42 protein-coding genes and 1 pseudogene (2 of these 43 only partly in view) are annotated in these 57,671 nt (G+C 44.6%); 3 read left to right on the top strand and 40 right to left on the bottom strand.

What is annotated here, in order from left to right; all coding sequences use genetic code 11:
* From HXT59_RS03950 to HXT59_RS03865, 18 genes are all read right to left on the bottom strand, one after another.
* A protein-coding gene (locus HXT59_RS03950; RefSeq protein ID WP_012914255.1) for an RNA-binding domain-containing protein crosses the window boundary here: on the bottom strand, positions 1–24 show its 5' end (the start). It extends 1,608 nt beyond the left edge of the window; only the first 24 of its 1,632 coding nucleotides appear in the window; it begins with the start codon at positions 22–24; its stop codon lies off the left edge, out of view.
* A gap of 260 nt (positions 25–284) precedes the next feature.
* Positions 285–1,112 (bottom strand): HAD hydrolase family protein, encoded by an 828-nt coding sequence (locus HXT59_RS03945; protein ID WP_116994687.1) that lies wholly within the window; start codon positions 1,110–1,112, stop codon positions 285–287.
* Positions 1,113–1,192: 80 nt separating this feature from the next.
* Positions 1,193–1,441, bottom strand: coding sequence for a preprotein translocase subunit SecG (secG, locus tag HXT59_RS03940; protein ID WP_004127207.1), 249 nt, complete (start codon positions 1,439–1,441; stop codon positions 1,193–1,195).
* Between the two features lie 52 nt (positions 1,442–1,493).
* Positions 1,494–2,291, bottom strand: a complete 798-nt coding sequence (gene tpiA, locus HXT59_RS03935) for a triose-phosphate isomerase (RefSeq protein WP_421784153.1) — start codon at positions 2,289–2,291, stop codon at positions 1,494–1,496.
* A 164-nt stretch (positions 2,292–2,455) separates the two neighbouring features.
* Positions 2,456–3,661, bottom strand: coding sequence for a phosphoglycerate kinase (locus HXT59_RS03930; RefSeq protein ID WP_004108635.1), 1,206 nt, complete (start codon positions 3,659–3,661; stop codon positions 2,456–2,458).
* A 1,026-nt stretch (positions 3,662–4,687) separates the two neighbouring features.
* Entirely contained in the window at positions 4,688–5,635 is a 948-nt protein-coding gene (whiA, locus tag HXT59_RS03925) for a DNA-binding protein WhiA (RefSeq protein ID WP_012914259.1), read from the bottom strand.
* Between the two features lie 273 nt (positions 5,636–5,908).
* On the bottom strand, positions 5,909–6,784 hold the full coding sequence (rapZ, locus tag HXT59_RS03920; protein ID WP_100066708.1) for an RNase adapter RapZ: 876 nt from the start codon (positions 6,782–6,784) through the stop codon (positions 5,909–5,911).
* Positions 6,785–6,864: 80 nt separating this feature from the next.
* Positions 6,865–8,058 (bottom strand): shikimate dehydrogenase family protein, encoded by a 1,194-nt coding sequence (locus tag HXT59_RS03915; RefSeq protein WP_004108623.1) that lies wholly within the window; start codon positions 8,056–8,058, stop codon positions 6,865–6,867.
* A 22-nt stretch (positions 8,059–8,080) separates the two neighbouring features.
* Positions 8,081–10,501: a primosomal protein N' gene (locus HXT59_RS03910; RefSeq protein WP_421784151.1), complete on the bottom strand. Its 2,421-nt coding sequence runs from the start codon at positions 10,499–10,501 to the stop codon at positions 8,081–8,083.
* Positions 10,502–10,573: 72 nt separating this feature from the next.
* A complete protein-coding gene (gene metK / locus HXT59_RS03905; protein ID WP_116431642.1) occupies positions 10,574–11,791 on the bottom strand; it encodes a methionine adenosyltransferase in 1,218 nt (405 codons plus the stop codon).
* A 138-nt stretch (positions 11,792–11,929) separates the two neighbouring features.
* Positions 11,930–12,214 (bottom strand): DNA-directed RNA polymerase subunit omega, encoded by a 285-nt coding sequence (gene rpoZ, locus HXT59_RS03900; RefSeq protein WP_004108619.1) that lies wholly within the window; start codon positions 12,212–12,214, stop codon positions 11,930–11,932.
* 82 nt (positions 12,215–12,296) lie between these two features.
* Positions 12,297–12,905 (bottom strand): guanylate kinase, encoded by a 609-nt coding sequence (gene gmk, locus HXT59_RS03895; protein WP_415685165.1) that lies wholly within the window; start codon positions 12,903–12,905, stop codon positions 12,297–12,299.
* Positions 12,906–12,920: 15 nt separating this feature from the next.
* The gene (pyrF, locus tag HXT59_RS03890) at positions 12,921–13,832 is read right to left on the bottom strand and encodes an orotidine-5'-phosphate decarboxylase (RefSeq protein ID WP_004108617.1); all 912 of its coding nucleotides are present in this window, start codon (positions 13,830–13,832) and stop codon (positions 12,921–12,923) included.
* A gap of 3 nt (positions 13,833–13,835) precedes the next feature.
* Complete coding sequence (gene carB / locus HXT59_RS03885; RefSeq protein ID WP_174182564.1) at positions 13,836–17,231, bottom strand: carbamoyl-phosphate synthase large subunit; 3,396 nt, start codon at positions 17,229–17,231, stop codon at positions 13,836–13,838.
* Positions 17,232–17,263: 32 nt separating this feature from the next.
* On the bottom strand, positions 17,264–18,475 hold the full coding sequence (gene carA, locus HXT59_RS03880) for a glutamine-hydrolyzing carbamoyl-phosphate synthase small subunit (RefSeq protein ID WP_116440460.1): 1,212 nt from the start codon (positions 18,473–18,475) through the stop codon (positions 17,264–17,266).
* 86 nt (positions 18,476–18,561) lie between these two features.
* The gene (gene nusB / locus HXT59_RS03875) at positions 18,562–19,044 is read right to left on the bottom strand and encodes a transcription antitermination factor NusB (protein WP_288231024.1); all 483 of its coding nucleotides are present in this window, start codon (positions 19,042–19,044) and stop codon (positions 18,562–18,564) included.
* Positions 19,045–19,212: 168 nt separating this feature from the next.
* On the bottom strand, positions 19,213–19,776 hold the full coding sequence (gene efp / locus HXT59_RS03870; protein WP_116440461.1) for an elongation factor P: 564 nt from the start codon (positions 19,774–19,776) through the stop codon (positions 19,213–19,215).
* Positions 19,777–19,859: 83 nt separating this feature from the next.
* The gene (locus tag HXT59_RS03865; protein WP_288231023.1) at positions 19,860–21,065 is read right to left on the bottom strand and encodes a zinc-ribbon domain-containing protein; all 1,206 of its coding nucleotides are present in this window, start codon (positions 21,063–21,065) and stop codon (positions 19,860–19,862) included.
* Positions 21,066–21,181: 116 nt separating this feature from the next.
* Between HXT59_RS03865 and HXT59_RS03860 the strand changes: the two genes are divergently transcribed.
* Positions 21,182–21,571, top strand: a complete 390-nt coding sequence (locus HXT59_RS03860; RefSeq protein WP_004106402.1) for a YccF domain-containing protein — start codon at positions 21,182–21,184, stop codon at positions 21,569–21,571.
* Here HXT59_RS03860 and pyrE read toward each other — a convergent pair.
* The 22 genes and pseudogenes from pyrE to leuS form a co-directional block, all read right to left on the bottom strand.
* Positions 21,547–22,239 (bottom strand): orotate phosphoribosyltransferase, encoded by a 693-nt coding sequence (gene pyrE, locus HXT59_RS03855; RefSeq protein ID WP_004106403.1) that lies wholly within the window; start codon positions 22,237–22,239, stop codon positions 21,547–21,549. The genes HXT59_RS03860 and pyrE overlap by 25 nt on opposite strands.
* 62 nt (positions 22,240–22,301) lie before the next feature.
* Positions 22,302–23,327, bottom strand: coding sequence for a dihydroorotate dehydrogenase (locus HXT59_RS03850; protein WP_421784147.1), 1,026 nt, complete (start codon positions 23,325–23,327; stop codon positions 22,302–22,304).
* Between the two features lie 5 nt (positions 23,328–23,332).
* Positions 23,333–24,228, bottom strand: a pseudogene (locus HXT59_RS03845) (dihydroorotate dehydrogenase electron transfer subunit).
* A 94-nt stretch (positions 24,229–24,322) separates the two neighbouring features.
* A complete protein-coding gene (gene pyrF, locus HXT59_RS03840) occupies positions 24,323–25,366 on the bottom strand; it encodes an orotidine-5'-phosphate decarboxylase (RefSeq protein WP_004108594.1) in 1,044 nt (347 codons plus the stop codon).
* Positions 25,367–25,400: 34 nt separating this feature from the next.
* Positions 25,401–26,813 (bottom strand): dihydroorotase, encoded by a 1,413-nt coding sequence (locus tag HXT59_RS03835; protein WP_174182561.1) that lies wholly within the window; start codon positions 26,811–26,813, stop codon positions 25,401–25,403.
* A 55-nt stretch (positions 26,814–26,868) separates the two neighbouring features.
* On the bottom strand, positions 26,869–28,104 hold the full coding sequence (gene pyrB, locus HXT59_RS03830) for an aspartate carbamoyltransferase (protein ID WP_103013848.1): 1,236 nt from the start codon (positions 28,102–28,104) through the stop codon (positions 26,869–26,871).
* Positions 28,105–28,247: 143 nt separating this feature from the next.
* Positions 28,248–28,580 (bottom strand): type II toxin-antitoxin system mRNA interferase toxin, RelE/StbE family, encoded by a 333-nt coding sequence (locus tag HXT59_RS03825; RefSeq protein ID WP_174182560.1) that lies wholly within the window; start codon positions 28,578–28,580, stop codon positions 28,248–28,250.
* The gene (locus tag HXT59_RS03820) at positions 28,580–28,813 is read right to left on the bottom strand and encodes a hypothetical protein (protein ID WP_174182559.1); all 234 of its coding nucleotides are present in this window, start codon (positions 28,811–28,813) and stop codon (positions 28,580–28,582) included. The genes HXT59_RS03825 and HXT59_RS03820 overlap by 1 nt, the downstream gene beginning before the upstream one ends.
* An 80-nt stretch (positions 28,814–28,893) precedes the next feature.
* A complete protein-coding gene (locus tag HXT59_RS03815) occupies positions 28,894–32,082 on the bottom strand; it encodes a bifunctional [glutamine synthetase] adenylyltransferase/[glutamine synthetase]-adenylyl-L-tyrosine phosphorylase (RefSeq protein ID WP_415685161.1) in 3,189 nt (1,062 codons plus the stop codon).
* A 621-nt stretch (positions 32,083–32,703) separates the two neighbouring features.
* On the bottom strand, positions 32,704–39,633 hold the full coding sequence (locus tag HXT59_RS03810; protein ID WP_421784144.1) for a peptidase: 6,930 nt from the start codon (positions 39,631–39,633) through the stop codon (positions 32,704–32,706).
* 871 nt (positions 39,634–40,504) lie between these two features.
* Entirely contained in the window at positions 40,505–41,359 is an 855-nt protein-coding gene (metF, locus tag HXT59_RS03805) for a methylenetetrahydrofolate reductase [NAD(P)H] (protein ID WP_004108239.1), read from the bottom strand.
* 3 nt (positions 41,360–41,362) lie between these two features.
* Positions 41,363–43,717 (bottom strand): 5-methyltetrahydropteroyltriglutamate--homocysteine S-methyltransferase, encoded by a 2,355-nt coding sequence (gene metE, locus HXT59_RS03800; RefSeq protein WP_415685159.1) that lies wholly within the window; start codon positions 43,715–43,717, stop codon positions 41,363–41,365.
* A gap of 713 nt (positions 43,718–44,430) precedes the next feature.
* Entirely contained in the window at positions 44,431–44,988 is a 558-nt protein-coding gene (locus HXT59_RS03795) for a SixA phosphatase family protein (RefSeq protein WP_004108244.1), read from the bottom strand.
* A gap of 9 nt (positions 44,989–44,997) precedes the next feature.
* Complete coding sequence (locus tag HXT59_RS03790; protein ID WP_248893403.1) at positions 44,998–46,134, bottom strand: tRNA (adenine-N1)-methyltransferase; 1,137 nt, start codon at positions 46,132–46,134, stop codon at positions 44,998–45,000.
* Between the two features lie 60 nt (positions 46,135–46,194).
* Positions 46,195–47,238, bottom strand: coding sequence for a tRNA (adenosine(37)-N6)-threonylcarbamoyltransferase complex transferase subunit TsaD (gene tsaD / locus HXT59_RS03785; protein WP_119522722.1), 1,044 nt, complete (start codon positions 47,236–47,238; stop codon positions 46,195–46,197).
* Between the two features lie 21 nt (positions 47,239–47,259).
* Complete coding sequence (gene rimI / locus HXT59_RS03780) at positions 47,260–47,790, bottom strand: ribosomal protein S18-alanine N-acetyltransferase (RefSeq protein ID WP_004108249.1); 531 nt, start codon at positions 47,788–47,790, stop codon at positions 47,260–47,262.
* Positions 47,791–47,815: 25 nt separating this feature from the next.
* Complete coding sequence (tsaB, locus tag HXT59_RS03775) at positions 47,816–48,643, bottom strand: tRNA (adenosine(37)-N6)-threonylcarbamoyltransferase complex dimerization subunit type 1 TsaB (protein ID WP_004108251.1); 828 nt, start codon at positions 48,641–48,643, stop codon at positions 47,816–47,818.
* A gap of 113 nt (positions 48,644–48,756) precedes the next feature.
* Positions 48,757–49,329 carry a tRNA (adenosine(37)-N6)-threonylcarbamoyltransferase complex ATPase subunit type 1 TsaE gene (gene tsaE, locus HXT59_RS03770; protein ID WP_102703169.1) on the bottom strand — a complete coding sequence of 191 codons (573 nt, stop codon included), beginning with the start codon at positions 49,327–49,329 and terminating at the stop codon, positions 48,757–48,759.
* A gap of 111 nt (positions 49,330–49,440) precedes the next feature.
* On the bottom strand, positions 49,441–50,439 hold the full coding sequence (gene holA, locus HXT59_RS03765; protein ID WP_119522720.1) for a DNA polymerase III subunit delta: 999 nt from the start codon (positions 50,437–50,439) through the stop codon (positions 49,441–49,443).
* 66 nt (positions 50,440–50,505) lie between these two features.
* A complete protein-coding gene (locus HXT59_RS03760) occupies positions 50,506–52,197 on the bottom strand; it encodes a ComEC/Rec2 family competence protein (RefSeq protein ID WP_421784140.1) in 1,692 nt (563 codons plus the stop codon).
* Positions 52,198–52,204: 7 nt separating this feature from the next.
* Complete coding sequence (locus tag HXT59_RS03755; RefSeq protein WP_421784138.1) at positions 52,205–53,044, bottom strand: ComEA family DNA-binding protein; 840 nt, start codon at positions 53,042–53,044, stop codon at positions 52,205–52,207.
* A gap of 595 nt (positions 53,045–53,639) precedes the next feature.
* On the bottom strand, positions 53,640–56,624 hold the full coding sequence (gene leuS / locus HXT59_RS03750) for a leucine--tRNA ligase (RefSeq protein ID WP_004108262.1): 2,985 nt from the start codon (positions 56,622–56,624) through the stop codon (positions 53,640–53,642).
* Positions 56,625–56,833: 209 nt separating this feature from the next.
* Between leuS and HXT59_RS03745 the strand changes: the two genes are divergently transcribed.
* Entirely contained in the window at positions 56,834–57,274 is a 441-nt protein-coding gene (locus HXT59_RS03745; protein WP_004108264.1) for a hypothetical protein, read from the top strand.
* Positions 57,275–57,348: 74 nt separating this feature from the next.
* Positions 57,349–57,671 carry the 5' portion of a DUF2871 domain-containing protein gene (locus HXT59_RS03740; RefSeq protein WP_080551015.1) on the top strand. The gene runs 121 nt beyond the window's last position, so the window shows 323 of its 444 coding nt (coding positions 1–323); it begins with the start codon at positions 57,349–57,351; its stop codon lies beyond the right edge, outside the window.

The raw sequence follows: 57,671 nt of genomic DNA, 5'->3' as shown, positions 1-57,671 counted from the left end.
AGACAGCGAATTTATATTGAACATTGCAGTCTCGCTTCGTAAGTTAGGTTTGTTGCAATATCGTTTTTAGTTAAGTTTGTATTTATATTTGCATTTAAAATCGGACATTTTAAAGCTTAAAAATATTTTTTGCGTCCGATTTTACATCCTTTTCGTCCGATTCTACTTGTTTTGCGTCCAAAAAACAAGAAAACGTCCGTAAATTTTGCCTAAACGTCCGTATTCTGTAGAACGCGTCCGATTTACTGCTATTTGCGTCCGATTATGATGATTGCAATAAACCGCTAGAGCAATTCGTTTTGAAGCCAGCTGGCAACACCGTCGTCATTGTTGGAATCGCAAACTTCGTCCGCAATCGCAAGCAAACGCGGATTACTATTCGCCACCGCTACCCCATAACCACCAGCACGGAACATGTCGATGTCAATAATATCGTCGCCAAAAACAACTGTGCGGCTCGTCTTTACGCCCAAACGATCGCAAATAACGTTCAGCGCGTGTCCTTTGTTTGCAAGAGGATTCGTGAGCATCCACAACACGTCTTCGCTAATATGCAATGAAAAATCGCTTGGAAGAATGCTCTGAAGTTTTTCCTTCTCACTCTCTCGAGGAACAATAATAATCTTGTCTGCAATGCCACTCGGAACATTAGAAAAATCGGTAATAATAAAATCCTGCTCGTTCCAAAGCATACGAACATCAAAATTAGTGTAACGAACATCGTTCATAACAATACCAAGACGGAGTGTAGGTATTTTATCAAGCAATTGCAGGCAAACATCAGCAGCAAGATTAGAGTCAAAACCAAAGCGAGTAAGAGTATCAATGCTTCGCTGCGAAGTAAGTTCAGAAACAGTGCTGTGAGCGCAATCAAAATCAATAAGAGCACCGTTTAGATACGCGCAAACTTGAGCTTTTAAATCGTGAACAAAATCAAAAGCACTTCCAACAGGACGAGCCGTAATAATAGCAAGCGGAATCCCAGATTCATGCAAACGCTCAGCAGCTTGCATAGTTTCGCGGCTTAAAAAGCGGCCTTCAAAAGTATCGGAATCGTGAAGCATAGTGCCGTCAAGATCAGCAATTAATAAAGAAGGAGAAAAACGAAGCATTGTAAGGACCTAAATAAACGAAGCCAAATAAACAAAAAGCGCACAATCTACTGACCATACGCTTTTTACAAAAAGAATACTTAAATTAGAGAGAACTTAGTCATTAAGTTCAAAATAACAATTACCGCAACCCAAATCAGTGCAATAATCACTGTCCAACGGTTCAAATTCTTTTCTGCAACACCAGAACTACCGGCGTTCTTCGTTAAACCGCCGCCGAACATGTCGGAAAGGCCGCCGCCCTTGCCCTTGTGCATCAAAATCAACAATGTTAACAAAATGCTGGTGAGCACAAGCAACACTTGCAAAACAATTTTCAGAGCGGACACAAGTAACCTCCTGTCTTAGAGTACCCGATTAATCTTAATAAGAACCGTTGACCTATAGACGCGATTGTGCTGCGGTGAGTCGCACAATATTCGACAACTCCTCTGCATCCAAAGAAGCTCCACCAACCAAAAATCCGTCAACATCAGGCTCAGCAATAAGACTTGAAGCATTAGAAGAAGTTACAGATCCGCCGTAAAGAATACGAACAGTATCTGCAACATCGTCACCGAACGTAACGCGCAAGTCTTCACGAATAGCCAATGCAGCTTCCTGAGCTGAGTTAGCAGTGGCAACCATACCCGTACCAATTGCCCAAACTGGCTCGTACGCAATAATTAAACGCTTAGCTTGCTTCGCATCCAAATCGCGCGTTACATCATGCACTTGCCCTACAGCAAAATCCAGCGCAACACCCTGTTGACGTTCTTTAAGACTTTCACCAACGCAAAGAATTGGCTGCATTCCTGCGGCAAGAACAGCTCGAACTTGATCAACTATATTTGCATCATCTTCAGGATGATACTTGCGTCTTTCAGAATGACCAACAATAACCATTGAACATCCAAGACTTGCAAGCATATCTGCAGAAACATCACCAGTAAAAGCACCTTGAGCAGTAACAGAAACAGCTTGAGCTCCGTACAATATTGGCAAATGGTCAGACTCAACAAGAACTTGCACGCTTCTTATTGAAGTAAAAGAAGGCATAAGTGCAATTTCACAATCGTGATAGTCGTAATACGCGTCACGCAGTAGCCACGCAAATTTTTGTATAAAATGCGTTGCTTCGCGGTGATTGAAGTTCATTTTCCAATTACCTGCGACTAGCGGCTTTCTTTTAACAACCATAATCACCCTTAAAAATTGAGGATTGAAGATTAATAGTATTGCGCAAATTAGTGTTATGCCGACCTCGATTTACAAAACGGATTCATAAAATCGAAAGTCGGCATAAGCGGAAATATTTAGTTTATACTTGCTCGCGTAAATACTACTTACTCAAGCAATATTACTTACTCAAGCACACTCAAACCTGGAAGAGTCTTGCCTTCCAAGAACTCGAGAGAAGCGCCGCCGCCAGTAGAAATGTGCGAGAAGCCATCTTCTGGGAATCCAAGGTTGCGCACTGCAGAAGCAGAATCACCACCGCCGACTATAGTGAAAGTGCCGTTCTTAGTTGCATCGACCAAGCCCTGAGCTACAGCGCGAGTACCGGCTGCAAACTCTGGAACCTCGAACACACCCATAGGACCGTTCCAAACAACAGTCTTGGAGTCAACAATCTTGTCGTGGAAAAGCTTCTGAGAGTCAGAACCAATATCCAAGCCCATCTTGTCTGCAGGAATAGCGTCTGCTGGAACTACTTCTGGAGCAACTGGAGTATCCCCTGCTGGGAAGCCAGCATTCACAACAATATCAGTTGGAAGCACAAGCTCAACGCCATTCTTCTTAGCGGTTTCAATGTATCCCTTAACCTTCTCGAGTTGATCCTCTTCAAGCAAAGAAGTACCAACTTCGTGACCCAAAGCCTTGAGGAATGTGAACACCATACCGCCGCCAATAACAAGACGATCAGCCTTAGAAAGCAAGTTTTCAATAACGCCGAGCTTGTCGGAAACTTTAGAGCCGCCGAGAACAACAGTCAAAGGACGCTCTGGGTTTTCAGTTGCGCGAGAAAGTGCCTTAACTTCCTTTTCAACAAGCAAGCCTGCAGCTGCTGGAAGATCGGCAGCAACATCGTAATTTGAACCCTGAGCGCGGTGCACAACACCAAAGCCGTCGGAAACAAATACTTCGCCAAGAGAAGCAATCTTCTTAGCGTAAGCTGCGCGCTCGGAAGCATCCTTGCTGGTTTCTTCCGCGTTGAAGCGCACATTTTCAAGCAAAACAACGTCGCCATTATTCATGGCAGCTACCTTAGCTTGAGCATCTTCGCCGTAAGTGTCTGCAGCCAAAACAACATTTGTGCCGAGCAATTCACCCAAACGCTGCGCAACTGGAGCCAAGGAAAGCTCTGGAACAACCTGACCCTTTGGACGACCAAGGTGAGCCATCAAAATCACCTTAGCACCCTGCTCACGCAAAGCCTTAATGGTTGGTAAAGCAGCACGAATACGACCATCATCAGTAATCGTCGTACCCTTGAGAGGAACGTTAAAATCAGCGCGAACCAATACGCGCTTACCACTCAAATCTCCCAAATCTTTCAGTGTCTTCATTGGTATCCTTTCCAAACCATATTGGCTTACCATATTTGACTTACATACTGGCTTACCGTGCCGGCTTACTTCGTTCAACAAAACGCAAAATCAGCCTCAAACATCAACACATTGCCGGGTGCAATTATACCGCACATCTTCAACAATCCCTATGAACAACGCAGCTTTGCACCAGTGCTCTGCTGACGTTGCGTCTGTAGCTTTGCAGTAATGCTTCTGCGAAAAGTGGTTTTGTAGCTTTGCAGTTGCGCTTTGCAAACGTTGCGTCTGAAGCTTTGCAGTATTGCTTTGCGGACGGCGATTATTTATTGATTAGTGAACTTTAGCATTATTGCTCTGCTGACGTTGAGTATTTATTGCTTAAAAAAACACTAGCATTTGCGCTGCTGCACACACCACGCTAAGCACTACTACCACACCACAGAACACTAGCGGTTTTACTAGTAGTGAGGGGTGGGTGTTGCTTGAGAAGTACGAATATTAGTGTGGTAGAGATTTGAGATTTTTCGCACTGAGCGCGGCGAACGTCAGAGCCGCAGGCTGCTGATTCGCCAAGCGAAGAAGAAAAATCGAAAAATCTCTGCGATAGACACGGTTATTAACGAATTAGCACGCAGAGTTTGGGGGGAATTTCTTTACGAGCACTAAAAGAGGACTGAGGAAGCAACATTCCTTAAGAACAAAGCAGACAGCAAAACCTCTAACAGCCAAAGCGACGAAGGACTGGGCGCGACGACCTGCCGAAGCGCTTAAAGCGTAGCGCGCGAAGGCAACTCGGAGCGTGAGCTTGCTCAAGTTGAAAGCACGGTGTGCTTTCAACGCAAGCTCAGCAGCGAGTACACGCAAAGTGTACGAGCGCTATAAGTGCAAACACAAATTTTCTAGCCTCGTCAAAACCAAAAAACTAAATCAGTTACAAAACTCATAGACGATACTCAAGAATATTGCAAACAAAAAAGCGCGAGAAGTAAAAAACAACTCACGCAATTAAAAAATTAACTCTGCAATAATCACGCAAAATCAGCATTAAAGCTGCTGCATACGCGACTTCTCAACCTTCGCTGAAAGCTGCAAAAGTCTACGAATTCGCCCTGCAATCGCATCCTTTGTAATAGGAGGATCAGCCAAGTGACCAAGCTCTTCCAAACTTGCGTCGCTATGCTCAAGACGAAGCTTTCCAGCCATCAACAAATTATCTGGAATATCGTCGCCCAAAATATCGAATGCGTGACGAACCTTTTCGCATGCCTCAGCAGCAGCCTTAGCACTACGACGCATATTCGCATCGTCAAAATTAGCCAAACGGTTTGCTTTTCCGCGAGCTTCACCGTCCGAACGCTTACCGGTCCATTCGCGAGCAGAACGAGGAGCACCAATCAAAATCAACATTCGCTCAATTGCGTCAGAATCGCGCAACGTCACTCGCTCAGAGCTACGAACCTGACGAGCCTTGGCGCTAATGCCAAGTCGCGCCGCCATAGTTTGCAAAGCATTTGCAGCCTCATGAGTTGGGCAAACAACTTCCAAATAGCTAGCTTTGCCAGGGTCGGAAATAGCACCGTGAGCCAAGAAAGCACCACGCCAAGCTGCTTTGATTTGGGCGATACTTCCACCAACAATCTCAGGTGCAAGACCTGCAACAATTCTCATACGTCGATCAAGAAGACCAGATTGCAAAGCCAGTGCTGCAGCACCACGCTCAACTACCACGTCATAGCGAACTACAGTGCCCGTAGGAGTTTGCCGAGAAACTTGAGCAATTGTTGCTTCCCTCTGGAAATAAGTTTTCAATACCTCAACAAGCCACTGAGCTGCGCGCTGAGAATCCAACTGAGCGCGAATAACAGCTTGATTATTTACTGGCCTTAAGCCGCCAGCAAAGCGCATCATTGCTGCAGCTTGAGCCATAATGACAGTCGGGAGCTCATTGTTGTTTGAAACGAGTTCATTTTTGACGTCGTCAAGAAGAGCCAAGGGACAACCTCCTACTTTTGTTCTTCTTAAAATATGAGTGCTGTTGGGTACTTGCATGATGCTGTGGCACACGACATGCCCGGCTTTCTGTGATACAGAATACGTTGGACATTTTACCGGTTTTTGCACATGCTTTACATGCTTTTAGTACAAGATTTTTTATATTTTATATAATTTACACAATTTTTATTTAATTTTTTAATTAATTTTAATTGATTAGTTTCATAATCGCATTTCACTACTTTACTTTTTGCTACTTTACTTCTCCACTTACTATGATCTTCTCTGTAGCTCTCTTGCAGATACTGTAACTTGCAAACCGTGCAATCTCAAACGTCTAGCAAGCTCAATACTTACGGCAACAGAACGATGCTGACCGCCAGTACATCCTACAGCAATAGTCACGTAATGCTTGTCTTCTTTAGCGAATCCGTCGATAGCTGTAAGAAGCGCATTTTCGTAAGAATCTAAGAATGTAATTGCCGCAGAATTCGATAAAACATAATCTTGCACAGCTTGATCCTTACCTGTAAGCTCCCTTAATTCAGGAACCCAGAAAGGATTCGGCAAAAATCGCATATCGGCAACAAAATCAGCGTCCATTGGCATGCCGTATTTAAATCCAAAGCTGAAAATATGCACAGAAACAGTAGAAGAGCCTTTTCCAAGCAATCCTTCGTAAAGCTTTGTAGAAAGTTGGTGAATACTAAGTGCAGAAGTATCGATAATAATATTTGCGCAATCTTTCAGATGACTGAGCAGCTCTCGCTCTTCTAGAATACCGTCAATAAGTCTGCCACCGCGCTGCAAAGGATGCGGTCTACGCACAGACTCGTAACGCTTGATAAGCACAGCATCTGAAGCATCTAGAAACAGAATTCGCGTTTTTACACCAAGGTCATCAATATGCGCAAGAACTGCAAACAGGTCGTCGAAATATCCTCTAGAACGCACGTCAATAACAGCAGCAAGCTTATGCACTTTAGAACCGGATGAAGTCATCATATCTACTAGCGGTATGAGCAGTTTTGGCGGAAGATTATCGATAACATACCATCCCATATCTTCCAACGCGTTAGCAGCGTGCGAGCGCCCAGCTCCGCTCATGCCTGTAATTAGCATAACTTCAAATCTGTCAGATAGTTGCATACTAGTCGACGCGGAACGTTGCGTAGTATGTTGCGCATCACGTTGCACATCACTTTGCGTAGTATGTTGCGTATTATCGCTCATAATGCCTCCTGTAAGGCTTTTCGCATGAGACTACTTAAGTCATCGTAATATCTAGCCTTGTCAGCACTAGGTTTATAACCAAGCTCAGAACCAGTCTCAGCACAATCCTCAGCGCCAGTCTTAGCACAATTCCCAAAATTTTCTTTAGATTGCCTGTACTCAATCGTCATAAGACTTACTTGTGCTAAAGCTTGTTGCAAAAGCATTTCTTCTCCGCCAATAGCGCAACCGTATTGTTGCCATACACTAAGTAGCATGCTTGGGCGAGGATCGTAAACTACGTCAAGCAATGTTCCTAATTTCGTTTGATTATTCGCACTATCTTGACAGTACGCTTTCAACGCAAGCGCAATTGGATCTGCTACATGCGCTGGAACTGTGCTTATGACTATGTCTGCTTCTGCGATTGCACGAACAGCTTCGAGTGAATTTAAAGATTTCAAAATGAGAGATTTATCACATTCTGACAATTTTTCTGCACTCAATTTTTCTGCGCTATAGTCTGCAAATTTTGAAAATACTTCTTCGCTTATTGTTGGGAACTCAATACCTTGCACAGGCTCATACATAGCGTCATTTTCTTCGCTTTTATTATTTTGACCTATGCTTATTTTATTTGGAAAATCAGCGCAATACTTTTGTATAAGATTATTAAAACGTTCAACGCCTTTTACACTACCGTTATCTTCAGTTCTAGCAACAACTTGCACCTGCTCAAGCTTTGCTACTTGCGCAATTTCAATTAAAGCTGCCAATGCAGAGGACGCAGTGTTGCCGCTGCCAATAATAACAGCCTTTTTTACTTCGCATATGCGCTCATGTAATGCTTGCATAAATGTTATTAATATGCCACTTACGTCAGTGTTGTATAGCTTTATTTGCGATTGCGAAGCTGTTGCTGGGTTGCTAGTAAAAACTGCAGTATTTGCCACGTTAAGCGCGCGCGACCAGTAGTCGCAAGGTGTACCGAGTTTCATTACGGTTTTTTTAAGCGGCATAGTAAGGCTTAAGCCTTTCCAAGAATCGTCAAGATGCGCAATAAAATCGCGAAGCTCTGTTTCGCTTACTTTTTCCTTACTATATTGCCAATTTGTAAGACCTAAAGCCTTATAAGCCGTGTTGTGAAGCACAGGCGACAGCGAATGTGAAATAGGATCTCCCAAAACTGCGCAATGATATGTTTTTAACATTTTTCTCTCCCCTATTAGTAAGTTAGTACGCTAATAAATCTTTTGGATCAACACAAAAACGCAACTCTCCTGCAGCACGTGTTGCTACGTGACGAGCTACTTCCTTGTGCAATCGGTTCACTAATTCTTGTCTTAAATAAAGCGGAACTCTTACTACAGCTTTTACACGGTCGTAAATATCGTCAAAATGCTGGTATCTGTCTGTAACAGGCGGATGCATTGGAACAATTCCTAATAATGGAGAAATTGCTGAAAAATCAGCATCTTGACTACTTTCGCACCCGAGATTTTCTTGCATTGCACCAATGTTTTCAAGCGCATGCATAACCGCATCACGAGCACCCCATACGCATGCTGCAGCTACACAAGGCGGCAATATTGCTTGAGCTCTTTCTGAAAGCTCATTGCAAGAAAGTTGAGTCGTATCCCACAATGTAAGCGCACGCGCAAGAACAGGATACGTTTCGCCAATCAAAAGCACACTTCCTCCGCGCGCTCTAGGAGCACATAAAGCAGAAGCTTTCATCCACGAATTAAGTGTATCTATTCGCGCATCAAGCCCCGAAGCGTACAAACTTACCCACGTATCGAGTATTGCTACAACACCATATTCTCCGTTACAATTTGCGTCTTGCGTTTGTACGCGAGGCTCACATCCAGGAGTTGCAACAACAATTACAGGTTTTTCATCAATACACTGGATAATTCCGTTCGGTTGGTGTTGTGACGAAATAATAATAGGCACGTTGCGAAATAGTTTAGATAATTCTTCTGCAACACCAGCAGCGCCAACTTGTATAACTCGCATATTGCTACTGCCACAATTAGAACAAGACCAATTTATTGCACTAGCACCACACCACGAGCAACGTGCTGTTTGCTGACTATTTGCAACATCGAGAGGCCCGGTACATCGTCTACAGCGCGCTTGACGTTTGCAAGAAGAGCATATAGCCGATTGCGTCACACCATCTTGCGCAATAGAAAGCAGCACAGGCTTACCATCCGAAAGAGCATCATTAATAGCTCTTACTGCGCTATGCGGTATGCGAGCGCCAATACTTGGGTCAGCTAATTTCAATAAAGCTTCACGATTAAGCCAACGAACCCACGGAACTAACTTTTCGCGAGCAAGTCTACTCGCACTTACAGGGATGCTAGATCCGCTTATTGTTTCAGCAGTTTTAGCAGATTGAGTAGTTTGAATAACTTTAGTAGTTTGAACGGATTGCTCACCTTGCGCATCTTGCGCATTCGACATATAGCAGTCTACTTCACTTTGACTAAGCGCGCTTCTGGAATACGACATTGACACAAATACGCCGCCATGCCTTTTCGCACGAAGCCGCATAACGCCACGCGCTTGAGCATACGGCATCATGCCATCAGCATATTGGTACGCGCAATCTTCAACAATCGCAAATAAAGCATCTCCCTCAACTGGAGCATACATTGCAGCTCTAGTGCCAAGAACGCAAGGAACTATTCCGGACGCGATTGCACGCCAAGCTCTATATCTATCAGCTGGAGGATCCGCAGCACAAAGTCGAGCAACATCGCCATCAAAACTTCCAGCAGAAAAACCACGATGATTCTCACTGACGCGCTTATATGGCTTTAATCCGTAAACCATTAGCGCGCGCATCACATCATTTACTTCTCTTAGCGTCGGCAAAACTACAACAGCTTGCTTACACGCGCTTAAAGCAGTGACAATCATCCACGCTAAATCTTGTGCAAGTCGGCAAGAACCTGGTAAAGCGTCTACAATAAAAGATTGAGAAGAATTATTTTCTGCTTGCTTGACTAATTGATTTTCTGTTTTATTTTCACTAAAACTTGCGTCAATAGATTTTTTGATTAATGCATTGTATAAAATATTTGCATTTTCGTAATCATAAATCATGCGAGAAGTTGTAGCGTAACCTGGGTTTGTATTGTTATCGTTTTGCAAACGCTTCTTAAGATTTTCACGCCACTGTTTTCTGCGTTGCAAGCGTATGTTGTCAAAAACTTCCTCATGCTCAACACGAGCTACGCGTTGAGGCACAGCAAGACGCAAAATATTTGAGCTAGTTCCACCATAAGCTTTAGCTATGGCGTCAATATCGTCTCGCAAAGATTTAGAAAGCAAAACATCTGAAGGAAACACGCGCTCTAAAAATCTTAAAGCAGTATGAGGGGTGTCTGTATGCGAAGAACGAGACCAAATAACTCCAGTGAGCTTTTGTGCTCCAAAACGAACGCGTACAAACGCCCCAGGCTGAGCAGATTCATCTTGATCTTGCGATATCAAGTAATCAAAAGTACGACCTAAATGTGAAGCTTGAACATCAAGCATCACATGCGCAATAGGGCATTCATTAGCAGGCACTAGAGAAACAGCATTGCGCTTACGTCTTGTTTTACGCGCTAAGCCGTCTAGCGAAGGTTGCTCTGCCATAAATAACCCTTAGTTTTACTTGAATTACATCACATAATTACTGTTATTTTACAGCAAAATTTATCAATAAAACTACTTTTTTAGCGCATCTTTCAATTGCTCAATACGATTCGTTTCTTCCCAAGGGAATTTGACATCCGTACGACCAAAATGACCATAAGCTGCGGTTGGAGCATAAATTGGCTTAAGCAAGTTAAGCTCATCAATAATCGCAGCTGGACGCAAATCAAATACTTCACGCACAGCACGCGCAATATCTGCACGCGTAATACCTTCAGCTTCAGTTCCGAAAGTTTCTACGTTTACGCTTACAGGATCAGCAATACCAATAGCATAAGCAACTTGAACTTCTGCCTTATGAGCTAAACCAGCTGCCACAATATTTTTTGCAACCCAGCGAGCTGCATAAGCTGCAGAACGGTCAACTTTGCTAGGATCCTTACCGGAAAAAGCTCCACCACCATGATGAGCAGCACCACCATAAGTGTCAACAATAATTTTTCGACCAGTTAAGCCCGAATCAGCTGCAGGACCTCCCAAAACGAAGGAGCCAGTAGGGTTTACAAGCATACGGTACGAATCGTGCGCAACTTTTTGAGCAAGAACTTCGTCCAACACAGGATTAACAACATGTTCAACAAGCTGATCTTGTAACCAGTCTCTAGAAACTTCTGGGTCATGCTGAGTAGAAATAAGCACAGTATCCAAACGTTTAGGCGATCCTTTTGAATCATACTCAATCGTTACTTGAGTTTTCCCATCTGGACGCAAATGCGCAACAGTGCCATCTTTACGAACTTTAGCAAGCTTTTGAGCTAAACGATGAGCAAGATAAATCGGCAAAGGCATTAAAGTATCTGTTTCGTCGCTAGCGTAACCAAACATAACACCTTGATCGCCTGCACCTTGAGCAGCGTAGCGCTCCTCACGAGAAGATGCACTCTCGCAAGAAGCATCCAACCTAGCAACACCTTGATTGATTTCTGCACTTTGCTCAGTTAAAGAAACCATAACACCACAAGAATCAGCATCAAGACCAATTGTGGAGCTCGTGTAGCCAACATTACGAACAACTTGACGCACGATTCCCGGAATATCGCTATAAACTTCACCACGCACTTCGCCAAAAACCACAAACTGACCAACGGAAGCACAAACCTCTACAGCAACATGCGCATGAGGATCCTGACGAAGCATATCGTCCAATATAGCGTCAGCAATTTGATCGCATAACTTGTCAGGATGACCTTCAGTTACAGATTCTGCAGAAATTAATTTACGTTCTTCCACATTTCCCCCTTACGTTTATAGTCGATAAGGCTAAATACAGGCTAAATAAAGTGAAAAACGCAGCCGTGCATCCGCTTTATTGAGCACGGATGATACGCGACTGCGAATACCCATAAAGACGTTTATTAGCAAGGCTTATTAATTACCTTCGCTTAAATCGTCCTCACCAAGAGTCTCTTCAAGCAATCCAGCATTAATTTCGCGGAAAGCAATAGCTAAAGGCTTTTCTTGATTTTGATACTCAACTAGTGGGCCAACATTTTGAAGCAAACCTTCATTAAGCTGAGTAAAATAAGCATTAATTTGACGTGCTCGTTTTGCAGCAAATAAGGCAAGCGCATACTTGGAATCCGCATGTTGCATTAAATCATCAATCGGTGGATTCGCAAGACCAGTAGGTGTTGGCTGAGTGCCTAATGCCATAATATTCTCCAAATTCTATGGTGCCACAATAGTTCCAAAAGGCTTATTATATGCTATCGATTGGATATTGCGTAAGTTTTAACTATAAGTCGTATTCGCTTGCAATAACATTCCACAGTTCATCTGCGGCACGCTCAGCATTATCGTTCACAATAACAACATCGAACTCTTTAGCTGCAGCAATTTCAACTTTAGCAGTTTCCAAACGTTTTGCTTGCTGCTCAGGAGTTTCAGTACCACGACCAATAAGACGACGCTTAAGCTCTTCAAAGCTCGGAGGCGCAATGAACACGTACACAACTTCTAATCCAAGACGAGCAGCCTCTTGTTTTACGCGCCTAGCTCCTTGCAAATCTATTTCCAGCAAAGTAGGAATATCTTGCGTAAGATGATCCAAAACAGGCTGAAGAAGGGTGCCATAATGAGCCGTGCCATGAACCAGCGCGGTTTCCAAGAATTCACCATTACGCTTACGACGCTCAAATTCTTCTTCATCTAAGAACCAATAGTGAATACCATTAAATTCACCAGGTCTAGGCGCACGAGTGGTAGCAGAAACAGATAGCCAAATATGAGGATGCTTCTCACGAAGTATGCCTTCTACTGTGCCTTTACCAGCCGCAGTAGGACCCGTTAATACGATTAATCGACGTCTAGACTGCGAATCTGCAGTCTCATCCGTGGCACCCATTTGTTTACCTCTCGTTTACACACATTCGCCTGAATCAACAAGAGCCTGACGAATATCCAATGCTATGCGTTCAGTTGCAGCCGAAAGTTCACCAATATCTGGACCATGCGACGCAATCGAACGCGAAACAGTTACCAATACATTACCATGTGTACCAGCAAAAACACGCTTTAAATCGTCAGCTTCTGCACCTTGCCACCCATAACCAGGAGAAAGAATTGGACCAGTAAAACTGGTTACGTCAATTCCACCACCGTTCATCCAGTCGCCAATAGTCGCTCCAACAATTAAACCAACAGAACCCATTCCTTTAGTTTTATTGTTAAAACTTTGAGCCGTTTGAGCAATTCCGTGAGCTACAGTAGTTCCGCGGTAAGTTCCGCTTTGCCTAATAGCAGTTTGCAAACTTGCGCCTTCGCGATTAGAAGTTAGAGACGCAATAAAAACACCGCGACCGTTATTAAGAGCTTCGTTAATTAAGCCGCCCATAGAACGTGCGCCATAATAAGGAAGCAAAGTAATAGCATCAGCAAGAAGCGGAGCTCCAGGCTTAAAATATGCGTCTGCAAGCGCAGAAATAGTAGTAGACAATCCTCCATGACCGCAATCAACGATAGTAATAATATCCATTTGACGAGCGGCATACAGCACACGCTCAAGCGCTGCGAAACCCTTAGAACCATAGCGCTCAAACATGCTGGATTGGAATTTAACTGCCGCTGCCCTACCATTCATAGCTTGCAGCATGCGCATAGAAAAAAGTTCAGCTCCAAGAGCATCCATGTTGTATCCCCAATTAAGCAGCATTTTGCGATGAGGATCGATTCCAACACACAATGGTCCATATTTTGCCATAGCGTTCTTCAAACGCAAACCAAAATCGGATCGTTGCGCCTGCACTTCTTGATCACGAATGCTCTCGGTCATGTATTAAGCCCGACTTTCTTGACTTTCTGCCTGTTCAATTGCAAACAACTGCTGAGCATGTTCTTGTATGCTCATCACCTGATAATCGTTGTTCTTAACAGCTTCAATAGCCATTAATACTGGTGCGAATTCGGTAATAGTAGTGAATTGCGGAAGATCAGCTGCTACAGCTGCCGCACGAATGGCATAACCATCAGTGCGCGATCCCCTTGAATTCGGCGTATTCAATACCATATCAATCTTACCATTTTCGATAAGCTCTACAACATTCTTACCGATTCTTTCATGCGCTTTCTCACTATTTGGCATATCCTTCGCCGTGTCGCCCTGACTAGAAAGCTTATCGACAATCACGGAATCAATACCATAACGACGAAGCACAGAAGCTGTACCTTCAGTAGCCCAAATAGTAAAACCAAGCTCCACTAATCGCACTGCAAGAAGCGGAAGTTGACGCTTATCTGCATCACTTACAGACACAAACACGTTGCCGCTGGTAGGCAAACCACCCTTGTATGCTGCAAGCTGGCTCTTAGCAAAAGCATGTGGGAAGTCACGATCGAAGCCCATAACTTCGCCAGTAGAGCGCATTTCTGGTCCAAGTAAAATATCAACCGTACGACCAACAGGAGTACGGAAACGCTTGAAAGGCAGCACAGAAGCTTTGATAGCAACCTGCTGACCTGGGTGAATATCTCCGCCATCGCCTTGCGGGAGAAGAAGTCCACGCTTGCGCTGCTGTGCAATGGTTTCACCAGCCATAATTCGAGCAGCAGCTTTAGCAAGAGCAACGCCAGTAGCTTTAGAAGCAAACGGAACAGTACGAGACGCTCGAGGATTTGCTTCAATTACATACAAAGTGTTTGCCATAAAAGCGTACTGCACGTTAATCAGACCGCGAACAGAGCAGCCGCGAGCAATCGAAAGCGTACCCTCGCGAAGGCGTCGAATTTGATCGTCCGAAAGCGTGCTTGGAGGAAGAGTACAAGCAGCGTCACCAGAGTGCACACCAGCTTCCTCAACATGCTCCATAATGCCGCCAATATAAAGCTCGTTGCCGTCGTAAAGCGCGTCAACATCGATTTCAATAGCGTCCTGAAGGAACTTATCAATCAAAAGCGGCGAAGGCAATCTGCCAGAAACAACCGTGTCTGCTCGAGCCTCATCCAATGCGCGATCAACATACTTTGCAAGCTGAGCGTCGTCGTATACAATCTCCATTCCGCGACCGCCGAGCACGTAGCTTGGGCGCACAAGAACCGGGTAGCCGATTGCGTGAGCTGCATCTTTTGCTTCCTCAAGACTCAAAGCTGTGCCGTATCGAGGAGCGTTCATGCCTTCTTGACGAAGAACCTCGCCGAAAAGCTCACGATTTTCAGCCAAATCAATAGCCTCAGGAGTCGTTCCCAAAATTGGAACTCCTGCAGCTTTAAGACGAGCAGCAAGCGAAAGTGGCGTTTGACCACCAAGCTGCACAATCACGCCCTTAACAGGTCCAAGCTTCTTTTCTGCTTCGTAAATTTCAAGCACATCTTCGAAAGTAAGAGGCTCAAAGTAAAGGCGGTCAGACATGTCGTAATCTGTAGAAACTGTTTCAGGATTGCAATTAACCATAATGGTGTCGTAATCCTTGCCCAATTCCTGAACAGCGTGAACGCAAGTGTAATCAAACTCAATACCCTGGCCGATTCTGTTTGGACCAGAGCCAAGGATAATCACAGCTTCGCGATCGCGCTTCTTCAACTCGCTTTCGTCAGCGTAGCAAGAATAGTAGTACGGAGTTGCTGCGTCGAACTCAGCTGCGCAAGTGTCAACAGTCTTGTAAACAGGGCGCAAACCGTAAGCCCAACGAAGCTCACGAACCATGTTTTCGCCTTCGTCGCCAAGATTACGCAAATGCGCAATCTGCACGTCCGAAAGACCAGCAAGTTTAGCACGCTTCAAAACTTTAGGAGTTAAGGTTTCAGCTTCACGAACTGCGAGCGCAGTTTCGTTAATTTGAGCCAGCTGCTCTACAAACCAAGGGTCGATTTTTGTTGCTGCAAAAATTTGATCTGGCGTTGCTCCACCCCAAAGCGCGCGCTGGATTTGCAAGTAGCGATGCTCGGTTGGAGTATGCATTTCTTCAAGAAGCTTATTAACTTCTTCCTTGCCTGGGCGTTCGCCATCCCAGTTAAAGCATGAATGACGCTTGTCGATTGAGCGCATTGCTTTTCCAAGGGATTCCTGGAAGTTTCCAGCCAAAGCCATTGCTTCGCCAACCGACTTCATAGAAGTTGTAAGCGTGGTGTCTGCTCCTGGGAACTTTTCGAAAGCAAAGCGCGGAATCTTCGTTACAACATAGTCGATTGTTGGCTCGAAGCTTGCAGGAGTTGAACGCGTAATATCGTTTTGAATTTCATCCAAAGTGTAGCCGAGAGCAAGTTTCGTTGCGATTTTTGCGATTGGGAAGCCGGTTGCTTTAGATGCGAGCGCGGAAGAACGAGACACACGCGGGTTCATTTCGATGACGATAATGCGACCAGTTTGAGGGTTGATTGCAAACTGAATATTGCAACCGCCGGTATCGACGCCAACGCCTCGAATAATAGCAATACCGATATCGCGCATCTTCTGATACTCGCGGTCTGTAAGTGTAAAGCAAGGAGCTACTGTAATCGAGTCGCCAGTGTGCACACCTACAGGATCGACGTTTTCGATTGGGCAAACAACTACGACGTTATCTTTTGCGTCGCGCATAAGTTCAAGCTCAAACTCTTTCCAGCCTTCAATGCCTTCTTCAATAAGCACTTCGTTTGTTGGAGAATAGTGAATGCCGGCTCCTGCAATGCGGTGAAGCTCTTCTTCGTTATGAGCAATACCAGAGCCCAAGCCGCCCATTGTGAAGCTTGGACGTACTACTACCGGGTATCCTAAAGTTTCAACAATTTTGTCTACTTCTTCAATCGAGTGAGCAATAAAGGATTTTGCTGACTCAGCTCCGGCTTTTTCAACGACTTTTTTGAAAAGCTCTCGGTCTTCGCCGCGGTCGATTGCTTCCAAAGAAGCGCCAATAAGCTCAACGTTATATTTTTCTAGGATTCCTGCACGACCCAAATCCATTGCAGCATTAAGTGCAGTTTGACCACCAAGCGTTGGAAGAAGCGCATCCGGACGCTCCTTTGCAATAATTCGCTCCAAAATCGAAGTGTCAATTGGCTCAATATATGTTGCGTCCGCAAGTTCCGGGTCGGTCATAATCGTAGCCGGGTTAGAGTTGACCAAAATTACGCGAATGCCTTCTTCGCGAAGAACTCGGCAAGCCTGCGTTCCGGAATAATCAAACTCTGCAGCCTGACCAATAACAATCGGGCCGGAACCAATTACCATAACCGACTTAATATCAGTACGTTTTGGCATAGTAAACTTCTCTTTCCGTAAATCTTAAAATCTTACTTGCTTTTTCGAGTGTTTTCGCGCATCAATTGCACAAAACGGTCAAATAGATAGGAAGCATCGTGCGGGCCTGCTGCAGCTTCCGGATGATATTGCACTGAGAACGCTGGAATATCAAGGCATTGTAAGCCTTCTACAACATTGTCGTTCAAGTCAATATGCGACACCATTACGCGACCAAAGTGGCCGTTTTCGTAAGGAGATTGAACAGGGCCATCAAGAGGTGCGTCCACAGCAAAGCCGTGATTGTGAGCCGTAACTTCCACTTTTCCGGTTGTAACGTCTTTTACAGGCTGATTAATACCACGGTGACCAAACTTCAACTTGTAAGTTCCAAAGCCGAGCGCGCGACCAAGTAACTGGTTTCCAAAGCAGATACCAAAGAACGGGTAACCTGCATCCAAAACTTTACGCAAAAGATCAACTTCGCGATTTGCTTGGCCAGGATCTCCAGGACCATTCGAGAAGAATACGCCGTCTGCGTTAAGAGCTTGCAGCGATTCGAAGCTTATTGAGGAGCTTACAACGTGCACACAGCAGCCGCGTTCAGCCAAACGGTGAGGAGTCATAGATTTAATACCAAAGTCAACTGCTACAACCGTGTAAAGTGGATCTTTTTCTTCAAAATCACCGCAAGGCTCAATCGTGTACGTCTCTTTAGTGCTTACTTCATCCGTTAAACGCAAACCTTGCATTTGAGGAGTTTGCTTAATTTCGTCAACGAAAGAAGCGACGGTACGAAAAGCCCCGGTTGACGGATCAACCAGGGCCTTATTAGAAAAAATGCCGGCACGCATAACGCCTACCGAGCGTAAATGACGTACCAGCTTTCGAGTATCAATACCACTAATGCCAACGATACCTTGCTTTTGTAAATCGTCTTCCAAGGAACCTTCAGCTCGCCAATTGCTAACTACTGGGCTTGGCTCCTTAACTACGTAACCTGCAACCCAAATGTGGGCAGATTCTGAATCTTCGTGATTCATTCCCGTATTACCTATATGTGGGAATGTTTGAACTACGATTTGTTGATCATAACTTGGATCAGTTAATGTTTCTTGATAACCAGTCATGCCCGTGGAGAACACAATCTCAGCGCGCGTAGAACCTTGCGCACCGAAAGGCTTACCAACGTAAACCTGACCATCCTCCAACACCAATACTGCATCATCACTGCCGAATCCGGCAAAGGTGTCGTTGTAATCCACCTTAACCCCCTTATGGCTTTAGGATATTCTTGGCAAGTCTACTCAGGTTGGCGGACGGGCGACGCGCCGGCGATAGTTATTGCTTCTTACTCGGCAGCAGCTTCTTCCGTAGACTCTTCCGTAGCAGCGTCTTCAGGAGAAGATTCGCCGTTAAACTTTGCCAAGCAAGTGTCTTTATCTGCCATAATCGCGCTTAGTAAGCCATGAATAAACGCAATAGCTTCGTCATCGCTATACATTTTTGCGAGCGCAATAGCCTCGTCAATAGCAACTTTATCTGGAATCTCATCATTAAGAAGCATTTCCCACACCGCAATGCGCAAAATATTGCGATCAATAACAGCCATTCTGCCAACTTTCCAGCCAGTCGAATAGCGGTTTAGTGTCTTGTCAATTCTGTTACGTCGCTCTCCTACGCCTCGAACAATCTCAATAGCGTACTCTGGGAGCGGAGTTTGAGCGCCAGGCTCCTTAACTCGCTCCTCAAGCAAAGAAAGAATATGCTGATTCTTCTCATCCGCCTCATACAGCGTATTCAAAGCTCTTTTACGAGCGGTAGAACGTGCCATCGTAACGCCCTTCTGTGTAACGTATAAAAATTACTTAATAAAGTTGTATCAAAAATTACGCGACCCAGCAACGAATAATCGCCACCGGGTCACACTATAAAAAATTATTGAGAAATAAATAGCTAATTTAATTAGATAACTAATTATTTTAATTAGATAATTAATTCTTTAGTTTTCACGACCAAGGTAAGAGCCGTCACGAGTGTCGACCTTCACCTTTTCGCCTTCACCCACGAAGAGCGGAACCTGGATTTCAGCACCGGTTTCCACGGTTGCAGGCTTAGTACCAGCGTTAGAACGATTGCCTTGCAAGCCTGGCTCAGTGTGAGTAACAGTCAAAATCACTGAAGCTGGAAGCTCAACGCTCAAAGGAGTGCCGTCATGGAAGCTTACGATGCAGTCGGTGCCTTCAAGCAAATACTTGCTCTGCTCGCCAACCAAAGCCTTAGGAATATAAACCTGGTCGTAAGTGGTCATATCCATAAAGACGAAGTTGTCGCCATCTTCGTATGAATATTGCAACGTGCGGTTATCAACGGTCTCGAACTCCATCTTCATGCCGGCATTAAAAGTCTTGTCGACAATCTTGCCCGAGAGCACGTTCTTAATGGTGGTACGCACAAAAGCAGGACCCTTGCCTGGCTTCACGTGCTGGAACTTAACGACGGTCCAAAGCTGACCGTCAAGGTTCAAAACCGATCCATTCTTAATATCATTGGTAGTCTGTGCCACGAGTTACCCGTTTCTTTCGCTAATAGGCTGCAAATTAAGCAGCTAAGAAATAAACCTTGCTTATTATGCCACAAAGTGTCAACTTAATATATTTGAAGATTATTTTTCAGCAAATTCAACAATTTTGAAACAAATTCAGCAACGTCATCTTTATCTGCACTTTTTGTTAAAACAGACACTCCAATCTTGTTCTTGCCCTTCTTAAGAATCAAGAAATAGTTATAAACATTCTTAATTCCTTGACCACGATGAGCCATAACCTCTATGCCGTCTGGAACGTTCACGCCATCAGCAGAAATATCGTAACCCGTCGCATTGGCAATAGTCGAATTTTGCATAGCTTTTGAAAGCATCATCGCAGCATCATGAGAAGAAGTAAGATTTTCGTGACCATCGTTCGATGCATCAATATCACCATATTTGCGAGTAAAAGATGTATTTGCATAGCCATTATCTGACAGCCATTGATCTAATCCGTCTATGCCACCTTGATCATCTAAAAGCTCATTAGCGGAATCATTACTCATTGTCTTAATAACATCTTCACATTTATCTTCATAATCATGATGTGGATTATCCTTAGTATAAAGAACAACAGGGAAGTAAAAACCTACAGCAGGGAATGTTTTACGAGAATTAGAAGACTCATACAATATGCCCTTCTTGCCAGAAATTGCTACAGATACGCTATTATTTGAAGCAAAATTGTTTACTAATTTATTGATTTTTTTGGTATTGAGCTTTTCACTCGCTCCAATAGCGTTATCCTTATCGCTGCTAGTATCACTATCTTCATCGTCTGAATCTAAATCATCATTGGTTAGAACATGCTGCTTAGATTTATTATTTTTTGATTTTGATGATTGTAATTCAGTTTTATTATTTGATTGAGCTGTTCGCGCATTATTTACATACCACCATGCACCAGCACCTATCACCAAAACACAGGCAATAATAGCGGCTATTAAAGTAATAATTACTTTCTTCTTGCGCTTATCATCATCTGAATGAGAATAATTAGCCGGAGCTTCGCCTTGTGCGTAAGGTGAATTATTCATAGAAGGCTGTTCGTTCGAAGAACCCATAATAGGAGAACCTGAAACGCTTAGATTATCCGATAAAGCTTCCTGCGCAGGAAATACAGTAGTAGGCGCTTCGTTAGTAGGCAATTCGTATTGTTGACTTTGGATTGACGGCTCGACTGTTGACGTAACTTCTAAAAGCGCTCCGCAAGTATTGCAAAACTTGCTATTATCATCATTTTTATTACCACATTGCGTGCAGAACATATTCTTCCTTTAAACAAATGCATCTATTGCAACGCATGATTTTACACCCGCTTACAATAAATCACTTATCAAAAATCATACTTCATTAAAACTGAAAAAACTTATATACTACTTTTATGAAACTTCTTGGCAATATTGTGTGGCTGATATTCGGCGGTCTTTTCATTGCTGCAAGCTGGTTATTTATAAGTTTCCTCCTTTGCATAACCGTTATTGGCATACCATTCGGTATTCAAGCATTCAAAATGGCAAAGCTCACGCTCACGCCATTTGGAAAACACGTTATTTACCAAGGCGGCACTAGCACAATTTGGAACATACTATGGATTGTATTTTTCATTGGGCCAATGCTTGCATTAGGCTATATCGTTTCAGGATTCATTTGCTGCTGCACAATTGTCGGCATCCCATTTGGCATACAATCTTTCAAAATGGCAAAACTTGCGTTGTGGCCGTTTGGTTCCGAAATTGTAGAGGATAATTACGCACCATACGTACGCAAGTAATCTGCAGCGCGCGAAGCTAATTCCTCATCCATAACTGGCTTACCGTCAGCATTAACTAAACGCTTTGCTGCAGCGAAAATTTCGCGCACGTTTGCAATTGGCAAAACTGGGAAGCCAAACTCCTGCTCTACTGCTTTTACTGCAGAAAGCTCGCTGTCTTTCGTGCGTTCCATTCTGTCTACTGCCAAAATCAAGCCAACAACTTGCACATTTGCTTCCGCTTTAAGCTTTGGCAAAGTTTCGCGAACTGCAGTTCCAGCAGTCATCACGTCGTCAACTAACAGAACTTTCATGCCGTCTTTTAACGGTTTTCCAACCATAATTCCGCCGTCGCCATGATCCTTTCGCTCTTTGCGATCGAAAGTAAAACCAACAGGCATATTATGATTATTCGTCAAAGCCATTGCCGTAGAAACTGCCAGCGGAATACCCTTATAAGCAGGGCCGAAAACAGTGTCGATATCTTGCGGAAGTTTGCCATCTTCGATTGCTGCAACAACGCGCTCAGCGTAGTATGCGCCTAGATTTGCGATTTTCATGCCGTCGTCAAAAGCACCAGCGTTAATAAAATAAGGTGATTGACGACCAGATTTCAGCGTAAAGTCACCAAATTTAAGCGCACCTGAATCAAGCAAAAACTTTGTAAAACGTTCGTCTAATTCTGCCATAATTAGCTCTCTTTCTTAAAATGATTTTAAATACTTTCTAAATACTTTTTAAATACTTAATTTCAGCGCCAAGTTTTGCCTTCAGCGAGTAAAGACGCAAGCTTTGGACGAGAATCAAGCAAATCGTCAAGCTCGCGAGCAATGCGAATAGGAGCAGTAGGATCCACCAAAGCAGCAGCACCAACTTCTACAGCATTCGCGCCAGCATACAAGTATTCCAAAGCTTTTTCGCCAGAATCAATGCCGCCAATGCCAATAATTGGAATATCTGGCATAGCTTGACGCACTCGCCACACAAACCCAAGTCCAATCGGGAAAATAGCAGGACCGGAAACACCGCCCGTGCGATTTGCAATAATAGGCTCGCCTGTTCGAATATCAATTCGCAAACCAACTAGCGTGTTAATCATGCTTAAAGCATCCGCTCCAGCATCAACTGCAGCTTTGCAAATCGAAACGATATCCGTCACATTTGGCGTCATTTTTACAATCATTGGCTTGTTTGTCATTGCGCGAAGACGCTTAATTAAGCGGTGCAATGCAACCGGATCCGTACCAACGCTCATTCCGCCGTGAGTCACGTTTGGGCAGCTTACGTTAATTTCAAGCATGTCGGCCGCAGAATCTGCAAGCTTTTCAACAACTTGCGCATAATCGTCGTCACTGTGACCTGCAACATTAGTAATAACAAGTGCTCCCATGGATTTTAGTTTCGGCAACTCGTCTACTAAATAATGGTCGACACCAGGATTTTGCAATCCAACTGCGTTTACCATTCCAGAAGGAGATTCTGCAGTGCGCGGAGAAGGATTTCCTTCCCACGGAACAGGAGAAACACCTTTTGTACAAATTGCGCCGAGTTGGCTTACGTCGTAAAAGCGTCGGCAAGCTGCAAGCTGGAAAGTTCCAGAAGCAGTTCCAACCATGTTTTTCCACTTAACGCCTGCGACTTGAGTTGGGTGCTTCCAAACGTGGCTAGTGTCAAAACCAAAAGTTTCAGCGGAATTTGTTGCGGAACTTGTTGCACAATTTGTTGCGGAATTTGCGTTATTTACAGAATTATTTTCGGCATTATTTACAGCACTCATATTTTTTACTCCCAACCCAAACGATTCGCATCAAAAACAGGACCGTCGTTGCAAACTTTCAGCCTGCCTTCCAAAGTGTCAACAACGCAAGCAACGCAAGTTCCGTATCCGCAGCCCATACGCGCTTCTAAACTGAGCTGGCACTCAATATTTCTTTCATGCGCCCAGTGAGCTACAGCTTTCATCATAGGCAAAGGTCCGCAAGACAAAATAACCGTTGGCAAATCGTCTCCAAAATTAAGATGCTGACTTTCTTCAAGTTCGTCAAGAAGTGTAATAACAGTTCCTTCAGCATTTGTAATACTGTGTACGTCTGAAATATATTCTTTCATTAAATCATCCGCAAAACGCTTGTTACGGTAGCCAAGCACTGCCGTTACGCTAGAATCTTCACGCTTTGAAAGCGTTTGAGCAGCACACAAAATAGGTGGCACGCCCAAGCCGCCACTGACCAACAGATAATGTGCAGGTTTGGAAATATTAAAGCCAAGTCCTAAAGGTCCAAGAGCGTCAATGCTATCTCCTGGCTTAAGCTCAGCAAACTTAGCAGTGCCTTTGCCAATCACAGCAAAAATCAAAGTAAAAGTATCGCCTTCTACGCTTGCAACTCCAAAAGGACGCGGAAGCATAGCGGTCGGGTCAGGGGAATACAAGTTCACAAATTGCGCAGGAGCAGTTTTTTAGCAATCTCAGAATCTCGCAAAGTCAAACGGTACACGCCTTCGTCTAGCTTCTCATTATTGAGTACTTCTACAGCTCTACGCCCCCAAAGGCGCGAATATTTTGCATTATTGCTTTCGTCTGCAGAACTTGAGCCGGAAGAATCAAAAGCGTCTTCACGTAACGTAATTATGGCGTTTCCAGAGGCTTTTCGCGTTGGAATAAACATGCCATCACTCATGTGGTTTCCCCTACCCTTGTATGTGTTTTGTACCGTTGCGTTTTATTTTTAATTTTAATTATATTTTTAGTTATATTTATTTTAGTTATACATACTAGCGATACACTGCATTGCGCAAGTCGTCACGCATATTTTTCGCAGCAACAGTTGCAGAATCACGCACAATATCAAGAATGTCATCGAGAGACATATGACCTTGATTTTTAGCGTAATCTTCAGACTTTTTCCAAGCACCAATAATACCGCGAGAAGAATTGACAATAGCACCTTCAGAGTTTGCATCAAACATTCCAGCAACATCTTGAGCAGTACCGCCTTGAGCACCATAGCCTGGAACCAAGAAGAAAGTGTGCGGCATAATCTCGCGCAAATGCTTGCCCTCCTGCGGATGCGTGGCACCTACAACTGCACCAACTCTTGAATAACCGTGCTTACCAATGCCTGAAGCACCCCAGTTCTCAATCAAATCAGCCATATGCTCATACACTGGCTTGCCATCTTGCAAAATAAGCTCCTGCAGCTCTTTGCTAGAAGGATTCGAAGTGCGAAGCAGCACAAAAATGCTTTTATCGTGCGCTACCGCTTCATCGATAAAAGGCTTCACGCCATCCGAACCCATATAAGGGTTTACTGTAAGCGAATCTTCATGCCAAACGTCAAGATTTTTAGAGCTTTTTAGAAGATTTTTAAGAGATTGAGGAAGCGCGTTACCAGTAGCATTTTCGTCTTCAAAATATGAAGAAAGATTAGCGAAACCGCTTAAATGAGCAGCATACTGACCAGCTGTAGAGCCAATATCTCCGCGCTTTGCGTCACCTATTACAACTAATCCTTGCGATTTTGCGTATTCGCAAGTCATTGCGTACGTGTCCATTCCAGCGGAACCTAGTGCTTCGTACATCGCAATTTGCGGCTTTACAGCCGGCACAAAATCTGCAACCGCGTCGATAATAGCGCGATTAAACTCAAAATAAGCTGTAGCTAAAAGCGTTGGCAGCGCATCCTCGCCTTCTACTTCTTGCAAAACTTCGTCCGCAAGAGAGCTAATAATTTCGGCTGGTACAATACCTGGCTTAGGGTCCAAGCCCACAACACTAGGATTTTGCTTGGCTGCAATCGCTTCAATAAGTTCGTCCATAATTTACTACCATTCCAAATTTATATTTAATCAATCACATTCTCGAGAAAGCAATTTCTGAACCAATAATCGTCGCAACAGGTCTGCCTGTAAGTTGCCATCCATCAAAAGGAGTGTTTCGAGCTTTTGAATGGAACGAATTTGCGTCAACCGCCCAATTTTCGCGCATATTAATCAGCACTAAATCAACGTTTTCAGGGTGCTCAGTAATACTTAAACGCAGCGTTCGCTTGTTTGCGCATCGCGAAGAAACGTTAAGCAAAGCCGCAATATCAGTAGGTCTTCTGCTCATCAATTGCATTGGATTTACTGCCATTAATTCGATTAAATGCTTATCGTCCGTATATCCTGCATCAACAAGCACTTTACGGCACACACCATACGCGCACTCAAGCCCAATAATTCCGTTAGGAGTGCTTGCAAAATCTCCTGACTTTTCTTCCGCAGTGTGAGGCGCGTGATCTGTTGCAATCATGTCAACTGTACCATCCGCAATAGCAGCGAGCGTTGCTTGCCTGTCTGCTTTTGAACGAAGAGGAGGATTCATCTTAGCCATCGCGCCATATCGCAAAACATCCTCATCACACAAAGCTAAATAGTGAGGCGCAGTTTCGCACGTAATCGGCAAACCCTCTTTCTTTGCCTTACGAATAGCTTCAAACGCAGCAGCAGTGCTCACATGCTGGAAATGCACATGTACGCCAGTTTCGCGGGAAGCATCAATATCTCGCTGAACAATTGCAAGCTCAGTAGAAGCTGGAATTCCACCAACACCAAGCATTTTTGCGATCGGACCCTCGTTCACAGCTCCCGTATCATGATGCTCACAATGCTCCACGAATGGCAAACCAGTTTGTTTTGCCATAGCTAACACATCTCGCAAAATCGGTTCAGGCACTGCAGCACCGTCGTCGCTTATAGCAGTAATCGGGTGCTTTTTCATAGGAGAAGTTTTTTCGTCATCGTCGATTCCAGCAACATACTTTTTCCAAAGCTCAATATTGCTTGGTTTTAAGCCTTTACGCCCCAATGATGCGCACACGCTCAAATCGTAGCGAACTGGCAATTTTACGCCGTAAATGCAACCATAGCGCTGCAAATAGTCAACTACATTATCTACATCAAATGGAGCATCTTCCCAAGGCTCGCCGTCAAGAGCTGGAACAGTATTTGGCATAATCAAAACTTGCGTATAACCGCCAGCCGCAGCAGCCTCACTGCCGGTCATCATTGTTTCTTTTGCTGTTTGACCTGGATCTCTAAAATGCACATGCGGATCTGCAAAGCCAGGAGCAACAACCCAATCGCTTGCGTCAATGTCGCCAGTAACGCGCGCATTCCGCTCTATAAGGGCATCCTGACGAACGCCATCAACAATAAGATCAATACGTTCGCCAGTATCCCACACAGAGATATTGCGCAAAGTTAAGGTGCCTGATTCGTTCATTTCACTCCTGGTTTTGCGTAATTTTTACAGTTATATAATAATATTATTAAATTTTTTATTTAGTTTCTGCTTCTTCGTCGCAATACATGCAGCGATACTCGTGCCTTACGGAATCAGCTTTGTAGAACTTGCGTTTAAGAGTTAGTTCGCTGTTTGTTATGCAACGAGGATTCGGGCAAGTAAGATCTTCAGGCACATTCACGTCCGTTACGTGCACGCGAGGATCCGCCAAAGAAATTCCGTGTGCGTCAACTGCTCGCAATTCGTCTTCTGGCACGTTTACAAAATCAGTTGGCTCGTAGCCGCAAAGCTCGTCTCCAAGAACGGAACTTTCCAAAGCCATACGCATAAGCATACCGTTTTTAACCTGCTCAAAGTATGCTGCGCGAGGATCATCATCAACGTCAAGAGCAATCTCGTTAATTCGAGGAAGCGGATGCAGCACAGGCATATGCGACTTTGCTTTTTGCAATTTTTCTTCAGTCAAAATGTACGTGTCACGAAGTCGCAAGTATTGCTCGCGATCCGTAAAACGTTCTTCTTGCACGCGAGTCATGTAAAGCACGTCAAGCTTGCCAATAACTTCCATCAAGTCGCGAGTTTCTTCATAAGTGCACGAAGGAGTGTCAATAATACGGTCGATTACGTACTGCGGAGTTTTAAGCTCATCCGGGCTAATCAGCACAAAATGAACGTTTCCAAAGCGGCACAAAGTTTCAATAAGCGAGTGAACCGTGCGGCCATATGTTAAGTCGCCGCACAAGCCGACAGTGAGATTATTAAGGCGGCCGAAACGCGCAAGAATCGTTGCCAAGTCTGCAAGAGTTTGAGTTGGATGCATGTGACCGCCGTCGCCAGCGTTAATAATAGGCGTGCTCACAGCTTGCGTTGCAACAAAAGCAGCACCCTCCTTTGGGTGACGCATTGCAACAACATCGACATAGTTAGACACGACTTTCAAAGTATCGTTTACAGTCTCACCTTTGCTCGCACTGGAAAGTTGCGCACCTGCAAAACCGATTACTTTTCCACCTAAACGCAGCATTGCTGTTTCGAAGCTTAAGCGGGTGCGCGTGCTCGGCTCATAAAAAAGAGTGGCCAACACTCTGCCATCGCAAGTGTGAGCCACTTCTTTACGGTGCGAATCAATGTATCGCGCTTTGTCTAAAAGCATTCGTATTTGCGCAGTTGAAATATCGTCTAATGTAACAACACTTTTGCCAGCTAGAGAATTTGCAATTGTACTGCGAGAAAAAGTTTGATGCAAAGAACTAGAAATTGCGTTCGTCATAATAAGTACCGCTCACCTTCCGTCAATTGGCAAACGGTCGCAACCACACGCGACCTACGTAATTTTACTGATTAGCGTTGACGAATCCCCCACCCCCGGAGTGGCGGAGAACTATAACTTATTATGCAACATTTAATAAGTACTTAATCCAATAAATCTATTTGTTCCAATACAGTTTGTTGATTACGTTTACCATAAGTAACCTTCAAAATATAAACTGTATTTTCTTCTAAAACAACTCTGTAATAAACAAGAAAATTCTTTACAATAATACGACGCACACCAAGTGAATTCCAAGGCTCATACTTAACTACAGGTGCAAACTGAGGAAAAAGAGACAGTCTTTCAATACTAGATTTAATAAAATTAATAATTCTTATGGAAGTTTTCTTAGAGATATTAGATGCAATATAGTCTCTTATATTTTTTAAATCATTTTCTGCATCCTGAGTAACAAGAATATCAAAGGAACTCATTACAAGCCCTTTTCTAACTCAGCAAAAACATCCGCATACGGACGCACTAAACCAGAAACTGACTGCTTATAACTATGCATAAGTTTTGCAGCAAAATCAGTAGATAATAATTCGTCATTTTCTTCTAAATTTTCACCACTGACTGCTTGTTTTATAGGCGCAGAAACATCAGCATAAAAAACTGAAGTGTTGGCTCTTTCTTTTACATTATTACTCATTACTGTATTTTTCATTAAAATCACCTCCCGTCCTGAAATTATAACCTAAAGAAGAGAATGCAACAATAAATGTGAAGCGACTAAAGATTGAGAAATTAGCGAGCGTAGAAAAGACGAGACATGATTTCACGGCACTGACGCATAGTTGCTAAAAGATCGTTTTCAAAAACGCGGCCCTGGTTCGGCTCGTAGCCAAGGTAAGTTGCAATTCCACCCAAAGAATACGAGTCAGTTGGAATAATATCTGCGCGAGCCATTGATCCAGACCACAAGAAGTTTGCGTTGCGCACTGCAGAACACATATGCCAGCAGCGGCTTAAAACTTCAGCATCCTCGTCGCTTATAAAATGCTCAGATTGCAATGCTTTCAACGCTTGCATAGTTCCAACTACTCGTAAAGATTCATGCTTTGAAGCATATTGCAATTGCATCAATTGCACAGTCCACTCAACATCGCTTAAACCGCCGCGACCAAGCTTCAAATGCCTGTCCCTACTAACTCCTCGAGGTAAACGCTCCGCTTCCATGCGAGCTTTAAGCTTACGAATTTCAGCAAGCTGAGATTCACTAAGAGGATTTGCAGCGTAACGCAATTCGTTTACAACTCCGTTAAGCAAAGCATCCGCCAACTCCTTAGAACCTGCAGCAAAACGCGCTCGCAACAACGCTTGATGCTCCCAAGTGCTAGCCCATTGACGATAATACTTTTCGCAAGATTCTAGCGAACGAACAAGCGGACCGTCTTTTCCTTCCGGACGCAAATCCAAATCGACCATGATTTTTGGTTCAAGTGTAAGAGGACCTTGCAAAATATTACGCAAAATATCTACAGTTTTTTGCGCAAAGCGGTGAGCTGCGTTTAAATCGCAATCTTCACCAACCGGCTTGTAAATTACCATAATATCTGCATCAGAACAGAAGTTTACTTCTTTACCACCGTAGCGACCTAAAGCAATAATAGCAATTTCAGCTTGAGGAGCATTCAAATTCATGACTGACACAGCTTCACGCATAGACCATTGCAAAGTCGCATCTAAAATAGCATCAAACACATCACTCATTGCAAGCATAGAAGTATCGTCATCAATAAGACCACACATCCAAGCTAAAGCTACTCGCTCAATTTCCTGCCGGCGAAGAGCGCGCAAAGACTGCGCAAAATCCGCAATATTACTTGCATAACGCGCAACCATTGCACTAGTTTGCATGTCAAGACTTGCCCTATCGCGCGCAGATAACGCTTCGTCGTCTCCAAGCCAAGTAATAGACTGCATAGACTGCATCATAGCGTCGCCAAGATAGCGCGAATCCGCCAAAACGTGGCAAAGACGCTGAGCTGCGGAAGGAGAATCACGCAAAAAACCAAGATACGTATTTTTTCCGCCAAAACGCTCCGCAAGACGCCGCCACGCAAGCAAACCCATATCCGGATTCTGCCCGTCGCCAAGCCACTTCAACACTGCCGGAAGCAAAATTCTATGAATTTTAGCAGCCCTAGAAAGCCCCTCTGTAAGCGCTTCAACATGCAACTGTGCTGCGCGAGCATCCGCAAAACCAATAGAAGCAAAGCGCGCGCGAGCAGCCTCCGGCGAAAGTACAATAGGATCCGCATCCGTTTGAGCGTTAATAGGAAGCATCGGACGGTAGTAAATATCCTTATGCAAGTGCCGAATTTCACGACGAGCTTTATCAAAACGCGCAACTAACTCTTCCGGACGAAGCCGCACAGCACGAGCAAGGCGGCAAATCTGCTCATTGTTGTTAAGCTGCTCTGTAGAAATTGTGCGCGCGCGATCCAAGCCGCCGTTTCCTTGCGCACCCAAATCTGGGAACAAATGCGTGCGATGCATACTCCACATTTGCTGACGATGCTCAAGAACACGCTCAAAACGGTAGTGTTCTGCCAATAGCGCCGCCTGAGACCTAGAGACGTAGCCACCTTGAGCCAACGCTTGCAAAGCGGAAATAGTATCCCTTACTCGAAGCGACTCATCCTCACTTCCGTGCACAAGCTGCAGCATTTGCACAGTAAACTCAACATCGCGCAAGCCGCCTTTACCAAGTTTCATATCCAAATCGCGTTGAGAAGCCGGAATAAGCGACTCCACACGCTGACGCATATGCTGGCAGTCAGCTACAAAATGCTCACGACCAGAAGCCTTCCAAATAAACGGCTCAACCATATCGCGATAAGCTTTTCCAAGATCCGTATCCCCTGCTGCAGGGCGCGACTTCAAAAGCGCCTGAAACTCCCAGCTACTCGCCCACTTTTCATAATATTCTCTATGAGAATCAAGCCTACGAACAAGAGGACCATCCTTACCTTCCGGGCGAAGCGCAGTATCAATCTGCCAAAGCGGAGGCTCCACAGAGCCCATAACCACCGACTGGCATACTTTTTGCAAAACCATTGCCATAGAAACACCAACGCGCAAAGCAGCATCCTGGTTCTGCTTGTTGCTTAAATCCGCAGGCTCCACAACATAAATCAAATCGATATCGGAAACGTAGTTAATTTCTTGCGCTCCAAGCTTGCCCATAGCAATAATCGCAAATCTGCATGCGGAAGAACCAGTAACCTGTCCTCGCGAAATAGACAACGCTGCCTCTAAAACAGCATCGGCAGCGTCGGAAAGCTTACGACTAATATCTGGCTGCACTTCAACAGGGTCAGCGCTCGCTAAATCAGCCGCCATAATTGCAGCAACATGCTCACGGTAGCGCGCACGAAGCGCAGAAACTGCTTGTGCAAAGCCGAGTGATGTTAAGTAAATTGTGTTAGAATCGCTGCTTTCAGAAGAAACAACTGTTGCAGTGTAAGCTTGTATTGCTTCGAGTAAGTCTTTTACGCGTTCTTCCCTAGTCATTGCAAAAAGATGATTCGGGTCATTTGCTGCAGCTTTTATAAGATTAGGTCTTGTGCGCATAAGCATTGCCAACGCGTTAGACGCACCTAATACTTGCATTAGGCTTGTTAATGAGTCAGATACTTGCGAATTTGAAGTTGAAATATTATTTATTATTTCGGGGTATGTTTCACTTAAATCTTGCAATGAAAGCAATGCAGAATCTGGATCTTCAACTGTGAGCGCGCTTCTTAGTAGTGTTTCAAACGATATTTTATTGCAGTTTTTGCATATTGCCATCATTGCGCAACGTGCGGCATCCGGGCGAGCAAAACCGGCTTTAATAAGGCTTCTTGAGGTGAGTGCGGAAGAGTTCGTGCTGCTTTCGTTGCAGTTGGTTTCAGTAGTTGCACTATCTGTTATGTTCGCACTTTCCATACCGCAACTTTACATTGTGGTGGTGTACAAGGCTGCGAAACTACCTGCTTTCGCGCTCATAGCGTGGCGAGTTTTAGGCATCATTCTTAACGTGGCGCAAGTTTTGGGGGATTTCTCTCCTCGCACGTCCCGTCCTTCAGTCGCTTTGGCTGTTAAAGACTCTCATGCATACTTTGTTCTCTACGAACGTTGCTCCATCAGTCCTCTTTTAGTGCTCGTAAAGAAATCCCCCAAACTCTGCGTGCTAATTCGTTAATAACCGTGTCTATCGCAGAGATTTTTCGATTTTTCTTCTTCGCTTGGCGAATCAGCAGCCTGCGGCTCTGCGCGACGACCTGCCGAAGCGCTTAAAGCGTAGCGCGCGAAGGTAACTCGGAGCGGAAACTCGCTTAAGTTGGAAGTCCAGTGGACTTCCAACGCGAGTTTCGTAGCAAGCGCGTTACCCGCGCGAGCATGTCTTCGCTCAGCACGGACGCTAATGTTCTTTAAGCAACAAATAGTCACCGTTTGCAAAGCACTGGCGCAAAGCTACAGGAACAGCATGTGCAGCGGCAGCGGATGAAAAAATCCCTCGCGGATTATCGGAAGATAACCTGCGAGGGATTTTAGTTACGCGATAGACTACTCGTTAGAGTGCTTACGACGGCGAGAAGCTACGCCAGCAGCACCAAGACCGGAGAAGATTGCAGCAAGACTTGCAAACAAGCCAGTTGCAGCACCCGTCTTAGCAAGACCACCAGCATTACCGGAAGCATTACGCAACGCAGCCTTAGCAGCCTTAAGATTCCTCAAAGCGGCATCAACCTGAGCCTGAGTAGCATTCTTATCAGCAAGCACACGCTTAGCCTCAGCCAAAGCCTTCACGTAAGCTCTAGCAGCAGCAGTATTCGCCTTAGACGCAGCAGAAGAATCTGCTTCAGAATTATTAACCTCGACTCGCAAAGCAGTCTTATCAACCGAAGCACTCTGAGAATCACTAGCATCAGCATCATAGCCGCTACCGCTTCCAACACCACTGCCTATGCCAAACGGGTGATTAATCTTATACTTAGCCGCCTGAAGCTTCTTCAAAGCCGCGTCAACCTCAGCCTGAGTAGCATTCGGATCCTTAAGCACACTGTTAGCCTCAGCCAAAGCCTTGTTATAGGCGTCAATATCCTCAGTCATTCCAATCATAAAGAATACAGAATCACGGAACTTAGCATCAGCATCTGCTTCTGTTTTCAGCTTGGAAGGATCAGTCTTGTAATCATCGGCAATCTTCTTCTTGGCGGCTTGGAGATCCTTCAGAGCATCGTCAAGTTGCTTTTGAGTTGGGACTTTAGTACCATCTGGAAGATCAGTCTTTGGCTTTCCAGTAGTGCGATCAAACTTATCAAGAAGATCCTTGGCAGCCTTGAGCTTCTTGTTATAGTCGTCAAGAGCTTTCTTAGCAGCGTCATCACCCTTAGCAGTCGCATTCTTGAACTCTGGAGTATTCTCGAACACGTCGGTTCTGGTGTCAGTATCTCCGCCCTTCGACTTATCAACTTCTTCTTGCAAGTCATGCGGACTGGTGACGTAGTTCTTAGTAATCTTATCTTTAATTTCCTTCAGATTCTTAAGAGCCTCGTCAACTTCTTGCTGAGTTGGGAGTTGCTTTCCAGCTGGAATGTTGGCTTTTGGATTGCCACTCTCGTCGAATAGATCAAGAAGTTCATTGGCTTTCGCTAAAGCGTCATTGTACGCTTGTATGTCTGCGTTATCCTTGCTGTCAGCACCCTTCTTGGCAAGAGCATTCTGATACTCGGTAGACTTTTCGAACTTCTCGGTGTCTGGCTTAGCTCCGCCGTCGTCCTTAAGCTCTTTCGTTTCTTTCTTAAGAGCGTCGACTTTGGTCTTGAAGTTGTCGTCGATATCCTTCTTGGCCTTCTTCAAAGCCGCAAGAGCATCATCAACCTGCTTCTGAGTTGGACGATCTTCTGGCTTTGCGTTTGGATCAGGATTCTTGACCTTTTCAATAAGCTCGTTTGCTTTAGCAAGCTTCTCGGCATAAGCTTTAAGCTTTTCCGTTGCAGTAGCGTCACCAGCGTTCTTCTTTTCAAGCGCGTTCTTGTACTCAACCGACGCCTCGAACGGAGGCGTTACAGGTTGACCCTGTGCGTCCTTATCGCCGACTTCGTTTTCAAGAAGCTTTGCATCAGTCTTGTAGTTGTTAGCAATCTTGTCTTGAGCTGCTTGCAGTTTCTTTAGCAAGTTGTTTACAGACTTCTGAGTTGCTGTCTTCTTCCAGTTATCATCATTAAGCTTCTGCTTGATTTGATTGAGAACATTCTCGAAGCCAGTGTCTTTGCCAGTTTCACCCAAGTCATTTGTAGCACCTGGATCACCAGCAGTCTTCTTAGCAAGAGCATTTTGATACTCAGGCGTCTTCTTGAAGCCATCATCTGCAAAGTCTTTGGCAGAAGTCAACGCTTCAAAATTCGTCTTGTAGTTGTCAGTAATTTGCTTCTTAGCTGCAGTAAGAGCATCGAACGCATCGTTAATCTGCTGTTGCGTTGGACGTTCGCTGTTCTTCTTGTTTGTATCCTTTGCATCACTTACTAACTTGCGAGCATTTGCAAGAGCATTCTTGTAAGCAGTAACGTCTGCATTTTCATTACCATCGCTTGTCTTAGCTTGAGCATTCTTGAACTCTGGAGTAGCTTCAAAGTCGCCTTCAGTAACAGCAGGAGCATGTTCAGCAGTAGACTTGTTAATTTCGTTCTCAAGATCAGTAGTAACTGTCTTGTAGTTATCCTCAAGCTTCTTACGAGCATCGTCAAGATTCTTCAAAGCCTCGTCAATTTCTTTCTGAGTTGGCTGGGCGTCTAATGGCGTCTTGCTATCAGGATCTGCTTTCTTCAGCAATTCCTGCGCCTTAAGCAGAGCTGCGTCATACGCCTTCTTGTCTGCGGCGGCCTGTTTGTTCTTGTTGTCATCCGGCTTGCCATCAGGAGTTAAGAAGTGAGGATCAGACGCATTGCGATACGCATCAGAGGTAAGCGTTCCTTCTTCTGGAGCAGGAACGTCTGCCTTGGTACCATGCTTCTTTACGCTCGCTTTGAGCTTGGCGACGTCGGTGTTGTACTTGTCAAGCTCGGCGCGAGCCTTGTCAAGAGCAGCCTTGGCGTCGTTAATTTCCTTTTGCGTAGCATCAGGCTTCTTGAGCAAGTCTTTGGCTTCGTTGAGTGCTTTGCCGTAGGCATCTGCTGCCGCTTTAGCAGCAGCGTTCTTGGCATCATCCGGTCCCGAGCCATCAGGCTTTTGGAAGCTTGGCTGCGACGCGTTCTTAAACGCAGGGCTTGGATGCGTATCCGAATCCTTGTTAATGGACTCAATCAGCTCGTCGGTCTTGGTCTTAAACTTATCCAGGCCTTTAACAGCATCATTAAGCTTTGCAAGAAGCTTTGTTACATCCCTATTCAAAGGCTGACCCTTAGCGTGGGACTGGATGCTCTTAAGATAGTCAGGGCTACTAGTATCTCCATCCTTTGCAGGAATATTATTTGTTGAGATTGGATCACTATCAGGCTTACCATCGACCGTATCTTGAGGCATCTTATCATTGAAGGCATCTTGCAAAGCCTTAAGAGCATCATCGTATGCTTTCTTTGCCTTCGCTTCCTCAGAACCTTCTGCACCAGCAGACGCGTTTAAATACGCCGGGCTCTTAGTAATAGCCAAGCTGTGAAGCAGCGCCGCCGAAATCTTGCTCGTGTCAGTTGCATACTTATCGATTGTCTTGCGCGCGTCAAGAAGTTGTTTCTTAATCTTATCAGCCTGCTCCTGCGTTACCGTGCTATTTGGCTTCTTAATCTCCTTAAGCAAGTCTTTTGCAGCGTGGTAAGCGTCGTTATAGGCTTTGAAGTCCTTAGCAGCTTGTTTAGCCTTCTCAACATCGGCAGGATCTTTGCTTTGTGACAAATCAAACGCATTGAAGTAGGCTGGCATTAGGTAGCCGCTTACATTATCTGCAATAGCTTCAGCTAAATCAGTTGTCTTTGTTTGATAAGCCTCAGCATGAAGTGCCTTTTCGGCATCTTCAAGCGCTTTCTTAGCGTCCTCAACGTCTTTCTTGGTGGCGTTTTTGTCTGCGAGAACATCCTTGGCTTTCTTTAGTGCTTTATCGTAGTCCTCAACAGCCTTTTTAGCGTTAGCGTCTGAGTCTTTCTTCGCGGCGGCGTTCGTGTAGAACACGCTCTTTTTGCCGTTAGCATTGTCTGGATCAGGATTATCGAAGCTATTTTGCACGGCAGCATCAAGAGGAGACTTGTCGGTTGCGTTCTTGTCGAGCGCAGCCTTAGCTTCCTTAAGCTTCTTGATAGCCTCGTTCACTTCCTTCTGGGAAGCGTTTGGATCCTTGGAGACCTTGTCTGCCTGTGCTACAGCGTCGTCGTATGCTTTACGCTCTGCAGGAGTAGAATTCTGGTAGGTTGGATCGGCAGTCTTAAGCTTCTCGTCACCTTGCTTAGACGCATCGCCTGTGTTCACCTTGCCGTGCTGAGCGATAGCATTATTCAACTCATCCTTGTTGGTGGTGAATTCGTTCAGCTTTTCGCGTGCAGCATCAAGCTTAGTCTTAGCGTCGTCAACAGCCTTCTGCGTGGCGTTCTTGTCTTCCTTTACCTTATTAGCTTCCTCAAGAGCCTTGTCGTAATCTGTCTTTGCCTTCTTAGCAGCTTCGTTTCTGTCCTTATCATCAGAACCGTCTGCCTTCTTGAAGTCAGGGTCGCTTACGTTCTTGAACTGGTTCGTTGCTTGTGTACCAGTTGCGGCAGTACTACCTTCAGCGGCCTTGCCGTTGGCTTCAATCGAGGCGTTCAGCCCGTCCTTGTTGGTGTCAGGACCATCAAGCTCGGCGCGTGCCTTATTAAGGTTAATCGTAGCGTTATCGATTTGCGCCTTCTGCTCTTCGGTAAGGTCTTTTTCTTGCTTGTCCTTAACAGTTGCAAGCAAGTCTGTTGCAGTCTTTAATGCCTTTTCATACGCATCTTTCTTATCAGCAGACGCGTTGTAATACTTCGACTGTGTTGGAACATCCTTGCCCTCAACGTTTTCGGTCTTGTGCTCGCCAATCGAATCCGAAAGGTCTTTCGTCTTATGATTCGTCTGCGGCACAAAGATAACGTTAATTGCCTTTGCTGTATTGCCTGGATTGCGGCCTTGCTCCAGATAAACATGCTTATAGTATGTCATTGCATACGGCTCAACAAACAGACGCGCCTTGAAAATCTTGCCCTTTTTAGCAGCCACCGTTACAGAGCCAGCCTCTGTATCCCATGAATACGAACCAGCATCTGATAAATTATCACCGAGGTCTACGTCAGAATTAGAAACTTTCTGATTCCCAGACCAGTATGGACCACCCATATTGCCAAGCGTAAGCTCGCCCGTTGGCTCGCCATTTTGCAGCGCATAGTGCATGTGCGACTTTTTCGCGTTATTCCCTGTACCTTCATAGGTAAGCTGCTCGCCGCCTGTAAGGTCGCGCAAACCAGCTTGCTTGTCTTTTGGCGTAGCTTTTAACAAACCAAGAATCTTTGTTGTATCAAATTCTTCTGCTTTAGTTGGATCGTAACGGTAGATAATAGTGGTTTTCTGATCATTACTCCAAGAAATACCTTCGTCGGTATCGCGACCATCAATCTTAGTCTTAGTCCAAGTAACGTCGTAATCCTTGCGGATGTCTGGAAGCTTGGTGAGCTTGCTCTCTTTTACATTAGATGTAAACTCAGCAACTGACTTGTCAGTCTTGATCTTAACGGTAATCTTGTTTTCCGCCTGACCATTAGAGATACCCTTATTAGCATCACCAGATGCAGTAAGATCGCCAGTAAGGTACGAAAGCGAAATCTGATCTGTGCTGGTAAGGCCAAGCTCTTTGTTGTCTTTGTTAGCTTCGAAAATAGCCTGCTTGATTCGGTCAAGTTCAGCATTTGAGTATCCAAGTGGGTTAGCCACAAAGACTGCTTTCTCGCCAGCTGGAACGACGACATCCTTCTCAGCAAGCTTCTTCAACACAAGGTCACTGAGTGCAATCTTAGGAGCGTCCTTAGCATCCACGCCAGCAAAGTTGATAGTGACTTCACCCTGGTCGTTAATGGTCACCTGATCTTGGCTTACGTGATTAAGGTGCGCAAGCTTGCGTTTAATTTCGGTTTTTACATCATCGGAAACCTTGGACAGGTCGTCCACAATCGGCTTTTCGATACGCGTATCGTAGCGCGCAACAGTAAGTGGAATAGCTTGCGACTTAAAGCCCAAATCCGTAACCATATAGGTGTTAAGCGTATTCGCGCCAGCTACGTAAGTCTTATCCGTTGCGCCTTGAGCTGAGGTTTCCTTATTAATAGCCTCAAATGCAGTCTTGTCGTAAGCACCATCAGCTTTTACGTTAATATTTTCTGTAAATTTATCAGAAAGCTGATTATTTACAGACTTCTTATCACTACGCGCTGTCTCAATATTGCCAGCGGCAGTAATTGCTGATTGAACCTTTTCAGGAGTAAGCTGCTCGTTATACTTAAGCACCACAGAGCCGGAAGTTTTTGGCGGCACAAGCGTTACAGCACGGAATACGTTTGTTTTATAAGCAACAGTTTCGTTATTATCTTTAGTTACGTACACGAAAATAGAGCGACTGGCTGTATACTTCTCAGCGCCTCCATTAAGGTTACCATCCCTAAAAAGAGTTGTCATCTTAAGGTCAGCAGAACCATCATTATTCGCAGTAAACTCATATTCGCCAGAATAAGCTTGGTGTTTACCTGAATTTTTCGAGTAAAAATCAATACCTCTCTCACTTTTCTCATTATTGAAACCATTCGTCTTAGCAGGGAAAATAGCGATACTGGTAATATTGCCATCTTTTGGCTTTGCAAAATGGAAAGTAATAGTATGCTTTTCACCATCTACGCTGTATGTATTGTCTGAGCTTCCCCAGCCATACACGTTCGGCATAGTGTCAGCGTTATTCTCGTCAATATCAATCTTGGTATTAGAGGTATCCGTTGTGTCTGGATTAATTTTATTAGGATCTTGACTTGCTGAACCATCAGAAGCGCGATCTTGATTTTCAGTTGCAGTCTCGTCGGTTGGCTGAGCATCAGGCAACGAGCGCTTACCACGAATCTTTACAACAGTCGATTTATTTTCAGTACCATCAGTATTTACAGTATTCTCGGATTTCTGCTCAGCCTGCTTATTGGTATTCTCAGCCTTATACCCAGCCTCTTTATTAGCTTCAGTCTGATTCTTATCGCCAGCTTCAGCCTTCTTACCAGTCCCAGCATTCTCACCAGCAGTCACAGGCGTCTGAGCTACATCCGGCTTAGTATCAGGAGTACCACTCACCTCCGCCGCCATTGCCGGAGTTGCACCAAAAGCGAACGACGCACCAGCTAACACGCCTGCAGCGCCAACCGTAAACGCCGCCACCTTGCGAGCATCCACAGCCTTCGCAATCGCGTTACTTACTGCAGCATCCAATGTAACCTTGCGTGCGTGCTTTCCGGAATTTGAATTTATCATAATGATATCTCCTTAATATCGATTCTCTCTGAATAAGTCTTTATGAATTTATTAGTGAAGAGCTTTATGTAGTAATCAAACGCTGATTGAACTACAATCAGATACATATAAAACTTCCACTCAGCTTTCAAAAGCACGAATCCCTTGTTGAGATTTATGTTCAATAATACCTAATATATGAATATTTTGCAATGTATCTGTTATGATGCATAGCCTACTACCCCCCCCCCGCGAGACTTTATTTCAACGTTTTCGGCAGGTTTTTGCAATCAAAATTAATATAGTAAATGTAAGCTAGATTACATTTTTAACGTCGATTCTAAACACATGTTTAGAATAAATTGCATTTATTTTGTGCATATATACATAGATATACATTTATATACACTCACACACTCTATGTTAAATTTCAATACTCACTGCCCTTCAGTCGTGTGGATATTAGTGTGGTAGAGATTTGAGATTTTTCGCACTGAGCGAGGACGCATGCACGTTTATGAAGTTTTGCAGTTGCGCTCTGCGCAGACGCTGATTCCTGTTGATTAGTGAACACTAACATCCGTGCTACTGCATGTGCCACTCCAAGCACTCTTCCCACCACAACAAAAAACAATTGTGAGTGAATTAACGTGTGAGTGATAGGAATTGCTTGGTCGAGCAATATAAAAGCGGAACGATAGTAATAATATTATTGACGAATACTATTTTTGCAGAAAAAGTAAGTAAAAAAACTAAACTTAACTACACAACCGCTAAGTCCAAATAAGGTATAAGAGCGTAGCGCTGCGAGACAAGTAATTCCTATCACTCACCTTTGCATAAAATAAAACCGCAAATAAAGAAATCCCCCAAAACTCGCAAACGCTACCACCTACCCAATCTTCGTAAAAAGCGGCTTCACATTCGCCCAAATCCTTCGCGCAATACCCGGATGATTCATGGTATACAAGTGAATGCCATCCACACCTTCAGCAATTAAATCGTTAATCTGCTGAGAAGCAAAAATACTGCCAGCATCGCGCAAGCAATCAGCATTACTCCCCCAACGATCCATCATTGCGGAAACTTGCGAAGTAATGCGAGACGCACACAAACTCGTCATGCGCTTAACTTGCGAAGCGTTCGCAACAGGCATCACTCCAGCCTCAATCGGCACATTAATGCCTGCCGCACGCGCCAAATCACGGAAGCGCAAAAAATCCTCGTTATCGTAAAAAAGTTGCGAAATTAAATGCGTAACACCCGCATCAACCTTGCGCTTCAAATTATCAATATCCGCTTGCAAACTTTCCGCTTCCGGATGCTTCTCCGGGTAGCAAGCACCCAAAATCGGCAAATCCGGGTGCTTTGAACGAATATAATAAACCAAGTCACTAGCGTGCTCAAAAACGCCTGCCGATTCCTGGCCCGCAATCACGTCGCCGCGCAAAGCCAAAACCCCGGAAACACCAGCATTATCAAACATTTCCAAAGCTTCATCAACAGCATCATAATCAAGGTATCGAGCAGTCAAATGAGCAACCGCGTCAATACCGTATTCGGAGCGAATAGTATTCGCAATACGCGCAGTAGCAGTGCGATCCTGCAGCTTTCCAGTGCCGTAAGTAACCGAAATAAAATCCGGGTCAAGGCCTTTCAACCCATCCAAAGTATCATAAATCGTACCAATAGGAGATGTGCGCTTAGGCGGGAAAACTTCCAGCGAAAACTTTGGTTTATATGGCATAACTCACCCCTTGCACTGAGAATTGCACTGCTGATTGCTTAGCTTGTTAGCTTGCAATTGCGCGCGAACCTCTTTAGCTGCAGAAACAAGATTCTCCAAGCTTGGCCAAGTTTCAGCGTCACCTCGAGTTTTAAGACCGCAATCCGGGTTAATCCACAGCTTCTCGGCAGGCATCTTGCGCAAAATCTCGTGAATACGCTCCACAAGCTCCGTCTTACTAGGCACGCGAGGAGAATGGATGTCGTAAACGCCAGGGCCAGCCTCAGTCTCAAAATGCGCGTCGTGAATAGCGTCAAGCACAACCAAGTCACCGCGAGAAGCCTCAAAAGAAATCACATCCGCATCCATAGCGTCAATGTCACGAATAATGTCATTAAACTCCGAATAACACATATGCGTGTGAATTTGCGTAGTCGCAGCCACAGCAGAATGAACCAGGCGGAAAGCAGCAATAGCCCAATCCAAATACTTCTTATGCCAATCAGAGCGGCGAAGCGGCAACTTTTCACGCAAAGCAGCCTCATCAATCTGAATCACACGAATACCCGCACGCTCCAAATCCAACACTTCATCGCGAATAGCAAGAGCCAACTGCTGAGTCTGCTGCTCGTGAGTAATATCCTCGCGAGGCCAAGACCAGTTAAGAATCGTCACCGGACCAGTAAGCATGCCCTTAACAATATGCTTCGTGCAGCTTTGAGCATAAGCACTCCAAGCCACAGTAATTGCAGACTCGCGAGAAACATCCGACCACACGATTGGAGGCTTCACGCAGCGAGTACCATAAGACTGCACCCAAGCGTTCTTCGTAAACTTAAAGCCGCGCAAATGCTGGCCGAAATATTCAACCATATCGTTTCGCTCAAACTCGCCGTGAACAAGCACATCCAAGCCAATTTGCTCCTGATGCTCAATGCACTGAGCAATGCGATTGCGCATAAACTCGTCGTAAGCTTCGCGAGTAATTTCGCCCTTACGAAGATCAGCACGAGCGTTACGAATATCCTTAGTTTGTGGGAAGGATCCAATAGTTGTCGTTGGCAAATCCGGCAAGCCAAGAGCTTCTTTTTGCAGACGCTGACGCTCCGCCCTCTTAGGCAATCGCACAAAATCAGAATCTTTAAGATTCGCAAGACGATTAGCAACAACAGCATCCGCCTTCACGCGCGAACCGTCAAACAAAGCCTGATTTTTAGCTAAAACGTTACTAGATTTGCGGCTTTCGTCGCCTTCTGCAGAAAGATTGGCAATATCGCGAATCTCTTGCAACTTTTCAACAGCAAAAGCAAAATGTTGCAACACATCCGCACCCAAAGCATCCTCACCAACAGTGCTAAAAGGCACGTGAAGAAGCGAGCAAGCAGTAGAAACAGCTACGCGATCCGTAATATTCTCGCGCAAAGCATCAACCAAACCAAGGCTTACAGCATAATCGTTGCGCCAAATATTACGGCCGTTCACAACGCCTGCAAAAAGCGTAGTTTTTTCGTTCACACCATAACGCTCAATGGCTGCAAGATTTTCTTCCTTGCCTTCCACTAAATCAACGCCAACGCCGTCAAAACCAAGATTATTCACAGTTTCGTAAGCGTCAGCAATATTGCCAAAATACGTGTTAAGAAGAAGCTTAACTTCCGCACTCCTGACTTCAAGCAAAGGCTTATACAAAGCTTCAAAAAGCTCCAAATCGCCTTGCTCTTTATCCAACGCCAAATAAGGCTCATCAAATTGCAACCAAGTTGCGTGAAGCTCGCCAAAACGCTTAACAATACTCGCATAAGCAAAAGCCAGAGCCGAAATCACAGACTCTGTTACTTCCAACTCCTGAGCTTCAGGAGTACGAGCCAACTTCAAAAAAGTGTACGGACCAATCAGCACAGGCTTAGTTTCCAAACCCTGCGCGCGAGCCTCTAAAAACTCGTCAAAAGGCTTAGTTCCAGCCAAATGCAAGTCTTGCGGATTCTCAACTTCCGGCACAATATAGTGGTAGTTCGTAGTAAACCACTTCTTCATAGGCAAAGCCGTCACATCGCCGCGCTCACCCTGGTAGCCGCGCGCGATGGCAAAAAGCGTATCCTCAGCATGCTCAAAATTCAAAGCATTGTAACGCTCAGGCACAGCACCAAGCAAAATAGCAGTATCGAGCATTTGGTCATAGTAGCTAAAATCATTACTTGGAATTAAATCAATCCCAGCTTCAGCTTGCAAACGCCAATGCTTAGCTCGCAAAGACTGAGCAACTTCACGCACTTCATCCAAAGAAGCATCCTGCTTCCAGTAACGTTCAATAATCTTCTTCAACTCACGATTAGCGCCAATACGTGGAAAACCGGAAACAGAAGTAAAAACCGCAGACATACATCCTCCAAAAAATTTCTTTGACTCGCTTTAGCCTAGCAAAGAAATGCTTGAATGCGGTCATTCAAGAACTTGGGGTGTCGTTATAAGATTAATTTATATGCTTAATTTCGTGCGCGTTTCTTTTCCTTGGCGAAATGTGAGCAATGGAAATTACCAGCGCGCCGAATTGATTAACGTGGCGCGAGTTTCGGGGGATTTCTTTCCTCGCACGTCCCGTCCTTCAGTCGCTTTGGTTGTTAAAGACTCTCATGTCTACTTCGTTCTCTACGAACGTTGCTCCATCAGTCCTCTTTTAGTGCTCGTAAAGAAATCCCCCAAACTCTGCATGCTAGCCTTTAATAACCGTGTCTATCGCAGAGATTTTTCGATTTTTCTTCTTCGCTTGGCGAATCAGCAGCCTGCGGCTCTGCGCGACGACCTGCCGAAGCGCTTAAAGCGTAGCGCGCGAAGGCAACTCGGAGCGGAAACTCGCTTAAGTTGGAAGTCCAATGGACTTCCAACGCGAGTTTCGTAGCAAGCGCGTTACCCGCGCGAGCGTCCGCGCTCAGTGCGAAAAATCTCAAATCTCTACCACACTGGTATTCGTGCAACTAAAGTCACGAAATTAAGCTACGGGTGGGTGCGCAGCGGGGGGATTATTTTTTGGCGTGGTGTGGGCGGCAGCACTGATGCTAGTGTGCCTTGAACAACAGAAATCAGCGCATTCTTAGCTAGGCAAAGGATTTGGGCGTAAGGATTGCGAGAGCAGTAGCACCGCGCAATCCGCAAGTCGCGAATGGACGATCAGACACAAGCACCACAACCGACGCATTAGCAAGCCCCAAACGCATCGCCCCAAGCACATCCGGATCCGAATCAGGCGAAGAAAGCCACTGCGCAGCCATCGACATCGTCGGCTCATGCCCAACAATCATCGTCGTATGAACATCGCCTCGAATCGCTTGCAACTCGTCCATAACAGATTGCATGCCGCCATCATAAAGACTTTTGCGCGACTCAACCACAGGAGAGTCGCCAAAACGCTTCAACATGCGTTTCAAAGTTTGCTCAGTGCGATTCGCACTAGAACACACAATATAATTCGGCACAAGCTTCAAAGATTCCAAGCCTTTTGCCATAATTTTCGCCTGCTTCAAGCCCTTATCAGTAAGACCACGACCCCAGTCGTCGCCCATTTCAGGAGCTTCAGCCTTCGCATGACGCATCAGCAACAAAACGTACTTACTATGATGTGCTTTCTTCATAAGCTTTTTCATTGGTGATGCCATAATGCTCTCCTACTTAGCTTGATTATGCGCTGATTGTTGTGCAGACTGCGAATCTTGCAAATCTTGCGACTGCGAATCTTCCGGCAATTGCGCAAGCTGCACGTCTAAATCACGTAAAACTTTACGCAATTTACGATCCGAAATATCGCGCAAAGACAAGTCTTCCAACTGTTCAGCGCGCTCTTCTGCTGTCATATCGTCAATATCGCTCACAGTATCTTTAGTACCGTGTTCACGCTTCTTCAAAGCACTAAAACCTTCAGCCATTGCGCGTGAAACAATCAAAAATCCAGTGTGACCAATCATCGCGTGATCCGGGCGCACAGCCAAACCTTGAGCTTTCCAAGTGCGCTCCAATGTTTCTTGAATTTCTGGCTCAGTCCACATGCCACTTTCTCGCAAAGCTTCAGCCATGCGAGACATTTGCGTAGTAGTCGTAACATACGCAATAAGCACGCCTCCAGGCACAATAACGCGATGTGCTTGTTCAAGGCGATTCCAAGGGTCAAGCATGTCTAGCATAATGCGATCCACGCTGTGCGCATCTAAGGTTTTTGCAACAGAATCAAAATCGCCAGTAAGCAAATTCCACCATTCTGGTCGCTTTCCGTAGTACAAAGTTGCGTTAGATTCAGCAATTCGTGCAAAATCCGGGCGAAGCTCAATCGTAGTAAGCTTTCCGCACTCCCCAACTGCGTCCAAAAGGCTTAAGCTCATCGCGCCAGAGCCTGCCCCCGACTCCAAAACGCGCATGCCAGAACGAATATCTCCTAAAGCGATTACTTGCGCAATATCTTTCGGATACATAATTTGCGCACCCCTAGGCATAGAAAGCACGTAGTCAACCATGCGCGGCCGCATAACTACATAATCCCAGCCACCAATAGCGCGCGCCGCCTTCCAAGGTTTGTTGGACAATTTAGAAGGATCAACAATAGTTTGTTGCGTTTCGCGCTTTGCGCTAACAGTAGTAATTACAACGCCTTCGCTTTGACCAATCACGTCGTCGTGACAAATAAGACCGTGCTCAGTTTGCGTAACCCCGCCTGCAACAAGCTGTGCAGTAATTCGCTTACCTTTACGATCGGTGAACTGAATCTTCTCACCTACTCGTAACACTCCACTACGCGAATTAACTGACTGCACAAAACACCTCACTTATTTTTAGAGCACGATTTCTTAGCGCGACTTTTATTATTTCTACTATTATAAGCTCACCGTCGTAAGCGGCATAGCAGAATCGATTGCAAAATCAGGAGCAGAAGGACGAACCCCTGCTTCTACCAAATTCACGCCTAGCATTGCAACCATCGCACCGTTATCCGTGCAAAGCTTAAGCTCTGGCAAACGCACTTCAATTCCATGCTCCTTGCCGCAAGCCAACAAATGCTCGCGAAGCTGCGAATTAGCGGAGAATCCGCCACCAATCATAAGCGTTTTAGAACCGTACTGCTCGCAGCCCATCATAGCTTTTCTAGAAAGCACTTCCGCCACAGAATTAGCCAAAGAAGCACACACGTCATCAACTGGAATTTCAAGACCCTGAGCTTCACGCGCTTCAACCCAACGAGCAACAGCAGTTTTTACACCCGAGAAGCTGAAATCGTACGGATGCTCTTTGCCGGAACGACCTTGCGTTAAACCTTGCGGAACTTTCAAAGTATTCGGATTTCCAAGCCTTCCATGCCTATCAATATGAGGACCACCCGGGTATGGGAATCCAAGCAATCGCGCAACCTTATCAAAGCACTCGCCGGCAGCATCGTCCAAAGTTGTGCCAACAACGTCAATACTTTTAGCAATATCGTTCACGTGAAGAAGCGAAGTGTGACCGCCGGAAACAATTAAAGCAAGTACATCTTCCGGCACATCGCCGAATTGCAATTGCGTTACTGCAATATGCCCAATTACATGATTAATACCATAAATCGGCTTATTTGCAGTCCAAGCTAATGCTTTAGCTCCCGAAACTCCCACAGCTAAGCAGCCAGCAAGACCAGGACCTGCGCTTACTGCAATCGCGTCAACATCGCTTAAATCCATGTTTGCGTCTGCTAAAGCTTTAGAAACAACCGGCACAAAAGCTTCAGCGTGCGCACGAGAAGCAATTTCTGGAATCACACCGCCGTAGCGCGCATGCTCTTGCATTGAAGATGCCACCACATTTGACACCAGCGTGCGTCCGCGCACAATAGCTGCGGCAGTTTCGTCACAAGTTGATTCAATTCCCAATACGATTGCTTCGCTCATTTTATTCCTCGTTATTCCTCGTTATTCCTCAGTTCCGTTATTTTTTGCGGTTAGATCAGCGCACATTGTGTACGCATCCACACCTTCCGGCTGATAGTAACGTTTTCGCAAACCCATTTTCTTAAAACCAAAACGTTCATACAACGCGAGCGCAGGAACATTGTCAACTCGCACTTCTAGCAGCATGCGTTTGGCACCAATTTTTTCTGCGGTTTTGATCATAGTTGATAAAAGTTCCGCCGCTAAGCCTTTTCTTTGATATTTTTTCGCAACGCCAATTGTCATTATTTGCGCGTCGTCGCCGTCAAACCAGTAGCCAGCATACCCGCATAACGTATGCGTATTTTCGTCGATTTGAGCGTAATACGCGCGCATAGGAGCTTGTAATTCTTGCGAAATCATGCTCTCATTCCATGAGCCTTTGCCAAACAAGTCAGCTTCAATAGGCGCTATTTTTTGCGCTAACTCATCGCAAGTAAAATCGCACTTTGGAACTATATTGCAATTCTCGGCTACTGCTGGAAATTGAGAACGCGTTATATCAACAATCATAATTACTCAAATCGTTAAAACGCTTCTATTTCTCTTTTGCCTTATTCGCTTCGCCAGAGCCAAGCACATGCTTAAGCGGATTTGGCACAGACACGTCCGGACGGCGCAAATACAGCGGTTCAACAGCTTTTACGTACTCATCTTTATTTGCACATTCCAAAGAGCATTGCTCGAAAATTTGCAAACCTTGCACACCCAAGTCAAGCGCGCAAACTTCAGCAATAACGCCAACATTGGCAATATTGCGCCAATCTTCAACGTATTTTTTAGCACCGTGACCGAGCACATCCACGCAATAATTTTCGCAATTTTTGCTTGCTAAATACTCATTCACACGAGCCACAACATTTTGCGGATAGTCAATATCCATATTTATCAGCGCATTGCCTTCGCCGTCATACAAGGACATGTACACTTGGCGACGGCGCGCATCATTTAGTGAAAGCACGTAGTGACGAATATTAGAGTCGCAAAAATCCACAGAATCCGGAATATTTAGTAGCAAATCCTTGCAAATAACGCCATTTTTGCGAGCTTTTTCAAACGCACCAGAGCGCATCATCAAACTTTGAGGAAGAAGACTATCACACCCCAAAATTTCAGCATTATTTGCAAACGCGATCGCTTTCGCTGCAACCAATCCCGCGCGAAGACCAGTAAAAGGAGCAGGACCTACTCCCACAACCACGCGATCAATATCCGAAGGCTTAAGTCCCGCGTCCTCCACAACTTTTGCAATATTTACTTGTAAACGCTCCACGTGAGTGCGCGAGTCGGTTTCAACAATCGGCTCATGACCCACAATTCCGACAGTAGAGCCAAATGATGTGTCAATAATCAGCGTATTACTCATATTTATTCCTCGAAATCACGTACCAGACTAGCTTACTCGCTTAGCACAACTTGCGTTATTTACTGCGTTATTTACTTATGTATTACTCGCGTATTACTCTGCCTATTTCTTAATTACAATTTTGCAAGTCGATTAAGCCAATCCTTGCCGACAGCTTTCAAAGTTACGATTCGCTCACCGTCGCTAGTAAAATCGTCTACTTGCGAAGAATCAATAGGTCTTGCAATATGAACTTCTAAACGCTCAGCAGCAAGCACTCCAGCCATTTGCTCACCCCACTCCATAAGCACAACAGTGCCGTCTCCCGGCTCTTCCAAAGCTTCGTCAAGCCCCAAAGATTCAAGCTCGTCAAGTAAACGCGAAACAGTATCTTGACCCGGAGCAAAATCTTCGCCACCCAAACGGTAAGCGTCAACGTGAATTAAAGTCGCAGGCTTGCCATCCGCAAAAGTGCCATGCAATTCTCGCGCAATCGTAAAAGTTGGAGACACAATCGGCTCACTAATTGAAAGCCCTGCACCAAAACCTTGAGCGAACGTTGTTTTACCAGCTCCAAGAGGGCCAGAAAGCAGCAGAACGTCGCCTTCTTTAACTAGTTTTGCCACAGCTTTGCCAAGCTCACGCATATCAGCATCCGTAGGCACAGTACAAACTTTTTGCTGTTCTGACACCGTTTCTTCTTTCATACTTAACACAATCTTTCTAATTTGCAGTTATTAATTTACGATTTTTAATTTACGTTTCCTATTTACGATTCCTATTTGCGATTCTTAATTACGATTCTTAATTTACGCTTTCTAATTTCCTCGAGCCGCAATGAGCATAATACATTTTTCAAGCGCATAATTCGCGTCACTAGATCCGCCTTTGCACTGCTCATCCGCCCAAGCTAAAGATTGCAAACATTGAGAAACACCTGCACTATTCCATCCAGCAAGCTGACGCATTGCCATTTTAAGCGCCCACGGGTTTACTTTCGCTTCAGCACTAGAAATCGTGCCGTTGCGAATTGCCATTGCGAGCGCAATTACGCGTACTTTTGCAGCCAAAGCACCTATTAATACTATGGCGTCAACTCCTTGAGCAATTGCAGTTCTTGCTGCAAGCACAGCAGAACCTGCATGACCTGCAACAGCTTTATCCGCAACAAAAAAGCCGGTAACTTGCGGATCTGCAATCAAGTATCGATCGACAATATCAAGCGTTATTGGATTATCATCATAATCGAAGCATAATTGCGAGCATAATGCTGCAAGCTCTCCTGTTTTACTTCCCAAAACTGACACAAGACGTTGTGCTGCTTGAGGCTCAACGCTTCGATTGTGACGCTCAAATATGCTCATAACAAAGTTGAGTTTTGCATCGTCTTTTTTAAGATCCGGCACTGTAATTGTGTTTGCGCCAGCTTTCGTTAGGCGCGTAATAATAGACTTTCCTTTAAGCCCACCTTCGTGACGTGCAATAACCCAAGTTGCAGATGAGTCTACAAAATTATTTTCACTATTTTGCGCTTGTTTGCAGAAATTTTCGATTGCGTCTACTAAAGACTCGTCTGCTTGTTGCAAATTATTTATTATTACAATCGTTCCGTCACCGAAAAGCGAAGGACCTACAGCTTCGTCAAATGCGTACTGATCCGCAGTTGACGCATCGAGTTCAATAATTTCAGCATCCGGAGCACTTTCTTGAACTTTTTCACGCACAGTTCGAGCATTAAGCTCGTTTAAGTAAGCGTCACCTCCAACTACCAGCGTAACTGGCATAACGCGTTGCGCGCGCTTATTATTTGCTGCCATAATGCTCCTTAAACCAACCAACTCTTAACCATCATAATATTGCATTCGAATATGCGTGCGTGTTTGCTACTCTTCGAAAATTTTCTCTGCTTCTCGTAGCGTTCGCTTTGCAGAAGCAGACCACAGTTGACCAATTATGTTAGCTCTTTGAACATAATACTTATTGCGAAAAGCTCGCAAAGTTAGCATAAACAAAGCCAATATCACAAATTCTGCGCACAACATTGCCCACGCTCCTGCAGCACCTTTTATCCATGGAAACACGCCAAAAGATACTTCATCGCACCAACACGCACACTTTTGCATAAAGCTTGTTCCAATTGATGAAGCTCTCGCAAAAATAAGCGATAATCCATCGTTAAAGCTCGCACAAACTAGCGAAATTAAGCCGAACACTGTTGCCCAATCCATAAGAGACGCAACTATTAAGTTAGCTGGCACAGACATAAGAGACACTTCCGGTTGCATAAGAATTTGCACTGGCATAGTCCAAAATTGTGCAGAAAGCGTTATAGCTAGCGCAGAAGCAACACAAGATGGCATATATTTTGCAAACGTTTTAGAAATCGGCACTCCCATAACAACAATTCCCAAAGTTGCTGCGGAAGAAAGAGCAAAAGCATAGTCCCAAGCGTATGAGGGATTTACCACAAGCACGCCTATAACAGTCCAACTTAAAGCACTAGCTGACTGGTATGGTCGTTTACAACACCATGCAACAGCGGATATTATTCCCATAATTAACGCTCGAAGCACAGATGCAGAAGGGTAAACTATTGCAGCCAAAGCAATTTGCAACGTAATTTGTATTAAAGATGTAGACCAACGAGGCAACAGTAATCGTGCGCAAAACTTGCGAATAATCATACTAAGTAGCAAAAAGTGTCCGCCTGAAACTGCCATAACATGCATGATTCCAGCATGTTGAAAATGTTGACGCGTCATATTCGCATAAGTTTCGTCGACCGGCTCAAGTGAACTTGCATCCTCTACTGGCACATATTCTTGTCCAAGCATGCCAACAGTTACTCCAGGAACCAACATTCTGCCTTGCATATCGAGCTTATTTGTTACGTCATAAAACGATTTCCACAAATTACTAACAGCTTTATGCCAAAAGTCTGAGTCTTGTACAACATGCAAGTTTCGTTGAGTTTTTTCTACATGCAATTCAGGCTTACTACTATCAAATCTCGAAGCTTTCACGCTAACAGGAACGCTTAGGCTCGAACCATAGCTAAGTTGCTTGCATATTGGCGAATACGCATACAGTCGCGCTTGAACGTAACTTTTTTGCGCATCAAACTTATGCACTTGAACATTAGCTTGGCAATCTCCTTTAAAACTTCTAGACGAGCGCACAGGAGCAACTACTGTAAATTCTGCAAATCGCGCGCGCTCGGCATTATTTCCTTGAAAATACAGTGCTTTAGTAGGATTATTGCCGCGTATTTCTCGCATAATAACGTCACCAGATATCACATATTGAGTTATGTACGAAAGCATGCACGCAGCTACAAAAACGTTTATTATTACTAAAACTGTTCTGCGCCATATAAAAAACTTAAATTTTTTGCAAAATATAAAAATCGAAACTATAGTTGCATTGAATAAAACTATTGAAATGCAATAAATTATAGTAAAATTGCATAAGAATTTTCCAATTAAGCACCCAGCCCAGCACGCTGCAGCAACAGGAATCATACGAAAGTCACGACTTCCAGAAACGTTTTCTACTTTTTCTACGTTTTCTCGCATAATTCACCTATTTGACGTCAACATTCCCACGGAATTTATTCAAGGTTTTAGGTCCAATTCCTTTAATTTGCATCAAATCTTCTAAACTGCGAAAATAACCAACTCTTTTACGCTGAGCAATAATGCGCGCAGCAGTTTTGGGGCCGATTCCTTTTAAGGTTTGTAGTTGATCAAGCGTTGCAGTGTTTATATTGATTCTGCCAGTGTTACTTTGATGAGAAGCAGTATTCTCGTTGCTTTTGTCGCTTTTGTTATTACTGTCGCTTTTGTCGTTACTGTCACCTTTACTTCCTCTGTTGCCTTTACTTCCTCTGTTGCCTTTACTTCCTCTGTTGCCTTTACTGCCGCCGTTGCCTTTGCTTACGTCATCTCCGTCACTTCCGTCACCTCCGCTGTTTTCGTCGCTTTCATTACTTACGCTTTTTTCTTCATCATCATTTTTATTCTTATCTTTTACATTATTAAAAGAAGACTTTTCGCGACTAGTATCGTCGTTTTCTATTGCAAACGCGCCTGCTTTTTCGTTCTGAACTCGTTGATATGTTAAGGATTGAGAAATGAGCATTGTCAGGCTTGCACAAAGAGCTGCAACTAGTATCAGCATTAAAGCAAGCGTATGTACAGGCTTCATGTGAAATCTAGGAGAAGTTTTGCTACTTATAATTTCTTCATCAAAAGAATTACAAGCTTTTTCGCAATAGTCGTCACTAAAATTTTTACCAAAATTGCTGTTAGAAAATTCTTCTAAAGACGTTGCAATTCGTCTCCGAGGCAAATCAGACGCAGGCTTATTAAACCTAAAATTATGCGCATAATTCTGCCCAAAATTCTGCCCAAAGTCTTCCATAAATCCCCCAACTCTTAAAGTTCTTAACTTAACTATTGGGCAACTTACTAACACTTCGCAACAAAAATACGCGCCTGTGGTTAAAACCTTTAACAGCCAAAGCGACTGAAGGAACGCTCGCGCGGTTAACGCGCTCGCTACGAAACTCGCGTTGGAAGTCCACTGGACTTCCAACTTAAGCGAGTTTCCGCATTGAAATGCCTACGCGCGCTACGCTTTGAGCGCTCCGGCAAGTCAATGCGCAGCTTAATTAAGCGACTTTAGTTGCACTTAGTAAAACCACGCACTTTACGTAACTTTCTGCACGAGTCTATGAGTTTTGTGTTGACGGTTAGCGTGTTGAGAGGCTGGAAAAATTGTGTTCAGTGCTAAAAGAGGACTGAGAAGCTACATTCTTTAAATATAGGCGAACACAATAAGCGTCTTTAACAACCAGAGCGCACGAAGGACGGAACGCACGCAAACACAAATTTTCCAGCCTCGTCAAAACCAAAAAACTAAATCAGTTACAAAACTCATAGACGAAACCCAAGAATAACAAAAAATGCTGTAAAGCGCGAAAAATCGCGCAATACAGCATTAATTAAGCCGAATCTTACCTCTCGTCTGGCACAATAGACACAATCTTCGGAGCCTTCACAATCACCTTGCGCGGAGCCTTACCGCCCAAGCGATCAGCTACAGCTTCTAGCGCAAGCTTTTCAAGCTCAGAAGCGTCAATATTTGGATCAACTTCAAGCTTTGCACGAACCTTGCCCTTTATTTGCACAACGGCAGTAACAGTATCCTCACCAACGTAACGAGCATCTGCAACAGGCCAATCTGCGTGAGCAATAGACTTATCATGCCCAAGCTTGCTCCACATTTCTTCGCAAATATGCGGCGCAATTGGAGCCAACATAAGAACCAGCGGCTCAACAGCTGCTCTCGGCACGTGAGGAAGCGAAGTCAAGTGGTTGTTAAGCACAATCAGCTTAGCAATTGCAGTATTTGGACGCATTGCTTCCATTTCCACAGTCACTTCTGCAATTGTGTTGTTAAGAATCTTCAACGTCTTCTCATCCAAAGCGTCGTCAGTTACCACGCAAGCTCCGGTTTCTTCGTTCACAACGTTACGCCACAAGCGCTGCAAGAATCGCATGCCACCAACAACGTTACGCGTGTTCCACGGACGAGACTCAGAAAGCGGACCCATGCTCATTTCGTACAAGCGGAACGTATCTGCACCGTAGTTTTCGTACATGTAGTCTGGGGTCACAATATTCTTTAAGCTCTTGCCCATTTTGCCGAACTCGCGGTTCACAGTTTCGCCATGCCACGTAAAGGTTGGCTCGCCAGTGCCGTTTGAAGCACCTTCTTCAACCTCGTCAGCAGGAACGTACTGTCCGCGCTCATCCGTATAAGCGTAAGCCTGAATCATGCCCTGGTTAAACAAGCGGTGGAATGGCTCAGCAGAATCCACGTAACCCAAGTCGTAAAGCGCCTTATGCCAGAATCTGGAGTAAAGCAAGTGCAAAACTGCGTGCTCTACACCACCAACATAAAGGTCAACGCCGCCAGAAACATGCTCTTTGCCTGGACGGTTTGTGCCCATCCAGTAGTCATATTCATCGCTGTCAACCATATGCTCAGCGTCGTTTGGATCCAAGTAGCGCATGTAATACCAGCAAGAACCAGCCCAGTTTGGCATAGTGTTGGTGTCGCGATAGTAGGTTTTTACGCCGTCACCAAGGTCGAGCTGAACTTTTACCCAATCCTCGTTTCGGCTCAAAGGTGCTTCAGGCTCAGAATTTGCGTCGTCTGGAGCGTAAGTTTTTGGCTGATAATCAGGAACGTCCGGCAATGCAATTGGAAGCTCGCTATCTGGCACTAAGTGAGCAACACCGTCCTCATCGTAAACGATTGGGAATGGTTCACCCCAGTAGCGCTGACGAGAGAACAGCCAGTCGCGAAGTCGGTAAGAAACTCTACCTTTTCCTACGCCTGCAGCTTCAAGCCAAGTCGTCACCTTTTTAATAGCTTCATCTACACGCAAACCGTTAATAGACAAAGCATCGCCAAGCTTATGAGTATGTTCTACTGCTGAATTAATAACAATTCCGTCGTGAGAAACAAACGGAGCTTTACCCTCGTAATCCTCCAACTTTTCTTCGGAATCAGGCAAAGGCTCAACAGTGTAAATTACTGGCAAACCGAATGCTTTTGCGAAATCATAATCGCGCTGGTCGCCGCCAGGAACTGCCATAATTGCACCTGTGCCGTAGCCCATAAGCACGTAGTCAGCAGCAAACAGTGGAAGCTTTGCTCCAGTTACAGGATTAATTGCATAAAGACCCGTAAACAAGCCTGTTTTTGCTCCTGCGTCTTCCGTGCGATCTTTAGCAGTCTTCGCGCGAGCTTGAGCTTGATACTCTGCCAAGCCTTCTTTAAGACTTGCGTAACCGCCCTTCCAGCCTTCTGGAACGTCCGCACCCCAAGCTTCTGGAACATGCTCAAGAATTGGGTGATCCACAGAAACAACAGCAAAAGTTGTGCCAAAAAGCGTGTCTGGACGAGTAGTGTACACTTCCAAATCGCGCGTTTCGTCATCCGCACATGGCACTTCAAAGTGCACAGATGCACCGTGAGATTCGCCAATCCAGTTTCGCTGCATAAGCTTAACTTTTTCTGGCCAATCAATAGTGTTCAAATCTTCCACCAAGCGGTGTCCATAATCGGTAATTCGCATGGACCACTGGCGAAGGTTGCGCTGGAATACTGGGAAGTTTCCGCGTTCAGACTTACCTTCTGCAGTAACTTCTTCGTTTGCGAGCACAGTTCCCAAGCCTGGGCACCAATTTACAGGAGATTTAGAAATATAAGCAATACGGAAATTGTTTAATACATCCGCTTGCTCTACTTTATTAAGCTCTTCCCACTTTTTGCCTGCAAAACCAGGAATTTCGCGCTTTCCGCTCTTAAACTCATCAACAAGCTCAGCAATTGGTCGAGCAGAACCTTTTCCGCCGTCTTTGCGCACAAAATCAGGGTTGTACCAAGCGTCATAAAGCTTGGAGAAAATCCACTGCGTCCAACGCACATAATTCGTATCAATAGTTGCAAAAGACCTACGATCATCAAAGCTCAAGCCCATGCGGTGCAGCTGCCTGCGCATATTAGCAATATTCGCCTCAGTGGTGATGCGCGGATGCTGACCAGTTTGCACAGCGTACTGTTCAGCCGGCAAACCAAAAGCGTCATAACCCATTGCATGAAGAACATTCTCACCCTTCATGCGATGGTAGCGGCTTACAACATCCGTTGCCAAATATCCAAGAGGATGTCCAACGTGTAAGCCTTTGCCGGAAGGATACGGGAACATATCCATTGCAAAGAAAGAAGGACGACCGTCAGCATTCCTGCCTTCGCCATCCTTCAAATTGCCCTTAACATTAGCGGCCCAAAATGTGCCCTGCTCGTCCCAGGTTTTTTGCCAGCGCTGCTCAATATCTTGTGCGAGCTGCGCGTTGTAACGAAAAGCTGGCTCAGCAATAGTAGCTTTGTTGTCAGCTGTTGCATACTGTTGATCGTTGTCGTTCATACCCTAGGACTATAGCGTCTAATATCGTCATTACGCAACACTTTTTACAAGTTTTGTTAAGAAAAATATGCTTTTTACGAAAGTTTTACTGTTTAATGCAATAAATTTATGCAAACAAGCTTTTTCATAAAATCCATTATTACAATAGTAAACAAAACAATAGTAAACAAATTATTATTAAATAACTTTTTAATACAAGAGGTTAAGAATTGAAAGTACCGAAGAATACACTACTACTTATTGCTTGTTTAGTTTGGGCAGCAGCAGGCTTTAATATTCTCAATATTGGGTTGTTAGCATACCAAAATTATTTGCAACCACTTAATTATGCTTTGTCTATTCTTGTTTTTGGCATATTCCAATTCCTAATTTTTGGCAAACTTGTAAAAAAGCATACTCAAAGAATTAACGGCTATGCTGAAGAAAAGCAGTTTTTCCTTAAATTCTTTGACGTAAAATCCTTCATAATTATGGCTTTTATGATGACAGGCGGAATTGCTTTGCGCGCAACTAACGCAGCTCCAGAACAGTTTATTGCAGTGTTCTACACAGGCTTAGGAACTGCACTATTTTTAGCAGGATTGCTTTTTGGATATCAATTTGTTAAAACTGTATGTCCGCATTACAAAAACACTCATACTATGCAATAGTGCTTACAAACACTTGTAACACCAGCAACATTACTAAGGAATATTTGACTATCACTCTACGTAAGGAAGTTACTATGAATCATGTTATGAAACGTTATATTAATACGTCTTTGTTGTATGCTGTCCTCGCCATGATTGGCGGTGTCTTTTATCGCGAATTTACAAAATTTAATGCTTTCCATGCAAAAAGTATGCTTGCTGTAGTTCACACACACTACTTTATGCTTGGCATGGTTGTTTTTCTGTTACTTATACTAGTTGAGAAAAACTTCAGTTTTAGTAACGAAAAAACTACACGAATCTTAGTAACTTATCATATTGGACTCAACCTCACAGCACTAATGATGGTTACTCGTGGAATTGCACAAGTACTACGTCTACATCTCAGTCCATCTAT

The organism is Gardnerella sp. KA01001, from assembly GCF_049244025.1.
Classification (GTDB): Bacteria; Actinomycetota; Actinomycetes; order Actinomycetales; family Bifidobacteriaceae; genus Bifidobacterium; species Bifidobacterium swidsinskii.
Note: the sequence above shows the minus strand (reverse complement) of the source record. Positions and strands in the feature narration are given on the sequence as shown.

Coding starts and splice junctions, on each gene's coding strand:
- metE (WP_415685159.1), bottom strand. CDS start 43,717: ATGTCTGCGGTTTTTACTTCTGTTTCCGGTTTTCCACGTATTGGCGCT.
- pyrB (WP_103013848.1), bottom strand. CDS start 28,104: ATGACGAACGCAATTTCTAGTTCTTTGCATCAAACTTTTTCTCGCAGT.
- HXT59_RS03760 (WP_421784140.1), bottom strand. CDS start 52,197: ATGCGAGAAAACGTAGAAAAAGTAGAAAACGTTTCTGGAAGTCGTGAC.
- HXT59_RS03835 (WP_174182561.1), bottom strand. CDS start 26,813: ATGAACGAATCAGGCACCTTAACTTTGCGCAATATCTCTGTGTGGGAT.
- nusB (WP_288231024.1), bottom strand. CDS start 19,044: ATGGCACGTTCTACCGCTCGTAAAAGAGCTTTGAATACGCTGTATGAG.
- HXT59_RS03815 (WP_415685161.1), bottom strand. CDS start 32,082: ATGGAAAGTGCGAACATAACAGATAGTGCAACTACTGAAACCAACTGC.
- HXT59_RS03945 (WP_116994687.1), bottom strand. CDS start 1,112: ATGCTTCGTTTTTCTCCTTCTTTATTAATTGCTGATCTTGACGGCACT.
- HXT59_RS03810 (WP_421784144.1), bottom strand. CDS start 39,633: ATGATAAATTCAAATTCCGGAAAGCACGCACGCAAGGTTACATTGGAT.
- HXT59_RS03795 (WP_004108244.1), bottom strand. CDS start 44,988: ATGGCATCACCAATGAAAAAGCTTATGAAGAAAGCACATCATAGTAAG.
- HXT59_RS03910 (WP_421784151.1), bottom strand. CDS start 10,501: ATGGCAGAGCAACCTTCGCTAGACGGCTTAGCGCGTAAAACAAGACGT.
- rimI (WP_004108249.1), bottom strand. CDS start 47,790: ATGATTGTTGATATAACGCGTTCTCAATTTCCAGCAGTAGCCGAGAAT.
- HXT59_RS03860 (WP_004106402.1), top strand. CDS start 21,182: ATGAAACTTCTTGGCAATATTGTGTGGCTGATATTCGGCGGTCTTTTC.
- HXT59_RS03850 (WP_421784147.1), bottom strand. CDS start 23,327: ATGAGTGCTGTAAATAATGCCGAAAATAATTCTGTAAATAACGCAAAT.
- tsaB (WP_004108251.1), bottom strand. CDS start 48,643: ATGAGTAATACGCTGATTATTGACACATCATTTGGCTCTACTGTCGGA.
- pyrE (WP_004106403.1), bottom strand. CDS start 22,239: ATGGCAGAATTAGACGAACGTTTTACAAAGTTTTTGCTTGATTCAGGT.
- gmk (WP_415685165.1), bottom strand. CDS start 12,905: ATGGGTGCCACGGATGAGACTGCAGATTCGCAGTCTAGACGTCGATTA.
- pyrF (WP_004108617.1), bottom strand. CDS start 13,832: ATGACCGAGAGCATTCGTGATCAAGAAGTGCAGGCGCAACGATCCGAT.
- pyrF (WP_004108594.1), bottom strand. CDS start 25,366: ATGGACGAACTTATTGAAGCGATTGCAGCCAAGCAAAATCCTAGTGTT.
- rpoZ (WP_004108619.1), bottom strand. CDS start 12,214: ATGGCATTAGGCACTCAGCCAACACCTACTGGTCTTGCGAATCCACCG.
- HXT59_RS03930 (WP_004108635.1), bottom strand. CDS start 3,661: ATGAAGACACTGAAAGATTTGGGAGATTTGAGTGGTAAGCGCGTATTG.
- HXT59_RS03825 (WP_174182560.1), bottom strand. CDS start 28,580: ATGAGTTCCTTTGATATTCTTGTTACTCAGGATGCAGAAAATGATTTA.
- tsaD (WP_119522722.1), bottom strand. CDS start 47,238: ATGAGCGAAGCAATCGTATTGGGAATTGAATCAACTTGTGACGAAACT.
- leuS (WP_004108262.1), bottom strand. CDS start 56,624: ATGAACGACAACGATCAACAGTATGCAACAGCTGACAACAAAGCTACT.
- HXT59_RS03865 (WP_288231023.1), bottom strand. CDS start 21,065: ATGTTCTGCACGCAATGTGGTAATAAAAATGATGATAATAGCAAGTTT.
- tpiA (WP_421784153.1), bottom strand. CDS start 2,291: ATGGTTGTTAAAAGAAAGCCGCTAGTCGCAGGTAATTGGAAAATGAAC.
- HXT59_RS03820 (WP_174182559.1), bottom strand. CDS start 28,813: ATGAAAAATACAGTAATGAGTAATAATGTAAAAGAAAGAGCCAACACT.
- HXT59_RS03915 (WP_004108623.1), bottom strand. CDS start 8,058: ATGTTAAAAACATATCATTGCGCAGTTTTGGGAGATCCTATTTCACAT.
- carB (WP_174182564.1), bottom strand. CDS start 17,231: ATGCCAAAACGTACTGATATTAAGTCGGTTATGGTAATTGGTTCCGGC.
- HXT59_RS03755 (WP_421784138.1), bottom strand. CDS start 53,044: ATGGAAGACTTTGGGCAGAATTTTGGGCAGAATTATGCGCATAATTTT.
- holA (WP_119522720.1), bottom strand. CDS start 50,439: ATGGCAGCAAATAATAAGCGCGCGCAACGCGTTATGCCAGTTACGCTG.
- rapZ (WP_100066708.1), bottom strand. CDS start 6,784: ATGCAACTATCTGACAGATTTGAAGTTATGCTAATTACAGGCATGAGC.
- tsaE (WP_102703169.1), bottom strand. CDS start 49,329: ATGAAAGAAGAAACGGTGTCAGAACAGCAAAAAGTTTGTACTGTGCCT.
- metF (WP_004108239.1), bottom strand. CDS start 41,359: ATGCCATATAAACCAAAGTTTTCGCTGGAAGTTTTCCCGCCTAAGCGC.